This window comes from Rhizobium sp. P1_B8, from assembly GCF_056406515.1.
This window is the reverse complement of the sequence record NZ_JBFTZZ010000019.1, coordinates 1-57671: the sequence shown is the minus strand read 5'-3', so window position 1 is coordinate 57671 and position 57671 is coordinate 1. Positions and strand designations below refer to the sequence as shown.

At 62.3% G+C, this 57671-nt stretch carries 46 protein-coding genes and 1 pseudogene (1 of these 47 running past the window's edge); 17 read left to right on the top strand and 30 right to left on the bottom strand.

Annotated features, from left to right (window positions below; genetic code table 11):
• The 6 genes from AC1D2N_RS22530 to AC1D2N_RS22505 all read right to left on the bottom strand — a co-directional run.
• Window positions 1-131, bottom strand: the 5' end (the start) of a protein-coding gene (locus tag AC1D2N_RS22530; RefSeq protein WP_130654009.1) for a Rieske 2Fe-2S domain-containing protein. The gene continues 520 nt to the left of window position 1, outside the view; the window shows 131 of its 651 coding nt (coding positions 1-131); its start codon is at window positions 129-131; its stop codon lies off the left edge, out of view.
• Window positions 132-286: 155 nt separating this feature from the next.
• Window positions 287-553: an acylphosphatase gene (locus AC1D2N_RS22525; RefSeq protein WP_197728295.1), complete on the bottom strand. Its 267-nt coding sequence runs from the start codon at window positions 551-553 to the stop codon at window positions 287-289.
• Window positions 554-1250: 697 nt separating this feature from the next.
• The gene (locus tag AC1D2N_RS22520; protein ID WP_130654232.1) at window positions 1251-2834 is read right to left on the bottom strand and encodes a gamma-glutamyltransferase family protein; all 1584 of its coding nucleotides are present in this window, start codon (window positions 2832-2834) and stop codon (window positions 1251-1253) included.
• Between the two features lie 72 nt (window positions 2835-2906).
• Window positions 2907-4388 (bottom strand): FGGY-family carbohydrate kinase, encoded by a 1482-nt coding sequence (locus AC1D2N_RS22515; protein ID WP_130654010.1) that lies wholly within the window; start codon window positions 4386-4388, stop codon window positions 2907-2909.
• Window positions 4389-4402: 14 nt separating this feature from the next.
• Window positions 4403-5203 carry a BtpA/SgcQ family protein gene (locus AC1D2N_RS22510; RefSeq protein WP_130654011.1) on the bottom strand — a complete coding sequence of 267 codons (801 nt, stop codon included), beginning with the start codon at window positions 5201-5203 and terminating at the stop codon, window positions 4403-4405.
• A 67-nt stretch (window positions 5204-5270) separates the two neighbouring features.
• Entirely contained in the window at window positions 5271-6122 is an 852-nt protein-coding gene (locus AC1D2N_RS22505) for a DeoR/GlpR family DNA-binding transcription regulator (protein ID WP_130654012.1), read from the bottom strand.
• A 161-nt stretch (window positions 6123-6283) separates the two neighbouring features.
• Here AC1D2N_RS22505 and AC1D2N_RS22500 point away from each other — a divergent pair, with 161 nt between their 5' ends.
• A complete protein-coding gene (locus tag AC1D2N_RS22500) occupies window positions 6284-7069 on the top strand; it encodes an SDR family NAD(P)-dependent oxidoreductase (RefSeq protein WP_130654013.1) in 786 nt (261 codons plus the stop codon).
• A 46-nt stretch (window positions 7070-7115) separates the two neighbouring features.
• Window positions 7116-8264: an ABC transporter ATP-binding protein gene (locus tag AC1D2N_RS22495; RefSeq protein WP_130654014.1), complete on the top strand. Its 1149-nt coding sequence runs from the start codon at window positions 7116-7118 to the stop codon at window positions 8262-8264.
• A 13-nt stretch (window positions 8265-8277) separates the two neighbouring features.
• Here AC1D2N_RS22495 and AC1D2N_RS22490 read toward each other — a convergent pair whose 3' ends face one another.
• From AC1D2N_RS22490 to AC1D2N_RS22480, 3 genes are all read right to left on the bottom strand, one after another.
• Window positions 8278-9096, bottom strand: a complete 819-nt coding sequence (locus AC1D2N_RS22490) for a carbohydrate ABC transporter permease (RefSeq protein WP_130654015.1) — start codon at window positions 9094-9096, stop codon at window positions 8278-8280.
• Window positions 9093-10034 carry a carbohydrate ABC transporter permease gene (locus tag AC1D2N_RS22485; protein ID WP_018246773.1) on the bottom strand — a complete coding sequence of 314 codons (942 nt, stop codon included), beginning with the start codon at window positions 10032-10034 and terminating at the stop codon, window positions 9093-9095. The genes AC1D2N_RS22490 and AC1D2N_RS22485 overlap by 4 nt, the downstream gene beginning before the upstream one ends.
• 155 nt (window positions 10035-10189) lie before the next feature.
• The gene (locus AC1D2N_RS22480; protein ID WP_018517719.1) at window positions 10190-11476 is read right to left on the bottom strand and encodes an ABC transporter substrate-binding protein; all 1287 of its coding nucleotides are present in this window, start codon (window positions 11474-11476) and stop codon (window positions 10190-10192) included.
• 209 nt (window positions 11477-11685) lie between these two features.
• Between AC1D2N_RS22480 and AC1D2N_RS22475 the strand changes: the two genes are divergently transcribed.
• Genes AC1D2N_RS22475 through AC1D2N_RS22455 form a run of 5 tightly spaced genes read left to right on the top strand, consistent with a single transcriptional unit; the run spans window position 11686 to window position 18016 of the window.
• Entirely contained in the window at window positions 11686-13137 is a 1452-nt protein-coding gene (locus AC1D2N_RS22475; protein WP_130654017.1) for an FAD-dependent oxidoreductase, read from the top strand.
• Window positions 13134-14171 carry a questin oxidase family protein gene (locus AC1D2N_RS22470; protein ID WP_130654018.1) on the top strand — a complete coding sequence of 346 codons (1038 nt, stop codon included), beginning with the start codon at window positions 13134-13136 and terminating at the stop codon, window positions 14169-14171. Before AC1D2N_RS22475 ends, AC1D2N_RS22470 begins: the two co-directional genes overlap by 4 nt.
• Window positions 14172-14189: 18 nt before the next feature.
• Complete coding sequence (locus AC1D2N_RS22465; protein WP_130654019.1) at window positions 14190-15386, top strand: amidohydrolase; 1197 nt, start codon at window positions 14190-14192, stop codon at window positions 15384-15386.
• Window positions 15387-15424: 38 nt separating this feature from the next.
• Window positions 15425-16774 (top strand): 8-oxoguanine deaminase, encoded by a 1350-nt coding sequence (locus tag AC1D2N_RS22460; protein ID WP_130654020.1) that lies wholly within the window; start codon window positions 15425-15427, stop codon window positions 16772-16774.
• Window positions 16775-16783: 9 nt separating this feature from the next.
• Entirely contained in the window at window positions 16784-18016 is a 1233-nt protein-coding gene (locus tag AC1D2N_RS22455; RefSeq protein ID WP_130654021.1) for an amidohydrolase family protein, read from the top strand.
• Between the two features lie 84 nt (window positions 18017-18100).
• Here the strand turns inward: AC1D2N_RS22455 and AC1D2N_RS22450 are convergent.
• The 8 genes and pseudogenes from AC1D2N_RS22450 to AC1D2N_RS22415 form a co-directional block, all read right to left on the bottom strand.
• Window positions 18101-18466, bottom strand: a pseudogene (locus AC1D2N_RS22450) (IS6 family transposase); the annotation flags it as partial.
• 226 nt (window positions 18467-18692) lie between these two features.
• Window positions 18693-20090 carry a dihydrolipoyl dehydrogenase gene (gene lpdA / locus AC1D2N_RS22445; protein WP_130654022.1) on the bottom strand — a complete coding sequence of 466 codons (1398 nt, stop codon included), beginning with the start codon at window positions 20088-20090 and terminating at the stop codon, window positions 18693-18695.
• 5 nt (window positions 20091-20095) lie between these two features.
• Complete coding sequence (locus AC1D2N_RS22440) at window positions 20096-21343, bottom strand: dihydrolipoamide acetyltransferase family protein (RefSeq protein ID WP_130654023.1); 1248 nt, start codon at window positions 21341-21343, stop codon at window positions 20096-20098.
• A 3-nt stretch (window positions 21344-21346) separates the two neighbouring features.
• A complete protein-coding gene (locus AC1D2N_RS22435; protein WP_065277330.1) occupies window positions 21347-22360 on the bottom strand; it encodes an alpha-ketoacid dehydrogenase subunit beta in 1014 nt (337 codons plus the stop codon).
• A gap of 1 nt (window position 22361) precedes the next feature.
• On the bottom strand, window positions 22362-23594 hold the full coding sequence (locus AC1D2N_RS22430; protein WP_018246763.1) for a 3-methyl-2-oxobutanoate dehydrogenase (2-methylpropanoyl-transferring) subunit alpha: 1233 nt from the start codon (window positions 23592-23594) through the stop codon (window positions 22362-22364).
• Between the two features lie 66 nt (window positions 23595-23660).
• Window positions 23661-24788 (bottom strand): acyl-CoA dehydrogenase family protein, encoded by a 1128-nt coding sequence (locus AC1D2N_RS22425; RefSeq protein WP_130654024.1) that lies wholly within the window; start codon window positions 24786-24788, stop codon window positions 23661-23663.
• A gap of 16 nt (window positions 24789-24804) precedes the next feature.
• The gene (locus tag AC1D2N_RS22420) at window positions 24805-25992 is read right to left on the bottom strand and encodes an acetyl-CoA C-acyltransferase (protein WP_130654025.1); all 1188 of its coding nucleotides are present in this window, start codon (window positions 25990-25992) and stop codon (window positions 24805-24807) included.
• 23 nt (window positions 25993-26015) lie between these two features.
• Complete coding sequence (locus AC1D2N_RS22415) at window positions 26016-26783, bottom strand: 3-hydroxyacyl-CoA dehydrogenase (protein WP_028732357.1); 768 nt, start codon at window positions 26781-26783, stop codon at window positions 26016-26018.
• A gap of 130 nt (window positions 26784-26913) precedes the next feature.
• Between AC1D2N_RS22415 and AC1D2N_RS22410 the strand changes: the two genes are divergently transcribed.
• From AC1D2N_RS22410 to AC1D2N_RS22385, 6 genes are read left to right on the top strand one after another with little or no spacing between them, the layout of a single operon-like run.
• Window positions 26914-27948 carry an AraC family transcriptional regulator gene (locus tag AC1D2N_RS22410; RefSeq protein ID WP_130654026.1) on the top strand — a complete coding sequence of 345 codons (1035 nt, stop codon included), beginning with the start codon at window positions 26914-26916 and terminating at the stop codon, window positions 27946-27948.
• Window positions 27949-27991: 43 nt separating this feature from the next.
• A complete protein-coding gene (locus AC1D2N_RS22405) occupies window positions 27992-29137 on the top strand; it encodes an isovaleryl-CoA dehydrogenase (protein WP_477982026.1) in 1146 nt (381 codons plus the stop codon).
• Entirely contained in the window at window positions 29134-30744 is a 1611-nt protein-coding gene (locus AC1D2N_RS22400) for a carboxyl transferase domain-containing protein (protein WP_130654027.1), read from the top strand. Before AC1D2N_RS22405 ends, AC1D2N_RS22400 begins: the two co-directional genes overlap by 4 nt.
• A 7-nt stretch (window positions 30745-30751) precedes the next feature.
• Window positions 30752-32620 carry an acetyl/propionyl/methylcrotonyl-CoA carboxylase subunit alpha gene (locus AC1D2N_RS22395; protein ID WP_130654028.1) on the top strand — a complete coding sequence of 623 codons (1869 nt, stop codon included), beginning with the start codon at window positions 30752-30754 and terminating at the stop codon, window positions 32618-32620.
• On the top strand, window positions 32620-33072 hold the full coding sequence (locus AC1D2N_RS22390; protein WP_130654029.1) for a MaoC family dehydratase: 453 nt from the start codon (window positions 32620-32622) through the stop codon (window positions 33070-33072). Before AC1D2N_RS22395 ends, AC1D2N_RS22390 begins: the two co-directional genes overlap by 1 nt.
• A complete protein-coding gene (locus AC1D2N_RS22385; protein ID WP_018246755.1) occupies window positions 33069-33905 on the top strand; it encodes an HpcH/HpaI aldolase/citrate lyase family protein in 837 nt (278 codons plus the stop codon). Before AC1D2N_RS22390 ends, AC1D2N_RS22385 begins: the two co-directional genes overlap by 4 nt.
• A 17-nt stretch (window positions 33906-33922) precedes the next feature.
• On the opposite strand, the gene AC1D2N_RS22380 is transcribed toward AC1D2N_RS22385, so the two are convergent.
• The 3 genes from AC1D2N_RS22380 to AC1D2N_RS22370 form a co-directional block, all read right to left on the bottom strand.
• Window positions 33923-35377 carry an efflux transporter outer membrane subunit gene (locus AC1D2N_RS22380; protein WP_018246754.1) on the bottom strand — a complete coding sequence of 485 codons (1455 nt, stop codon included), beginning with the start codon at window positions 35375-35377 and terminating at the stop codon, window positions 33923-33925.
• A gap of 139 nt (window positions 35378-35516) precedes the next feature.
• On the bottom strand, window positions 35517-36815 hold the full coding sequence (locus AC1D2N_RS22375; protein ID WP_130654030.1) for a HAMP domain-containing sensor histidine kinase: 1299 nt from the start codon (window positions 36813-36815) through the stop codon (window positions 35517-35519).
• A gap of 2 nt (window positions 36816-36817) precedes the next feature.
• Window positions 36818-37504 (bottom strand): response regulator, encoded by a 687-nt coding sequence (locus AC1D2N_RS22370; protein WP_018246752.1) that lies wholly within the window; start codon window positions 37502-37504, stop codon window positions 36818-36820.
• Window positions 37505-37738: 234 nt separating this feature from the next.
• On the opposite strand from AC1D2N_RS22370, the gene AC1D2N_RS22365 reads away from it, so the two are divergent.
• Window positions 37739-38812 (top strand): efflux RND transporter periplasmic adaptor subunit, encoded by a 1074-nt coding sequence (locus AC1D2N_RS22365; RefSeq protein WP_130654031.1) that lies wholly within the window; start codon window positions 37739-37741, stop codon window positions 38810-38812.
• On the top strand, window positions 38812-41958 hold the full coding sequence (locus tag AC1D2N_RS22360; protein WP_130654032.1) for an efflux RND transporter permease subunit: 3147 nt from the start codon (window positions 38812-38814) through the stop codon (window positions 41956-41958). The genes AC1D2N_RS22365 and AC1D2N_RS22360 overlap by 1 nt, the downstream gene beginning before the upstream one ends.
• A 595-nt stretch (window positions 41959-42553) precedes the next feature.
• On the opposite strand, the gene AC1D2N_RS22355 is transcribed toward AC1D2N_RS22360, so the two are convergent.
• The 10 genes from AC1D2N_RS22355 to AC1D2N_RS22310 form a co-directional block, all read right to left on the bottom strand.
• Window positions 42554-43975, bottom strand: coding sequence for an enolase-like domain-containing protein (locus AC1D2N_RS22355; protein WP_130654033.1), 1422 nt, complete (start codon window positions 43973-43975; stop codon window positions 42554-42556).
• Window positions 43972-44988 carry a hydroxyacid dehydrogenase gene (locus AC1D2N_RS22350; RefSeq protein ID WP_130654034.1) on the bottom strand — a complete coding sequence of 339 codons (1017 nt, stop codon included), beginning with the start codon at window positions 44986-44988 and terminating at the stop codon, window positions 43972-43974. The genes AC1D2N_RS22355 and AC1D2N_RS22350 overlap by 4 nt, the downstream gene beginning before the upstream one ends.
• A gap of 4 nt (window positions 44989-44992) precedes the next feature.
• Entirely contained in the window at window positions 44993-45811 is an 819-nt protein-coding gene (locus AC1D2N_RS22345) for a sugar phosphate isomerase/epimerase family protein (RefSeq protein ID WP_477982020.1), read from the bottom strand.
• Between the two features lie 29 nt (window positions 45812-45840).
• Window positions 45841-47706, bottom strand: coding sequence for a GH39 family glycosyl hydrolase (locus AC1D2N_RS22340; protein WP_130654036.1), 1866 nt, complete (start codon window positions 47704-47706; stop codon window positions 45841-45843).
• 69 nt (window positions 47707-47775) lie between these two features.
• Window positions 47776-48609 (bottom strand): 5-deoxy-glucuronate isomerase, encoded by an 834-nt coding sequence (locus AC1D2N_RS22335; protein ID WP_018246745.1) that lies wholly within the window; start codon window positions 48607-48609, stop codon window positions 47776-47778.
• A complete protein-coding gene (locus AC1D2N_RS22330; RefSeq protein WP_018246744.1) occupies window positions 48609-49667 on the bottom strand; it encodes an ABC transporter ATP-binding protein in 1059 nt (352 codons plus the stop codon). Before AC1D2N_RS22330 ends, AC1D2N_RS22335 begins: the two co-directional genes overlap by 1 nt.
• Window positions 49667-50716, bottom strand: coding sequence for an ABC transporter ATP-binding protein (locus tag AC1D2N_RS22325; RefSeq protein WP_018246743.1), 1050 nt, complete (start codon window positions 50714-50716; stop codon window positions 49667-49669). The genes AC1D2N_RS22330 and AC1D2N_RS22325 overlap by 1 nt, the downstream gene beginning before the upstream one ends.
• Entirely contained in the window at window positions 50706-51839 is a 1134-nt protein-coding gene (locus tag AC1D2N_RS22320; RefSeq protein WP_130654037.1) for an ABC transporter permease, read from the bottom strand. Before AC1D2N_RS22320 ends, AC1D2N_RS22325 begins: the two co-directional genes overlap by 11 nt.
• A 12-nt stretch (window positions 51840-51851) precedes the next feature.
• Complete coding sequence (locus tag AC1D2N_RS22315; RefSeq protein ID WP_130654038.1) at window positions 51852-52838, bottom strand: ABC transporter permease; 987 nt, start codon at window positions 52836-52838, stop codon at window positions 51852-51854.
• A gap of 106 nt (window positions 52839-52944) precedes the next feature.
• Complete coding sequence (locus tag AC1D2N_RS22310) at window positions 52945-54870, bottom strand: ABC transporter substrate-binding protein (RefSeq protein WP_028732351.1); 1926 nt, start codon at window positions 54868-54870, stop codon at window positions 52945-52947.
• A 193-nt stretch (window positions 54871-55063) separates the two neighbouring features.
• Here AC1D2N_RS22310 and AC1D2N_RS22305 point away from each other — a divergent pair, with 193 nt between their 5' ends.
• Window positions 55064-56071: a LacI family DNA-binding transcriptional regulator gene (locus tag AC1D2N_RS22305; RefSeq protein WP_080671757.1), complete on the top strand. Its 1008-nt coding sequence runs from the start codon at window positions 55064-55066 to the stop codon at window positions 56069-56071.
• Between the two features lie 12 nt (window positions 56072-56083).
• On the top strand, window positions 56084-57499 hold the full coding sequence (locus AC1D2N_RS22300; protein ID WP_312863707.1) for an alpha-L-fucosidase: 1416 nt from the start codon (window positions 56084-56086) through the stop codon (window positions 57497-57499).
• The last annotated feature ends 172 nt before the right edge of the window (window positions 57500-57671 follow it).

Here is a 57671-nt window from a genome sequence, read left to right as displayed (position 1 = left end):
GATATGCGCCCCGAAGCGCTGCGCCACAGGGCAATCGATCCGGCTGCCGTCCGTGCCGGCATTACGGTTCCGGCCGGCAAATCCCGGGAAAGGGCGACTGGCGTCCAAAAGCCGGTCGTAGCGGATGGCATGACTAGAGTTCCCAAACAAAATCATATGCTTGTCGAGCACGCTTCACCTCGGCATCGCGGCAATTCCGCTCAACCTTATCAGGTTTGCATAATTATTTCGCATTGGCAACATTGAGTAAATAATATGCACGATGGAAATACGCCGCAGCCCGATACTAGGTCCTTTCGCCGCTGATCGCCGCGCGATCTATCCTCTCGACCCATACGTCGATGGGCCCGAGAGAGCATCCCATCTCCATCATGTCGATCAGTTCCTCCGGCCCAGCAACCTCAAGTTCGATCCGCATGGAACTCGTATGAGATATGGTGTGCGAGAGGCCTAGCTTGGCGGCATGGCGCCGGATCCAAGGGACAAAGGAAGCAGCCTTGAGATCACCGACAATCGTCATCCGCTCCTGGAAGTGAGTTGTATCTTGTCCCATCATAAGGATCCCCGTCCTTGCTCTGCTACACCTTGGCGCCTGAATGACCTTGGCGAAGGGGCATCGTCAAGGCGAGGATATGGCGTCGGGGTTTCTTTTGCAAAAGTCCTCGGCGGTAGGCCTGACAGCTTCGACTGGTGAGACCGCGAAGTTTGTATTTAAACGAATATCGTGAAAAAGCTGGTTCGCCGGCTGCTTACGGAAACGATTGCGGCCGTCGTTCTGACCGGCTTCCGCTGGTATCGCTGTTACCACCACCGACAGCCCCGATGATGAGATTGGCATCGCGCTCAACAATTCCATGCCTGGCCGAACAGCAGCTGGGGCTGCGCCAGGCTCGTAAACACCTTTGCCGATTCCTCGCCACCCCGCGGCTGCACCGCCGGCGACGCAACACGGTGGAGGTAACACTGCAGGGGTTGCACCCATGGCGCAGCCTAGCCGCGCGCGTCGAGTTGTGGCTCCCGCGCGGACTGCCGGCCTCGACGCCCCACAACATCGCGCTGTGCCGGCGCTTCGATGCTCACGCCGAGGCTGTTGCCCGTCACTTCACCGCCTGCCAGTCAGCATTGTGACAAAAGCCGTGACTTTCCGCCCGCGAAGTTGGCTGGTTCGCAGCCGCCTGGAGCGTCTGGCCTGAAATCAATCCCCGTTGATCGTCGCCGGCATCGCCATCGCGACACACGTCTTGCAGCGCTCACTCACACTGGAGCCGGCTTCGGTCGGCGACGGAAGAGATTCCGATCGCCAAGCCCTCGCCACGTGGATCATGCGCGCCGGTCGCCATTCCGCTCTCATCGATGGCAATCACGCCAGCCTGTCCCGCGAGCGGGCTCCGCGCTTCGATCGGAGATAGGACGTGGCCTCGAGCGGCCAGTTCCGCAAGCACTGTTTCACCCACGTCGCTTTCCAGCTTCAGGCTGTCGCGGCTATCGGAAAATGTCTTGCCGAGAAGAAAGCGCGGACCGGCCAGCGCTGCTGCCGGTTCCTCGTCAAAGTCGATCAGCCGGGTCAGCAGCATCGCCAGTGTCTGCGGCTGGCCGTCGGCGCCTTGCGTGCCATAAAGCAGGGCCGGCCTGCTGTTGCGCAGGCCGAGGCCGGGGTTCAACGTGTAGAAAGGACGCTTGCCGGGGGCGATGCCATTGACATGCTTGGGATCGGGCGAAAAGGCCGCCCCGCGGTTCTGCCAGAGAATACCCGTATCGCCGACAACCACGCCGCTGCCCCAGTCGAAATAAGTGCTCTGCAAGACGCTGACGCTGCCGCCCACGGCATCCGTTACGGCAAAGAACACGGTGTCGCTGCTGCGAAAGGGCGCCGGCCATTCAAGCGCCCGCACGGGATCGATGGAGGCCGCCGCCTGCGCAAGGTGCTGCGTGCTTAGCCATTCCTCTACCGGCTGCGATGCGACATCGGGATCGGCAATGCTGTGGCGATCGAGAAAAGCGCGTTTGACAGCTTCGACGCAGAGATGCAGATGGTCTGCGCTGCCGGCCTTATGGGCGGCAATGTCAAAATGGGCGAGAATCCCCATAATCGCCAGTGTCGTGAGACCCTGTGTCGGCGGCGGCGGCGCAAGCAGCTCAAATCCCCGATAGGAAAGACTGACGGGCGCGACCTCGCGCGTTCGGGTCGCCTCAAGATCGTCACTGGTCAGTGGAGAGCCCACAGCCTGCAGCCCTGCCGCGATCTTTGCGGCCAGTTCGCCCTCGTAGAATGAACGTGGCCCATCGCGGGCAATCAGCGAAAGCGACCGCGCCAAATTCGCCTGCTGGAACAGGCTGCCTGTTTCCGGCGCCGCGCCATCCGCCATGAAAAGCGCCGCAAAACCCGGCCAGCCGGCCGCTTCCGCCCGCCGGAAGGCAAGCCAGAAGCTCTGCGAGCGCGTGATGGGAAACCCCTTTCCCGCGTGGCGGATCGCATCAACAAGCAAGACAGGAAAGTCGATCTTACCGCCCCAGTGCCGCGCGGAATAGTCATACGCGTGCCGCCACGCATCAACCGCGCAGGCCGAGGTCAACGCCGAAAGCGGTCCGCGTAGCGGAATTTTTCCGTCGAAATCCGGCAATTTCTGCGCCGCCTGGCCGATGCCGAGAAAACATGTCTTCCGCCCGCTGCGATCGGCAACAATCCAGACGGAATCGCCGCCAAGCCCGCAGAAATGCGGATAGACGACAGCGATCGTGCTGCCGATGGCGATCGCAGCTTCCAGCGCGTTGCCGCCGGCCCGCAGGATTGCCGCGCCCGCCTCGCTCGCCAGCGCATGCGGACTCGTCACCATGCCGCCACGTCCAGTTGCCTGCATCGTCGGATCCCGGTCTATCCCTGTCATCGCGCTCGAATTCCGCTGAGTCTATGGTCTGTAAAGCGCACGATAGGTCCGATAGCCCTCGTTATAAACCGCCGCATTGTTGGGATTGGGCACGATACTTTCACCCTGGCTGACAAAGGCGGTTACACCGGACCAGTCCTCGGTCAGTCCGGCGCCGATCGCCGCTGCCCAGGCGACGCCGAGGCAGGAGCCGGGATGGCCGGTCAGACCTTGTAGTGGCTGCTGCAGCACATCGGAAACGATCTGCATCCAGATCCGGCTCTGCGATCCGCCGTCGGAGACGATGAAACGTGTCGTCGGGTGACCGATGTCGTTCAGGACGTCGATATGATGACGCAGCGCATAGGCATAGGCTTCCAGCATCGCCCGCCAGAGATGGCCGATATGATGCGACAGCGTCAGTCCCTCGATCAGTCCGCGCGCGCCGGCGTCGTGAATCGGTGTCTTCTCGCCGAGGAAGTAAGGCAGGATTGTCAGCCCGTCCGCGCCGGGCGCGCATTGCGCGGCCAACCGGTCGAGATAGCGGTGCACGGATATTCCCTCCGCCTTTGCCGCGATCTCCTCGTATTTGGCGAAGGTGCCGATAAACCAGTTGAGCCCCGAGCCGCCGGTCGACATGCAGCCGTTCGGCATATAGAGCCCTGGAACCAGATGATAATCGAGAAACATACGGGGATCGGGCCGCACGACATCGGTCGCCGTCAGAATATCCACTGCACCCCCGAATTTCAGCAGCACGTCGCCGGCCTTATTGATCCCCGCGCCGAAAGCCGACGCGATCATGTCGGCTGCCCCGCCGATGACAGGCGTTCCAACTGCAAGCCCCGTCGCCTTGGCGGCTTCGTCGGTCACATGGCCAAGCACCTCATGCGATACCGCCTTCCCAGGAATGGCCTCCCGCAGAATTCTGGCAAGCCCGATGAGTTCGTCGTCGAGATTGCCGGTATTAATATCGACGAAGCCCGCTTCCAGCGCCCAGTTCTGTTCGATTGCCTTCACGCCGGTCAGCTTCCAGTTGATGAAATCATAGGACCCCATAACGGTGACAATGCGCTCGAAGACCGTCGGTTCGTGCCGGGCGATCCAGCGCAGTTTTGCCGTCACCAGCTGCTGGTTGATGCCGTTTCCCGCCCGGCGGAGAAAATCCGTCTCATCCCACTCTCCCTTAAGTTCCTCGACTTCTTCGCCGCAACGCCCGTCGCTCTGCTGGATGCTGGGCCTCAGCACTTGGCCAGCGTCGTCAAGCAGCACGACGGCCGGCAGCATGCCCGTCACGCCAACGGCCGAGATTTGTCCGGCCTCAATGCCACTCGTTGCAAGCAGTTCCCTGGTAACCTCACAGACATTCGCCCACCATTTCGCCGGGTCTTCCTCGGCCCAGCCATGCTGCGGTGAATGAAGCGTCGAAGGCCGTGAGGTGAGCCCGAGCACGCGGTTCGGCAACTCGATCAAGATGCCGATGGTGGAGGTGGTGCCGATATCGAGGCCGAGCGTGATGGACATGGCGGTTCCGTTGTTCAACGCAGCGTCTCGACAGTCTCCATGAAGCGCTTTACACGGTCGCCGTCGACGGGGTTCCACGTATTGCCGTCCACCTTGAAATGTGTGCCGATGATGACACCGCTGGCAACGCTCAATATGTCGCGCACATTGTCCTTGTTCACGCCGGTATTGGCAAAGACTGGGACATCCCTGACGGTCTCGCAGACACGTCTCAGGTCTGATTGATCGACTGCCTGTCCAGTCAGCGGCCCGGAAACCAAGATGGCATCGGCGAGCGACGAGAATACTGCGCTCTTCGCTCTGAGTTCAATCGGTCGCTGGTCCAGCGAATGGGCAAATTCGGCGTTGATGTTGAAGAGCATCTTCATGTCGTCGCGGCCGAGACTGCGCCGCAGCCGCGCCGCCTTGGCGCAATCGGGCTGCCAGATCCCCATGTCGGAGGCAAAGACGCCGGTGAAGATCTCGCGAACGAAGCTCGCGCCAGTCACCGCGCCGATCGCAACGCTTGCCGAGGGATCCCAGAGATAGTTGACGCCGAACGGTACGGTCAGATGCGGCTTTACCCGCTCGACGATCGAGGTCATCGCCGCCAGTCCTTCCGGCGGCGCCTGGAAGACGTAGGGCCGGTCGTTCTCGTTGCCAAACATGATGGCGTCGACACCGCCCGCTTGCAGTTTCTCGACATCGGAAAGCGCGTCGTCGACGAGCTTATTCAGCCCGCCGGCGACGTCATGGGCGGGCGAGCCGGGCAGGGCGCCGATATGCGCCATGGCGATGACTACTTTCTTCTTGACGCCGAAAAAGTCGAAGACCATGCGAAAACTCCCTGAAGCGCAATCGAGTGGACGGGCATCCGCTGGAAGATCGGATGCGAAAGGGCAATCAAAGCAGTGGCTGCTCCTCGGGCGCGATGCGCACCTCGACGCCGGCAGTGGCGAGCGCATCGGCAAGGTCGGACGGCGGCATGGCATCGGTGATCAGCATGTCGAATTGCTGCAGCGGCGCGATATGCACCAGCGACATGCGCTTGAATTTGCTGGAATCGCAAAGCACCACCTTCTGTGTCGCGCGGCGCAGATAAACCCGTTTCATGTCGGTGTCTTCGAAGGAATAGTCGTAAATTCCCTGCGCCGTGATCCCGGACACGCCGACGAAGGCGATGTCGAACCAGAGTTCCCCGAATTGCAAGACGGCGGACTGGCTGCTGATCGCCATTTCCTCGCCACGCATGCGCCCGCCCGGCAGGTAGACCTCGCCAGAGCCGGCGCCGAGCTGCATCGCGTTGCGCACACTGTTGGTGAAGATCTTCGTATGCGGCTGGTTGAGCAGCAGGCCGGAAAGCAGATAGGTCGTGGTGCCGACGTCGAGCGCCAGGGTTCGCGCGCCGGCAGCAACGCCTGCGGCTGCCATCGCGATGGTTCGCTTCGAGGCGGCATTGCGCGTCAGTCGGGATTCGAAAGTCGGTTCTTCGCGGTCGACAGCCTCGTTGGCGATCGGCTCGAAGGCCTTGCCTCTGCGCACTGCGCCGCCATGGGTGCGCACCAGCCTGCCGTCCTTCTCGAGCTCGATCAGGTCGCGGCGGACGGTCATTTCGGAAACGGCAAGCTGGGAGGCGACGTCGCTGACGGAGACCGCGCCTTTGCGCGCCAGTGTCTCCAGGATGCGCGCATGCCGCACCTGGGCCAGAACCTTCGGTTTTTCCGCTGCGGCGACCATCTGCTGTTCCGCGTCCATGATACCGTTCTGATCCTCCCGCCGTCGCAACCCGTGGCTACGAACTGATTGTTGCCTTCTATGTATCGAATGAGTCGAACAAATTCAAACATAAATTTCTCTTGTTGTGTATGATTTTGTTGATATATGATCGGTGATGTTTCCATTCGATGAGGGCGGGCATGCAGTCTCCGAGCTTTCCAGAACTATCCGGCAAGCGTGCGATCGTAACCGGCGGAGCGACAGGGATAGGGCGCGCGATCGCGACCGCGCTCTCCCGCCAGTCGATCCAGGTGGCGATCTGCGACATCAACCTAGCTGCCGCCGAACAGACGGCGGCCGAGATCGGCAACGGCGCCACTGCTTATGCGATCGACGTTCGCAAGCGAGCCTCGGTCGAGGCGACCTTTTCCGAGGTTGTCGAGAGGACCGGCGGTTACGAGATCCTCTGCGCCAATGCCGGTGTCTCCACGATGCAGCATGCGCTGGAACTGACCGACGAGGAATGGGACTATAATTTCGACGTCAACATTCGCGGCATCTTCCTGTCCAACCAGGTTGCCGCGCGCCGTTTTACGAGCATCGGTACCGGCGTCATCGTCAACACCGCCTCGCTCGCCGCAAAAATCGGCGCGCCGCTGCTGGCCCATTATTCCGCCAGCAAGTTCGCCGTGCTCGGCTGGACGCAGGCGCTCGCCCGCGAGCTTGCGGCTTCGGGCATCCGCGTCAATGCCGTCTGCCCCGGTTTCGTCAAGACTGGCATGCAGGAGCGCGAGATCGCCTGGGAGGCGACCCTGCGCGGCGTAACGCCCGAACGCGTCGTGGCAGATTATATCGCCCAGACGCCGCTCGGCCGGCTGGAAACGCCTGAAGATGTGGCCGATGTTGTCGTTTTCCTCTGCTCGAATTCGGCCCGCTTCATGACCGGGCAGGGCGTCAACGTCACCGGCGGCGTCTACACGACCTGACCCGTTCAGGGGCTGCAACAGGCCTCCCGTTCAGCAAGGAAAGAGCATGGCTGAAATCGTCTTCGACCAGATCAGCAAGAGCTATGGCGATGGTTATGCGGCGATCCGCAACCTGAACATGACCATACGCGACGGCGAATTCCTGGTCCTGGTTGGCCCCTCCGGCTGCGGCAAGTCGACGGCGCTGCGCATGATCGCGGGCCTCGAGGAGATCACCGATGGCCGCCTGACGATCAACGGCGCCGTCGTCAACGATCTTGCCCCGCGCGACCGCGATATCGCCATGGTCTTCCAATCCTACGCGCTTTACCCGCATCTGACGGTGGCCGAGAATATCGGCTTCGGCCTTCGCGTTCGCGGCCTCGACAAGTCCGACATCGCCCGCAAGGTGCAGGAGACGGCGAAGCTCCTGGAGCTCGAGGACTATCTCGCCCGCAAGCCCGCCCAACTCTCCGGCGGCCAACGCCAGCGCGTCGCCATGGGCCGGGCGTTGGCCCGCAGCCCCCAGGCCTTCCTGATGGATGAGCCGCTTTCCAATCTCGATGCCCGCCTGCGCGGCCAAATGCGCGCAGAAATCGCCCGCATGCAGAAGATGTCGGGCATAACGACGGTCTATGTCACCCACGACCAGGTCGAAGCGATGACCATGGGTGATCGTGTCGCCGTCATGAGGAGCGGCGTCCTTCAGCAGCTCGGTACGCCGCGCAGCCTCTACGATCAGCCGGCCAATCTCTTCGTCGCAAGTTTCATGGGCTCGCCGGCGATGAACCTGCTGGCGGCCGATCTCTTCGTGACGGAAAACGGCCCCGAGGCCCGCTTCGGCCAGGCATCCATCCTTTTCTCGGGCGAGGTGCTTGCCGAGCGGCCGCGCATCGCCTCCGCCGCCGGGCGTGCCGTCGTGCTCGGCATCCGCCCGGAAGCCTTCCGGACGGTCGATGCCGGTGGTTTGGCCGGGTCCGTCGCCTTCATTGAGGATCTCGGCGCCAACCTGCTCGTCCACGTCGATGTCGAAGCCGCCGACCGGTTGAAGTCGCTCTCTGCCGAAGAGGACGACGTGACACTCTCTGCCCCGCAGCTGCGCGTCATCGTTGACGGCACCAACCGGGTGAAGATCGGCGAGCGCCTGTCGCTTGCCGCCGATCCCGCCCGGATCCACGTCTTCGATGCCGCGACCGAAGCGGCGATCCGCGCTTGAGCGCAGCGTCTCTTTAGTGAATGCCTTTTGTCAGGCCCTGCACGAAATAACGATTGAGGAAGAGCACGATCAGCACGATCGGGATCGTCGAAAAATGCGCCAGCGCGCCGAGCGTGCCCCAGGTGATGTCCTTCGTTCCATAGGCTGAAAGCAGCGCCACCGAGATCGGCTTGGAATCGAGCCGGGTGAGAAACATCGGATAGAGGAAGTCGTTCCAGGAAAACATCAGGCAAAACAGTGTAGAGGCGACGACGCCTGAGCGCACCGCCGGCAGCGCCACGCGCCAGAAGGCGCCGAAGAGCGTACATCCATCTGTCAATGCCGCCTCTTCCAGCTCCTTCGGCAGGCTGCGGAAATAGGAAAACATCATCCAGGTGACGAAGGCCGAATTCAGCATTGCGTTGATGAGGACGACGGCAATCCAGCTGCCGAGCAGCCCGATATCGCGCATCATCAGATAGAAGGGGATCAGCGCCGCCACGGCCGGCACCATGCGGATCGCCATGAAGAAATAGGCAACTGCAATGGCATAGCGGCTGGTCGAGCGTGCCAGCGCATAGCCTGCCGGCACGCCGAGAAGCAGCGACAGGATGACGGAACCGCCGGCAATCAGCAGGCTCGACGAAACGAGGCTCCAGACATCGAACAGGCGGAAAACTGTCGCGAACTGTTCGAAGGTTGGTGTGAAGGTCAGTTTCGGCGGGATCGAGAAGATGTCGCGCGATGGTTTGTAAGCGGTCGATGCCAGCCACAGGAAGGGCAGCAGGAAAAAGGCGAGCATGACAAGGATGAAGCTGCGCTCGCCGATGCGGTTGAGAGTACGTGCGCTCATCGCCCGTTCGCCTTTCTGTCCGCCTTGCGGATCAACAGGATGAAGCCTGCAGCGATCACGGCGATGCAGATCAGCGTCAGATTTGATATCGCCGAGGCGCGGCCGATATTGAAGAATTCAAGCCCCTGCTTTACCGCATGCAGCATCAGCGTGTTGGTTGCATTGCCCGGCCCGCCGCCTGTCGTCACGTAGACGCTGTCGAAGATGCGAAAGGCATCGATGGTGCGCAGCGTCAGCGCCAGCAGGATCGAAGGCAGCATGAGCGGAATGACGATGATCCTCAGACGCTGCAACGCTGTCGCTCCATCCACTTCCGATGCCTCGAGAATATCGCCCGGCAATGCCTTCAGGCCGGCGAGCAGGATCAGCGCCACGAGCGGCGTCCATTCCCAGATGTCGACGAAGATAAGGGTTGCTAGCGCCGAGTTCGCATTGGCGAAAAGCCCACGCGGATTGGAAATCCCGAACTCGGCAAGATAGTAGCCGACGAGCCCGTAGTCGGCGAGCAACAGCGCCCGGAAGATCAGTCCGACCACAAGCGGCGTGATCGTTACTGGAATGAGGATCAGCGCCAGACAGATCCGGTTGAAGCGATCATCGCGCCAGAGCGCCAGCGCTATGGCAAAGCCGAGCAGCAATTCGACAGTCACAGCGCCGACCGTGAAGATGACAGTGTTGACGAAGGCCCCGCGCGTCACCGTGTCGGAGAGAAGATCGATATAATTGCCGAGGCCGACGAAATGCGTCCGCGCCGGTTTGAGCAAATTATATTCGTAGAGGCTGAACCAGATGCCCTGCGCCAGCGGCCAGACGCCGATGACCAGCACGTAGATGACGGCCGGCAGTGTCATCAGGATGAAGAACAGCCGCCTGCGCTCCAGATAGGAAACGCTGAAGGCCGGGGTGGGCTTCAGCGCGGAAGTGAGGGATAGGGTCACGTCATGTCCATCAGGTTCCTGGTTCGATGCGCGCTACCGGGATCAAGCCCGCGGCTCACCCGATCATGAAGCCTGAGGCGCATCGGATCAATGGTCTGGAAATGGCGGGGCCGCGACGTAGGTTGCGCGGCCCCTGGGAGGAAACTGTTTTGTTCTCAGAACAGCTTTGCGGCGGCTTCCTGAGCGGCATCGAGCGCCTTCTTAGGATCGGCATTGCCGACGAGCACGTCGTTGACGGCGGTGCCGAGCAGATCCTGAATCTCCGGATATTGCGGGATGCGCGGACGATATTCGCCGTCGCCATGCTCGAAGGTTTCGGCGATGACGGGCAGGAAGGGGAACTTATTCAGAAGATCGGGATCGGTCATCTCGCTCTTGCGCAGGAAGCTGCCGGCGCCCATCATGTTGAATTCCTTGTGCACCGGCGGGCTGACCAGCCACTTGATGAAAGCCCAGGCGGCTTCCTTCTGCGTGTCCTTGATGCCGGCGTTGATCGCCATGCCCCAACCGCCTATGCCGTAGAGCTTCGGCAGGCCGGCGCCGCGCGGCGCCGTCGTGATCGCCACCTTGTCGACGATCTTGGAAATCGACGGATCATAGTAGCCGGGTGCGCCGACCGACCATGTCTGCATGGTCGCGGCAATGCCCTGGCGGAAGCTTTCCTCGCGTCCGCCCCAGTCGTAATCAACGGCGCCGGGAGGTGCCGCCTTCATAAAGAGGTCCTTGTAGACGGTCAGGCTCTTGATATTGGCTTCGGAATTCAGCGCCGGCTTGCCATCCGAGCCGAGGATCGATCCGCCCATTTCGGTATTGTACTGCATCCAGTCCTGCGCGACCGCCGGGCCCTTCTGGCCGTTGGCGACGAAGCCGTAGGTCTTCTTGGCCGGATCGGTCAGCTTGTAGGCGGCCTCGACCAACTCTTCCATCGTCGTCGGCGCCTTCAGGCCGGCGGCGTCAAACAGATCCTTGCGATAGGCGAGCACGTTGGCATAACCGGCGAAGGGGAAAGCGACTTGCTTGTCGCCCCAATGGCCGAGCGCATTGAGAAGCGTCGGGTAGATGTCGTCGAGCTGCAGTTCGGCAGCATCGCGCTTCATCCAGTCGGTGAGGTCGACCGTATAGTTGTTCTCGGCATACTGGCCGGACCAGACGATATCCATGGTAACGAGATCGTAGCCGCCGGTGCCGCCGACGAAATCGGTCGTCGTCTTGGTGAGCAGCGAGCCATAGTCGAGAATGTCGACCTTGACGGTAGCGCCCGTCTCCTCGGTGAATTTCGGAGCAAGGGCCGCCAGGACCGCGGCAAACTGGTCGTTCTGCGAGGCAAGCGTGAGGGTGATGCCGCCATACTTCTTGTCGGCACCGATGGCTGAGCCGGCAAAAACGACCGAGACGAGGCCTACGATCGCCAATTTCTGTGTGAGACTGCTGAGCGATTTCATTTTTGCTCCCCTTATTTTGATTGGCCGGGGCACTATACATCAAACAAAATCGCACTCAAGCGCACTTGACAAAAAATTGTAAACATTAAAAATCACAAAATAAAACATATTCGCGCATGAATGTCCATATTTTATGCGCGTTGCTTAAAAAATAGCAGGGAGTGACGATTGCTATACTGTCCTATCCACTGCGCACGAGCTGCCCATCGATGACGACCACGCCGGACGAGCGACTGAAAGAGCTGGATTGCCGCGCACATGATGAAATGGCGCGCATCGAAGCGCTCGGCGCAGACTGGCCGGCGCTCGGCGGCGAGGACAGAGACGATTTCCATTCCATCGTCATCTGCGGTGCCGGCTTCTCCGGGCTGTCGATTGCTTTTGCTTTGAAGCGGCGCGGCATCCGCTCGGTGCATCTTATCGATCAGAGCGAGGAAGGTCGCGAAGGTCCGTGGGTGACCTGCGCCCGCATGCAGACGCTGCGGTCGCCGAAATATCTCTCAGGCCCGGATCTCGGCATCCCCAGCCTGACGTTGCGTTCCTGGTATGAAGCGCTGAACGGCACGGAGGCCTGGGAGGCGCTCGACAAGATCAGCCGCCAGGACTGGATGAAATATCTTGTCTGGTTTCGAAGGACCGTCGGTATCGACGTCGAAAACGGCACGATGCTTTCCTCGATAAATCCGGCGGGGGCCGAACTTGCTCTCACGCTGACAAAGGGTGACGGCACCAGCCGTACGATCACCTGCCGCCATCTGGTGATGGCGACCGGCATCGACGGCTGCGGCGGTCCGCGCATACCCGCGATGGTCAAGACGCTGCCGAAATCCACCTGGACGCATAGCAATGAGCCGATCCCGATCGATTTCCTCGAGGGTAGGGATGTCGCAATCCTCGGCGGCGGCACGTCGAGCTTCGACTGGGCGGTGGCGGCCCTGGAGACAGGAGCCAGAAAGGTGACCATGTTTGCGCGGAGCGCCGATCTGCCACGCACGGAGGTTCTCGCCTGGACAAACTTCCCCGGCTTCCTCGGCCATTTCGCCGACCTGCCTGATCTGGAGCGCTGGCGCTTCGCCCACCTCTACCTCAATTTCAAGGTGCCGCCGACGCAGGAGCAGTATGACCGAGCCTGCCGCCACCCTGGTTTTACCATGCAACTCGGCTGTGGCGTCGGCGAACTCTCGATGGACGGCGGCAAGATCAAGCTGACGACCGCAAATGACATCTTCCACGCCGATCACCTTCTGCTGGGCACCGGTTACGAGATTAATTTCGCGCTCAGGCCCGAGCTTGCCAGCCTTACCGAGGCCGCAGCACTTTGGAAGGACCGTTTCCAGCCGCCGCAGGGAGAAGAGAATGCCATGCTTGCCGACCATCCCTATCTCGGTCCTGGTTTCGAACTTATGCCGAGACACGCTGAAGCCGGCTGGGTCTCGCGCATCCATATGTTCAATGCCGGCGCGCTGGCGAGCCTCGGCCCCATCAGCAATGGCGTCACCGGTCTCAAATACGGCGTGCCGCGCATCGTCGGTGCCCTGGTGAAAGCGCTGTTCATCGAGGACTCCAACCGGTATCTTGAAGCATTGGCCGCCTATGACGAACCGCATTTCGATCCTGGCATAGACGATGACGTCACGACATCAAGAGAGGTTTTGGCATGAGACAGGCCGCCGCCGTTCAATTTTCCGGACTGGAGACCATCCTTTCGCGCGCGCGCGAGGACAGTGTCGAATTTCCTTACCTCCTCGCCAACCATGTTCCAATGGTGCTGATCGCGCTTGATCGCCTCGGTGCCTCGCCGGAACGGCTGGATCAGTGGTACGAGCAGTATCGCGACAGCCACAAGCTTCAGCCGATGCCGCCGCCGGTTGCTCCGATTTTCAGGGCAGCCTGGGCCGAGGCGCTTGGCGACCGCACCCGCGAGACGGATTACCGCGCCTTCTTCATCGGCGAAACCCACCGGCTCGGCATTGATGCCGTTATCCGAACCTACCTGCCTGCCATGGTGAACGGCCTTGCCGGCAGCGCCATGCATCCGCTGATGCGTCTTGCTTATGGTGTCCTCAAAAAGGACAACGAGGAGGTCGGCACCGCGCTTGGCTATTGGGCGGCCTGTTATCTGCCGCTTCCCCCCGCGACCGGCACCGCTCCCGATACGGACGATCCTGGAAGGGTGCTTGCCGATGTCAGCAATATCGAAGGCATCCGCGATTATGCGCCGGAAACGGATCTGCTCTGGCATAATATCCGCGCTGTCGCTGCCCTTCCGGGCTTCCGTCCTGTTATCGATCGCCTGGCTTTCGGCGCAGCTACGCCGCGCCGCATGGCCGCGACTTCGCTTGCGCTCTTCGCCGGAACCATGGATTTCTCCGCACTCCATTCCGTCACTGGCCTGCATTGGCTGCGCCTCGTCTCTCTACACCTGGAAAATGCCGAGCCCTTTTACCGCGCTTTCTGGCAGGTGATTGCCTCGCTGGTGCCGAAGATCGGCTTTCCAGAACTTCCCACCGCCGAGGCGCTGGAAGAAATGCGCAGTCGAGAGGCGCCCGTCTGGGCAGAGATCAAACGCGCCGCGATCGCTTCGGACGACGAACACGATGTCAGCCTGGTTTTTTCCGCCTTGCAGGAGGAAGAGGTTTGGAAGGATCCCCTCTATCGCGTCGTTGCGGCGTGCAGGGTTGGGCTGATCGCATAGCGGATGATGGAAGGATTGATGACGCCGAGCCTCGTAATCGAAAATGCCAGGACCGAAGCCGGCGCGATCGTCTCGCTCATTCTGGCAAATGACCGGATCGCCGCGATCGGTCCGAATGCGGCGTCCGGCATCGACCCCGCGGTGCCGCGGTTTGATGCTGCCGGCGGCCTGCTTTGCCATCCTTTCGTTGACGGTCATATTCATCTCGACAAGACCCTGATCGGACTGCCTTTCATCCCGCATATCCCCGGCGATACCGTCGCCAAGCGCATCGAGGCGGAAAAATCCCTGCGGCGCACGGTGTCTTTATCGGTCGAAGCCCGCGGCGGCGCCCTGCTGGAGAAGCTCGCAGCCTATGGAACGCTCTCCGTGCGCAGCCACGTCGATATCGATACCGAAGTTGGCCTGAAGGGTCTGGAGGCCGTGCTCTCGCTGAAGCAGAGCCATGGTCATCTCGTCGATATCCAGACCGTTGCGTTCCCGCAATCCGGCGTGCTCCGCGATCCCGGCACCGCAGGGCTGCTCGATGCGGCGATCGCCGCCGGCGCCGATCTCGTCGGTGGCCTCGATCCTGCCGGCATCGATAACGACGTGACCGGCCATCTCGATGCGATCTTCGCCGTCGCCGGCAAATACGGCGTCGGGCTTGATATCCATCTACATGACGGCGGCGCGCTCGGCGCTTTCGAGCTGCGCCAGATCGCCGACCGCACGGTAGCGCTCGGTCTCGAAGGAAAAGTGGTCGTCAGCCACGCCTTCTGCCTCGGCGAGTTGGGGGATGCCGATTTCGGCCGCACCGCCGCAGTACTCGCCAGGTCGGGCGTAGCGATCATGACCAGCGCCCCAGGACCCGTGCCCATGCCGCCAGTCAAGCGGCTTGCCGCCGCCGGCGTCCGGTGCTTCTGTGCCAACGACAATATCCGCGACGCTTGGTCGCCCTTCGGCAATGGCGATATGCTGGAGCGTGTCGGCATTCTCTGCGATCGCCAGGATCTTCGTTCGGATGAGGATCTGGCAGCGGCCTTCCGCCTGGCAACCCAGGCGCCGGCCGAGATCCTCGGCCGCCCCGTCGGCTCACTCCAGGCCGGCTCGCCCGCCGATTTTAACATCTTGCCTGCCGCGTCGCTGGCAGAGGCCGTCGCTGCCCGTCCTCTCGATCGTACCGTCTTCCGCGGGGGCGCCATCATCGCCCGTGGCGGCCGGCTGATCGTCTGATTTTTTCCGTCAATGCAGTGCGCATGGGAGAACCACCGATGAAGGGTCGTCTCTGGATTCAATCACCGCTCGCCATCATGGCCGAGGGCGCTGGGGGCGGCATCGTCGTCGAGAACGGCCGTATCGTTGAACTGGTCACGGCTGGACGGCAGCCCGCAGACTCCGTCGATGCGCGCTTCGACGCCGGCCGGCACGTCGTCATTCCGGGTCTCATCAACGCCCATCATCATATGTTCCAGACCCTGACGCGCGCCCATCCGGCTGCGATCAACAAGTCGCTGTGGCCATGGATCCGCACGCTCTATCCGATCTGGGCAAAACACATGACGCCCGAAGCCTTCCGTCTTGCCGTCCGTCTCGCATTGACCGAGCTCCTGCTTTCCGGCTGCACCACCACCTCCGACCACCACTATCTCTACTCCGCCGGCCTCGAAGACGCGATGGATGTCGAGGCCGAGGAGGCAGCTCGCCTCGGCATGCGCATCACGCTGACGCGAGGCAGTCTCAACATCAAAGACCAGCAGGGTGTCATTTCGCCCGCCAATGTCGTGCAGGACGACGACGTGATCCTCGCCGACAGCGAGCGTGTGCTTCGGTGTTATCACGACCGCTTCGAAGGGGCGATGGTGCAGGTGGCGCTGGCACCCTGCGCGCCCTTCGACGTCACGCTGGAGCTGATGCGCGAAATAGCAGCACTGGCTGAACGCTATGATTGCCGGCTCCACACCCATCTGGTCGAGACCAGGACGGAAGCAGAATATTGCCGCAGCAAATTTGCTTGCACGCCGGTGGAATATCTCGACCGTTGCAACTGGCTGAATGCCCGCACCTGGCTTGCTCACGGCATCCATTTCGATGATGCCGAGATCGCCGAGCTTGGCCGGCACGGCGTCGGCATCTGTCATTGCCCGACCTCGAACATGGTGCTTGCTTCTGGTATGTGCCGCACATGCGAGCTGGAAGCAGCAGGCGCGCCGGTCGGTCTCGGCGTCGACGGTTCGGCCTCCAACGACAATTCCAACCTGATGGAAAGCGTGCGCCATGCACTGATGCTGAACCGCCTCAGCTACGGCGCTGAAGCCGTCACCCATATCGACGCGCTTCGCTGGGGAACCGCTGGCTCGGCAAAGCTGCTTGGCCGCGACGATATCGGCAGCATCACGCTGGGCCGTCAGGCGGATCTGGCCTTTTACAGGCTCGACGAATTGCGTTTCTCTGGTGCCGGCGATCCGCTGGCCGCCCTGGTGCTCTGCGGCGCCACCACGGCCGACCGTGTCATGATCGCAGGCGAATGGCGCGTCGCCGACGGAATGCCTGCGGGTGTCGACATCGAGGCGCTGATGGCCGATCACAATCGCGTCGCCCGCAATTTTCTTCTGTCAGTCTGAGGAGGCTCCATGGCGATCGACTTTGTCATCCGCAACGCCCGACTGGCAGGCTTGACTGAACCGACCGACATCGCCTTCGAGGCGGGCCGCATCGCGGCGATCGCGCCTGGTTTCGTCTGCGATGCCCCGCATTATGATGCCGGGGAAAAATTTGCCTGTGCAGGTCTCATCGAAACCCATATCCACCTCGACAAGGCCGGGATCATCAGTCGCTGCAATCTCTGCACCGGGACACTCGCGGAAGCCATCAGCGAAACCTCCCGGGCCAAGGCGGCCTTCACCGAGGAAGACGTCTATGCCCGTGCTGCCGCGGTCGTCGAAAAGGCGATCCTCAACGGCACCATCCGCCTGCGCACCTTCGTCGAGATCGACCCACGCGCCGGGTTCCGCTCCTTCGAGGCGATCAGGCGTCTGAAGGCGGATTATGCCAGCCTCGTCGACATCGAAATCTGCGCCTTTGCCCAGGAGGGCCTGACGAACGATCCCGATACGGAAGAGATGCTGGAACAAGCGTTGAAGGCGGGCGCCGATCTGGTGGGAGGCTGCCCCTACACCGATCCCGAGCCGACCGAACACATCCGTCGCATCTTTGACATCGCCATGCGCCATGACGTCGCCGTTGATTTCCACCTCGATTTCGATCTCGACCCCGCAGGCTCTGATCTTCCGACCATTATCGTCGAGACCGTCGCGCGCCGATACCAGGGGCGCGTCTCGGTCGGCCACGTCACCAAGCTCTCGGCCCTGCCGTTGGAAGAGCTGGAGCCGATCGGCCGCCGTCTCGCCGAGAGCGGCATCGCGCTGACCGTCCTGCCGGCCACCGATCTCTTCTTGACCGGCCGCAATTCGACCTTTCTCATCCCTCGCGGCGTGACACCCGCTCATCGCCTGGCAGCACTCGGTGTCGTGACGACCATCTCCACCAATAATGTCCTCAATCCGTTCACGCCCTTCGGCGACGTCAACCTGATGCGCATGGCCAATCTCTACGCGAACATTGCCCAGATCGGCACCACCGATGGCCTCGACGGCGTCTTCGCCATGATCACGGCGCAGGCAGCCACCCTCCTGGGAATAAAGGGCTACGGCATTGCGATCGGTAGCGGGGCAGATGTCGTCCTCTTCGACGCTCCGTCGGCTGCTGATGCCGTTGCGACCATCGCGCCCGCGCTCATCGGTTGGAAAAATGGCCGCCGGAGCTTCCTGCGACCGCGCCCTCGGCTTTTCGTGCACGAAGGCTAATTTCGTCGCCGGTCGGCCGCGTGGCGTGGCTTTCAGACGATTGTAGATATAAGTGAGATTGCGGTCAGTGATCGAGAGGGAAGATGGGACGAAGAGGTTTCGGACGGCGGAGAAGATCAACACAAAATGTTGCAATGAGCCAACCGACCATAAGCCCTGTCGCGTTCGCTGCCGTTTTCTGAACGGCAGGTGAGAATTCTCCGCCCGGTTGTTCAAGCCTTTATGCGAGCGGTGTTCCACGTTCGGCATGAGCTGGCGTTTAGCCGCCCCGTTGGAGCGCAATTTGTCGGTGATCACACGCTTTGGCGGCGTGGCTTGCTTGTTCAGAAGTCGCGTCAGCAGGCACTTGGCCGCCTTGGTGTAACTTCGCGTCTGGACGATCTCATCGAGCGCATATCCGTCCTGATCAACCGCTCTCCACAACCAGCCTTTCTGACCGTTGATGCGCACAGGACTTCAATCGAACTGCCAAACGTTGCCGCAAAAGGGTTGCCGCAAAAGTCGCAGTTCCATAATGTTGATTATGCCATATTTACATGTAAAACAGGTATATTATGCATAATCAACTTCTAGAAGAGAAGTGACTTGCCGCCTGGTCGACATGGATGAATCCCACAAGATCCTCCGCCCGAGCACGGCGCCTTCCCGGATCTTCAGTGCCCGGCCCGGGCGTAACTCAGATGTGCAGGGCGCTTCCCAAAGCTTTCAGCGCCGCCTCCATCACCGCTTCGCTGCGGGTCGGATGTGCGTGGATGGTACCGGCGATGTCTTCCAGGCGCGCACCCATCTCGATGGCCAGCGCAAAAGCTGCCGAGAGCTCGGAGACCCCGGCCCCCACCGCCTGCAGGCCGAGCACGAGATTGGTGTCGGCGCGGGCCACGACGCGCACGAAGCCCTCTTCGGATAGCATCGTCATCGCCCGCCCGTTGGCGCTGAACGGAAACTGGCCGGTGCGAATCTCATAACCTTGCGCCTTCGCGTCCGCCGGCGACAGGCCGGCGCTGACGATCTCCGGATCGGTGAAGCAGATGGCGGGGATGCATCGCTTGTCCCAGGCCCGCTTCTTCCCGGCAATGATTTCCGCCACCATCTCCCCTTGCGCCATGGCCCGATGGGCAAGCATCGGCTCGCCGGTCACATCGCCGATCGCATAGATGCCGCGCATCGACGTGCGGCAGCGGTCGTCGATCCTCAAATAAGGGCCGGCACGATCAAGATCGAGCTCTTCGAGACCGGATCCTGCGGTTCTTGGGCGGCGGCCGACGGTGACGAGGATGCGGTCCGCCGGCAGGGACTGTTGGCGGCCATCGGCCGTTTCGACGATCAACGCCTCGCCATCGTCGGCAAGGCCGATCGCCTTGGCACCTGTCAACACCCGGATACCGCCTTCGGTCAGCTTGCGCATGACGGGCCGCACCAGCTCGGCATCATATTGCGGTAGCACCTGTGGCGTCGCCTCGACGATCGTCACATCAGACCCCATCTTGGAAAAAGCCGTCCCGAGCTCCAGTCCGATGTAACCGCCGCCGACCACGACGAGCTTTTTCGGCAGCTCCGTCAGCGACAGCGCCTCTGTCGAGGAAATGATGCGGCCGCCGAAAGGCAGGTTCGCAAGCTCCACCGGATCCGAACCGGTGGCGATCACCACCGTCTCGGCGCGGATGATCTGTTGGCCTATTTCCGTCTCCACCTCCACCGTCTTGCCGTCGCGGAAGTGGGCGCGGCCGTGGACGATCTTGACTCGTGCCTTCTGCAGCAGCCCCGAAACACCACCTGTGAGCCGGCCGACGATCCCGTCCTTCCAGGCAATCGTCCTGCCGAGATCGATCGAGGCGCCCTCGACGCGGATGCCCATCGGGTTCTTGCCGGCAAGCATCCTTTGCGTCGCATCGAATTCCTCCGCCGCATAGATCAACGCCTTGGAGGGAATGCAGCCGACCGTCAGGCAGGTGCCGCCCGGTTTGCCGGCCTCGACGATAACAGTATCGATGCCGAGCTGCCCGGCGCGAATGGCGCAGACATAACCGCCCGGACCGGCGCCGATGACGAGGAGCTTGCAGACGATCTCTTTCATGGATCTCAGCTTTCGATAAAAATGAGCGCCGGCGTTTCGAGCAGCGTGCGGATGCGCTGCACGAAGTTTGCCGCATCCCAGCCGTCGATGATGCGATGATCGAAGCTGGAGGAGAGGTTCATCATCTTGCGCGGCACGAACTGCGTGCCGTCCCAGACCGGTCGTGTGGCGATCTTGTTGACGCCGACGATCGCCACTTCGGGATGATTGATGATCGGTGTCGAGACGATGCCGCCGAGCGCGCCGAGCGAGCTGATGGTGATGGTGGAGCCGGAAAGTTCATCGCGTGTCGCGGTGCCGGATCGCGCCGCTTCCGCCAGCCGGTTCATCTCGGCGGCGCAATCCCAGATGCCGCGGGCTTCCGCGTGCCGGACCACCGGCACGGTCAGACCGGCCGGCGTCTGCGTGGCGATGCCGATGTGTACGGCACCATAGCGCGTGATGATGCCGGCATCGTCGTCGAAAGTGGCGTTGACGTCAGGCTGCTCGGAAATGGCCTTGACCAGCGCCCGCATCAGGAAGGGCAGAACCGTCAGCTTCGGATGATCTGGCCTGCGATCGCCGTTCATCGTGGCGCGCAACTCCTCGAGCGCGGACATATCCACTTCCTCCACATAGGTAATGTGGGGGATGCGCGAGGCGGAAAGCACCATCTTCTCGGCGATGCGGCGGCGCAGGCCGGTCAGCTTGATCTCCTCGGTCGCCGTCTTCTTGGCAAAACCGTTCTTGACCGCAGCAGGAGCGGTTCCCGGAGTCAGGAATTGCTCGATATCCTCGCGCAGGATACGCCCCGCCGGTCCTGTCCCCTGCACCTGCCTGAGATCGACACCGCTTTCCCTGGCGAAGAGCCGCACCGAGGGAGCGGCAAGCGGCTTTTCCGCCGGCGTCGCCGCCGGCACTGGTACCGCCGCAGGCGCTGGCGCTGCCGGAGCAGGTCTTGCCATCTCGGCTCTGGGCGTTTCGGCAGTCGGCGTCTGCGAGATCCCAATGGGCTGCGCCTCGCCGACATCTCCCGCCGTCTCGATCCGCACCAGCGGGGCCTTGACCGCGATGCGGTCTCCGACCTCGCCGGCAAGCCATATGACGATGCCATTGACGGGAGACGGAATTTCCACCGTGGCCTTGTCGGTCATGACGGCGGCGATCACCATGTCCTCGCGGACGGGATCTCCTGTCCTCACGTGCCACTCCACAATCTCGGCCTCGGCGACCCCCTCCCCGACATCGGGCATCTTGATGATGAATTCGCCCACGGCTCAAGCCTCCATGACTTCGGCAAGCGCCCGCCCGACACGGCCGGGACCGGGGAAATAGTCCCACTCCTGCGCATGCGGATAGGGCGTGTCCCAGCCGGCAACGCGCACGACCGGCGCTTCGAGATGATAGAAGCAATGCTCCTGCACCAGCGCCGCGACTTCGGCGCCGAAGCCGGACGTCAGGGTTGCCTCATGCACGACGACACAGCGACCCGTCTTCGAGACTGAGTTGACGATCGTGTCGAGATCGAGCGGCAGCAGGCTTCTAAGATCGATCACCTCGGCATCGATGCCGGCATCCTCGGCTGCGGCAAGCGCCACATGCACCATGGTGCCGTAGGCAACCACGGTCACCGCCGATCCCACGCGCCGCACCTCGGCCTTGCCGATCGGGATGGTGTAGTGGCCGTCAGGCACCTCTCCGAGGTCGTGTTTCGACCAGGGCGTCACCGGCCGCTCGTGATGGCCGTCGAAAGGGCCGTTATAGAGCCGCTTCGGCTCCAGGAACATGACAGGATCGGGATCCTCGATCGCCGCGATCAGCAGGCCTTTGGCGTCATAGGGATTGGACGGCACGATCACCTTCAGCCCGCAGACATGGGTAAAAAGCGCCTCCGGACTCTGGCTGTGCGTCTGGCCGCCGAAGATTCCGCCGCCGGTCGGCATGCGCACCACGATCGGGCAGGTGAAATCGCCGTTGGACCGGTAGCGGATGCGCGCCGCCTCCTGCGTCAGCTGGTCATAGGCCGGATACATGTAATCGGCGAACTGGATTTCGACACAGGGCTTCAGCCCGTAGGCGGCCATGCCGATCGCCGTGCCGACGATTCCGGATTCGCTGATCGGCGTATCGAAGCAGCGCGTTCTGCCGTATTTTGCCTGCAGGCCCTGCGTGCTGCGAAAGACGCCGCCGAAATAGCCGACATCCTCGCCGAAAACGACGACATTGTCGTCCTTCGCCATTGAGACGTCCATGGCGCTGCGCACGGCCTCGATCATCGTCATTCTGGACATGTCAGTACCCCGCCTTCTGCCGCTGGCGGCGGATATGCGGCGGCATCTCGGCATAGACGCCCTCGAAAATGTCGCGCACCGAAGGCCTGCCGCCGGCATGCAGCGTGCCATGCGCCTCTGCCTGGCGCTGCGCCTCGATTACCTCGTCCATGATTTCGGCTTCGGCCTGCACATGCCGCTCCTCCGACCATGCACCCTTGACGATCAGATGTTTCTTCAGCCGCAGCACGGGATCGCCGAGCGGCCAGGCCTCCGATTCCGTCTTGGGCCGATAGGCGCTCGGATCGTCGGAGGTCGAATGGGCGCCGACGCGATAGGTCACATATTCGATCAGCGTCGGGCCGAGATTGCGCCGCGCGCGATCCGCCGCCCAGCGGGCGACGGCATGGACGGCGAGATAGTCGTTTCCGTCGACACGCAGCGCCGGAATGCCGAAGCCAAGGCCGCGGGCAGCGAAGGTGCCGGAGCCGCCGCGGGCGATGCCCTGAAAAGTGGAGATCGCCCATTGATTGTTGACGATGTTGAGAATGACCGGCGCCTTGTAGGTCGAGGCGAAAACGAGCGCCGAGTGGAAATCCGATTCCGCCGTCGATCCGTCGCCGATCCAGGCCGCGGCAATGCGGCTGTCATTCTTGATCGCCGAGGCCATCGCCCAGCCGACGGCCTGCACATATTGGGTGGCGAGATTGCCCGAGATGGTGAAGAAGCCATGTTCCTTGGAGGAATACATGATCGGCAATTGCCGGCCGCGCAGGGGATCGCTCTCGTTCGAGTAGATCTGGTTCATCATCTCGACCATCGGATAGTCGTCGGCAATCAGCAGGCCTGCCTGGCGATAGGTCGGAAAATTCATGTCTCCCTTCTCGAGCGCCTTGCGAAAGGCGCAGCTGACGGCCTCTTCGCCGAGATGCTGCATATAGAAGGAGGTCTTGCCCTGCCGCTGCGCCATCAGCATGCGGGCGTCGAAGGCGCGCAGCTTCATCATGTTGCGAAGCCCGGTCAGCAACTCCTCATTGGAGAGCGACCCTGCCCAGGGACCGACCGCCTCGCCTTCGCGGTTCAAAACACGGATGATGGAATAGGCGAGGTCGCGGATATCTTCGGATGCGACATCCACCTCCGGCCGCGGCACCGAACCGGCCTTGGCAATCTTGACGTTGGAAAAATCGGGCTGACCGCCGGGGCGAACGGCGGGTTCGGGAACATGTAGGCTCAACCGAGCGGAATCCACCATGCTTTTTCTCTCCTCCCTTTGCCGGCCGTGCTCCTCTCCTCCAGAAGCAGGGGCCGGATGTGGTTCTTATAGATTGCGGGCGATCACCATGCGCTGCACGTCGCTCGTTCCTTCATAGATCTGGCAGATACGCACATCGCGGTAGATGCGCTCGACCGGATAGTCGGCCATGTAGCCATAACCTCCATGGATCTGGATCGCGTCGGAGCAGACGCGCTCGGCCATCTCGGAGGCAAAGAGCTTCGCCATCGAGGCTTCCGACAGGCAGGGCAGCCCGGCCTCCCTGAGCGAGGCGGCATGAAGTACAAGCTGCCGCGCCGCCTCGATCCGCACCGCCATATCGGCAAGGCGGAAGGCAACGGCCTGATGCTCGACGATCGGCTTGCCGAAGGCCGTGCGCTCTTTGGCATAGTCGCGCGCGGCCTCGAAGGCCGCCCGCGCCATGCCGACAGCCTGCGCCGCGATGCCGATCCGTCCCCCCTCGAGATTGGCGAGTGCGATGCGATAGCCCTCGCCTTCCGCGCCAAGCCTGAGTTCTGCCGGAATGCGCATGCTGTTGAAGGCGATCTGGCAGGTATCGGAGGAATGCAGTCCAAGTTTTTCCTCGACGCGGATCACCTCGTAGCCCGGCGTATCCGTCGGCACGATGAAGGCCGTGATGCCCTTCTTGCCGACATCGGGATCGGTAACGGCAAAGACGATAATGACATCGCCGTTCTTGCCCGAGGTGATGAATTGCTTGGAGCCGTCGATCACGTAGTGGTCGCCGTCACGCCGCGCCCGCGTCTTCAGGTTCGAGGCATCGGAACCGGCCTGCGGCTCGGTCAGCGCAAAGCCGCCAATCCATTCGCCGCTTGCCAGTTTCGGCAGGAAGCGCTGCCGCTGCTCCTCGGTACCGAATTTCAGGATCGGCACACAGCCGACGGAGCTATGCACGCTCATGATCGTCGAACACGTCCCGTCGCCCGCAGCAATCTCCTCCAGCGCCGCGGCATAGGCAACCACACCGGTATCAGATCCCCCATAGGCTTCCGGCACCAGCATGCCGAGCAGCCCGAGTTCGCCCATCTCCTTCAATTCCTCGCGTGGGAAGAGATGCTCCCGGTCGCGTTTGGCCGCCCCCGGCGCCAGCCGGTCGCGGGCAAAGTCGCGGGCGAGATCTGAGATCTGCTGCTGGAGGTCGGAAAGGATCATCTGTTCTCTCCCTTTCCTATTGCCGTTCGATGGCAACGGCGGTCGCCTCGCCGCCGCCGATGCAGAGCGCGGCCATGCCGCGCTTCAGGTCGTATCGCTCCAGCGCTGCAAGCAGCGTCACCAGAATCCGGGCTCCCGAGGCGCCGATCGGATGGCCGAGCGCGCAGGCGCCGCCATGCACATTCACCTTTTCATGCGGCAGGTTGAGATCGCGCATCGCCGCCATGGCGACGACGGCAAAAGCCTCGTTGATTTCGAACAGATCGACCTCCGACAACGGCAAGCCGGTGCGATCGGACAGCTTCTGCAACGCGCCGATCGGCGCCGTGGCGAAAAGATTGGGCGCCTGCGAATGAGTGGCATGGCCAAGGATGGTGGCAAGCGGCTTGAGGCCGCGATGCTCCGCCTCGGAGCGGCGCATCAGCACCAGGGCTGCCGCGCCATCGGAGATCGAGCTGGAATTGGCGGCGGTCACCGTGCCGCCCTCGCGGAAGGCGGGTTTCAGCGTCGGGATCTTGTCGAGCTTCGCCTTGCCGGGCTGTTCGTCGCGGCTCGCCACCTGCTCGGCTTTGCCTGATTTTACCGTGACCGGCACAATCTCGCTTTCGAAACAGCCTTCGGCAATCGCCTTCTGCGCCCGCGTCAGCGAGGCGATGGCGTAGTTGTCCTGCGCCTCGCGCGTGAACTGATAGGCCTCGGCGCAATCCTCCGCGAAGCTGCCCATCAAGCGCCCCTTGTCATAAGCATCCTCCAGCCCGTCGAGGAACATGTGATCCACGACACGCCCATGGCCGAGCCTGTAGCCGCCACGGGCCTTGTCAAGGAGATAGGGCGCATTCGTCATGCTTTCCATGCCACCTGCAATCGCCACTGAGGCGCTGCCGGTGGCAATCAGGTCATGCGCCATCATCACCGCCTTCATGCCTGAGCCGCACATCTTGTTGACGGTGCTCGCCGCAGTCGCGAAGGGCAGACCGGCATGGATCGCCGCCTGGCGCGCCGGCGCCTGCCCCTGCCCGGCCGGCAGGACACAACCGAAGACGACCTCCTCGATCGCCTCGGCCGCGATGCGGCTCCGCTGCAGCGCCGCGCGGATCGCCGTTGCTCCGAGTTCCGGCGCTGTCGCCTCCTTCAGCTCTCCCTGAAAGCTGCCGATCGGGGTGCGCGCCGCACCGACGATGACGATGGGATCCTGCAATGTCATGTTTCCTCCTCTGGGCAACGCGCTCACCGCGCGCCCATCCGCAATGCGCCGTCGAGGCGGATGACCTCGCCGTTCAGCATGTTGTTTTCCAAGATATGGCGTACCAGCCCGGCAAATTCCGCCGGCCGACCGAGCCGCGGTGGAAAGGGCACGCTCTTGCCGAGTGCTGCCTGAACCTCGGCCGGCATATCAGCCATCATCGGTGTCTCGAAGATGCCGGGTGCGATCGACACGACGCGAATGCCGTGACGGGCAAGCTCGCGGGCGATCGGCAAGGTCATCGCCGCCACCCCGCCCTTGGAGGCGGCGTAAGCTGCCTGGCCGATCTGGCCGTCGAAGGCGGCAACCGAGGCCGTATTGACGATGACGCCGCGTTCGCCTTCCGCATCCGGCTCGGTAGTCTGGATCGCCGCCGCTGCCAGCCGGATCATGTTGAATGTGCCAATGAGATTGATGCTCACCGTGCGGGCAAAACTCTCCAGCCGGTGCGGCCCGTCGCGGCCGATCACCTTTTCGGCCGGAGCGACGCCCGCGCAATTCACCAATCCGCGCAAGCCGCCGAAGGCTTCGATGGCAGCGGCAACCGCCCCCGCCCCTTCCTCTCCATCGGTCACGTCGGCCTTGACGAAACGGGCGTCACTTCCGAATTCCCGGACGATTTCCTGTCCGGCTTCCGCGTTGAGATCGGCGATCGTCACCCGTCCGCCCGCCTCCACAAGCATGCGCACTGTTGCCGCGCCGAGGCCGGAGCCGCCGCCGGTCACGATGAAACTTGCACCTCGGATCAGCATGGACCTGTTCCTCCTGCCGGCCACGCCTCCTCCAGGCTCAGCCGAATGACAGGATTCTATTCCGTCGACCTATTGCAAGCGATGACAGAACTGCTCCATTATTTCGGACAGTTTTGCCATAGAGGGCACGATGGCCGAAATCGAGCGACGCATGATTGCACCGGCCTTTGTCGAGGAGGCCCTCGACAGCCTGCGGCGGCTGGATAAGCCGACAGAGCCTATTCTTGCGCGTGTGGGACTGCCGCCGCTGGTCGATCAACCGGTGTCGGCCGAAACATATGGCGCGCTCTGGCTGGCAATCGCCGCCGAGCTCGACGACGAATTCTTCGGTATGGGTGGCCGACCGATGCGCGGCGGCAGCTTCACGCTGCTCTGCCATTGCGTGCTGCATGCGCCAACGCTAGGCCACGCCCTGCGCCGGGCGCTGCGTTTCCTCGATGTCGTGCTCGACGATCCCAGGGGACGGCTCGTCATCCGCGACGGCCTGGCCGAGGTCGAGCTCACGGATGCCGGCGACCCGCGTTCAGCCTTCGCCTATCGCACCTATTGGATCATCCTGCACGGCATCACCTGCTGGCTGGTCGGTCGGCGCATTCCGATCCGGCTCGTCGATTTCCGCTGCGCGGAGCCCAAACAAGGCGCCGACTATCGGCTCTTCTTCGGCGCGCCAGTGCGTTTCTCGCAAACCATCAGCCGGCTCGGCTTCGACAGCGCCTTGCTCGACCTGCCGGTGGCGCGCAGCGAACAGGCGCTCAAACAGTTCCTGCGCAGCGCGCCCGCCAATATTCTGGTGCGCTATCGCTATGATGCCGGTATCGCCGCCGCCGTCCGCCGGCGCCTGAATCTGGCCACGCCGGCTGCCTGGTCGCGCTTTACCGAGCTTGCCGCCGATATGCGAATGCCGCCCTCCACGCTCCGCCACCGTCTGCACGACGAGGGACAAAGCTATGCCGCCATCAAGGACGACATCCGCCGGGATCTCGCCGTCGAACTGCTGCTGAACACGTCGATGTCCATCGGTGAGATTGCCGTGCAGCTCGGCTATTCCGAGCCGAGCGCCTTCTTCCGGGCCTTCCGGAAATGGATGGGCAAGAGCCCCGAGGTCTTTCGCCGGGAGGAAGCTCTCTCGCAATTGGATGAGCCATTGCAATCAAGGACACTTTGACCCGGCCGCAACCCGCGCTACATATTTCAGCGGGAGGAGTGCCATGTTTGATTTTTCGCTCGGCGAAACCGCGGACGCGATCCGTGAAACGACGGCGCGGTTTGCCGCCGATCATATTGCTCCGCTGGCTGCGGAGATCGACGAAAGCAACACATTTCCACGCCAGCTTTGGCCTGAGATGGGCGCGCTCGGCCTGCATGGAATCACCGTCGAAGAAGAATTCGGCGGCGCCGGTCTTGGTTATCTCGATCATGTCGTCGCCATGGAAGAGGTTTCGCGCGCCTCGGCCTCCGTGGGGCTCAGTTACGGCGCCCATTCCAATCTCTGCGTCAACCAGATCCGCCGCTGGGCCTCGCCGGAACAAAAGCGCCGCCACCTGCCGAAGCTGATCTCCGGCGAACATGTCGGTTCGCTCGCCATGTCGGAGGTCGGCGCCGGTTCCGATGTCGTCTCCATGCGCTTGCGTGCCGAGAAAAAGGGCGACCGCTATATTCTGAACGGCACCAAGTTCTGGATCACCAACGCGCCGCATGCCGATGTGCTTGTTGTCTATGCCAAGACCGATCCCGCAGCCGGCCCGAAAGGCATTTCCGCCTTCATCATCGAAAAGGGCCTGCCCGGTTTCAGCGTCTCCAAGAAGCTCWCCAAGCTCGGCATGCGCGGCAGCGACACGGCCGAACTGGTCTTCGAGGATTGCGCGGTGCCGGCCGAGGCGCTGATGGGCCGGGAGGGAGAAGGCGTGAAGATCCTGATGTCCGGCCTCGATTACGAGCGCGCCGTGCTTGCCGCCGGACCGCTCGGCATCATGCAGGCCTGCCTCGACGTCGTGCTGCCCTATGTGCGCGATCGCAAACAGTTCGGTAAAGCGATCGGCGATTTCCAGCTGATGCAGGGCAAGATCGCCGATATGTATGTGGCGCTGAATTCGGCGCGCGCCTATGTCTATTCCGTCGCTCGCGCCTGCGATGCCGGCCGCGCGACGCGCACGGATGCAGCTGCTGCGATCCTCTTTGCCAGCGAGAATGCTGTGAAGGTCTCGCTGGAAGCGATCCAGGCGCTCGGCGGCGCCGGCTATACCAAGGAATGGCCGGTCGAACGCTTTTTGCGCGACGCCAAGCTTTACGATATCGGCGCCGGTACCAACGAGATCCGCCGCTATCTGATCGGCCGGGAGCTCATCGCATCATGACGGTGATTACGACTGCGATCGACCGCGACAGCGACAGCTTCAAGGCCAATGCCAGCAAGAACAAGACGCTTATCGACGAACTCTACGACCGTTCGGCGAAAGCGCGCGAGGGTGGATCGCAGACAGCACGCGCGCGCCACACCGGCAAGGGCAAGCTGCTGCCGCGCGACCGCATCCAGCTTTTGCTCGATGCCGGCAGCCCGTTCCTGGAGATCGGCGCGCTGGTGGCCAACGGCATGTATGATGACGAGGCGCCGGGCGCCGGTATCATCACCGGCATCGGCCGCGTTTCCGGCCGCGAGGTAATGATCGTCGCCAATGATGCGACGGTGAAGGGCGGCGCCTATTACCCCCTGACGGTGAAGAAACATCTGCGGGCCCAGGAGATCGCCATGCAGAACCGGTTGCCCTGCCTCTATCTGGTCGATAGCGGCGGTGCCAATCTTCCGCATCAGGCCGAAGTCTTTCCCGACCGCGACCATTTCGGCGCGATCTTCTACAACCAGGCCCAGATGTCGGCCGAAGGCATTCCGCAGATCGCCTGCGTCTTGGGAAGCTGCACCGCCGGCGGCGCCTATGTGCCCGCCATGTCCGACGAAACGGTCATCGTGCGCAATCAGGGCACGATCTTCCTGGCCGGCCCGCCGCTGGTGAAGGCCGCGACCGGCGAGATCATCTCGGCCGAAGAGCTTGGCGGCGCCGAAACCCATGGCCGCCGCTCCGGCGTCGTCGATCATGTCGCCGAGAATGATGAACATGCACTGCTGCTCGTTCGCGATATCGCAGCCACCTTCAACAGTGTGAAATCAGTCGATATCGACCTCAAGCAGCCACAGCCGCCGAAACTCGATGCCGAGGATCTCTGCGGCATCGTCCCGGATGATGTGCGCTCGCCCTATGATGTGCGCGAGGTCATCGGCCGGATCGTCGATGGCTCGGAACTGCATGAATTCAAGTCGCTCTACGGCACCACGCTGGTCTGCGGCTTTGCCCGCATCTGGGGCATGCCCGTCGCCGTCATCGCCAATAATGGCGTGCTGTTTTCCGAAAGCGCGCTGAAGGGCGCCCACTTCATCGAGCTCGCCTGCCAGCGCCGCATACCCTTGCTGTTTCTGCAGAATATTTCCGGCTTCATGGTCGGCGGCCGCTATGAGGCCGGCGGCATCGCCAAGGATGGGGCCAAGCTGGTGACGGCGGTCGCGACATCAACTGTTCCGAAAGTGACCGTTATCATCGGCGGCAGCTTCGGCGCCGGCAATTACGGCATGTGCGGCCGCGCCTATCGCCCCCGTTTCCTCTTCACTTGGCCGAACAGCCGCATCAGTGTGATGGGCGGCGAACAGGCGGCCTCCGTGCTTGCCACCATACGCCGAGACTCCATGGAGGCGCGCGGTGAGAATTGGCCTATTGAAGAGGAGCAAGCCTTCAAGGCGCCGATCCGCGCCGGCTACGAGGCCGAGGGAAATCCCTATTATGCCACCGCCCGCCTCTGGGACGACGGCATCATCGATCCACGCCAGACGCGGGATGTGCTGGGCCTTGCCTTTTCCGCCTGCCTGAATGCGCCGATCCCGAAAGGGCCGCGCTTCGGCCTGTTCAGGATGTGAGGCGCCGATGATGGAAAGCCTTCTCATTGCCAACAGGGGCGAAATCGCCCGCCGCATCATCCGCACGGCCAAGATGCTCGCCATCCGCACCATCGCCGTCTATTCCGAGGCCGATGCCGGCCTGCCCTTCGTAAGGGAGGCAGACGAGGCGATCGCCATCGGCCCCTCGCCGGCCCGGGAAAGCTATCTCTCGCAGGAACGCATCCTGGAGGCCGCCCGGCAAACCGGCGCTGCGGCGATCCATCCCGGCTACGGTTTCCTCTCGGAAAACGCCGGGTTTGCCGAAGCGGTGGAAAAGGCCGGGATCATCTGGGTCGGCGCGCCGCCTGCCGCCATCCGTGCGATGGGACTCAAGGATGCCGCGAAGGAATTGATGCAGGCGGCCGGGGTGCCTGTGACCCCTGGTTATCTCGGGCCGGACCAGAGCGAAGAGAGGCTGGCGGCTGAGGCGGACACTATCGGTTATCCCGTGCTCATCAAGGCCGTCGCCGGCGGCGGCGGCAAGGGCATGCGCCGCGTCGAGCGCGCGCAAGATTTCGCCGAACTTCTCGCCTCCTGCCGCCGGGAGGCGGCCGCCTCCTTCGGCGACGACCGCGTTCTGATTGAACGTTACATCGCCAATCCGCGCCATATCGAGGTGCAGGTCTTCGCCGACATGTTCGGCAATTGCGTTCATCTTTTCGAACGCGATTGTTCGCTGCAGCGCCGTCACCAGAAAGTCATTGAGGAGGCCCCCGCTCCCGGCCTCGACACCGCTACCCGGGCAGTGATCTGCGATGCGGCGGTAAAGGCCGCAAGAGCGGTGAATTATATCGGCGCCGGCACCATCGAATTCATCGCCGATGCCTCGGAGGGCCTTCGCGAAGATCGCATCTGGTTCATGGAGATGAACACCCGCCTGCAGGTAGAGCATCCCGTCACCGAGGCAATTACTGGCGAGGATCTGGTGCTCTGGCAGTTGACGGTCGCTAGCGGCGAGCCCTTGCCGAAAATGCAGGACGAGATCGCCATGAACGGCTGGGCCTTCGAAGCCCGGCTCTATGCCGAAAATCCTGCCGCCGGCTATCTGCCCTCGACCGGCCGACTTGAACATCTCAGCCTGCCGGAGTCCGTCCGCGTCGATAGCGGTGTCGAGCAAGGGGATGACGTCACCGCCTTCTATGACCCGATGATCGCCAAGATCATTGCCCACGGGCCGAACCGCGAGGCAGCACTTTCGAAGCTCGCAGCCGCCTGCGCAAGTATCGAGGTCTGGCCGGTCAAATCCAATGCCGGCCTGCTCGCCCGCATCGCCGTCGATCCGGATTTTCGCGCAGCTCGGATCGATACCGGCTTTCTCGACCGCCATGGCGATAGCCTTGTGGCGACGGAGCCGAGCGAAATCGCGATCGACACCGCAGCCACCGTGCTGCTTTCAAAAGATACCGATGGCGATCCCTGGTCCGCGCTCACTGGGTTCCGCATCGCCGGCGCGGATGACAAGAGGGTGCGTATCCGTATCGGCGATCATCTCCATTGGGGGCAATCGCGTCGGGAGCTTGAGGCAAAGACCGTCACGATCGGTGAAACGACGGTGCTTTTCGACGCCGGCAATGCCTGGCCGATCCGCCTGCCCGTTGCCAGCGAAGTCGAGGCAAGTCAGGGCGCCGGCGATGGCGCGATCCTTTCGCCCATGCCCGGCCTCGTCATTTCGGTGGATGTCGCCGAAGGCGATCGTGTCGCCAAGGGGGACCGCCTGCTGACGGTTGAAGCGATGAAAATGGAACATTCGCTGCGCGCACCCTTCGATGGATTCGTCGAAAAACTGCAGGTTTCCTCGGGTATCAGGGTCTCGGAAAACCAACTCGTCGTCAGCGTTGTGAAGGAGCAGGATTGATGGCCGGCCGTTATTTCGACGAGTGGACGGTCGGCGACCGCATCGCCCACGACATCCGTCGCACGGTCACCGAGACCGACAATCTGCTGTTCACGACGCTCTCCCATAATCCGCAGCCGCTGCATCTCGATGCCGATTATGCGGCCGGCACCGAATTCGGCCGGATCGTCGTCAACGGCACCTTCACCTTTGCGCTCACCGTCGGCCTTTCGGTCGGCGACACCACGCTCGGCACGCTCGTCGCCAATCTCGGCTATGACAAGGTGACGATGCCAAAGCCGGTTTTCATTGGCGATACGCTGCGGGTGGAAACCGAGGTGATGGAACTGCGTCGCTCGAACTCCCGCCCCGATGCCGGCATCGTCACCTTCCAGCATATCACTCTGAACCAGCGCGGCGAAACCGTCTGTCAATGCCTGCGCACGGCAATGCTGAAGGTGAAGCCGTCATGAGGCTGCGCTCGCTGCTCTTTGCGCCCGGTGACCGGCCGGAGCGTTTCCAAAAGGCGCTCGCCTCAGGCGCCGATGCCGTCATTCTCGACCTGGAAGATTCGGTTGCGCCCTTGAACAAGCCGAAAGCGCGCGAGAGCGTGCACGAGTTCGTCCTGCATCATGCCGGCGAGACCGCTCTCCTGATTCGGATCAATCCCCTCGCCTCGCCAGAATTCGAAGACGACCTGACCGCTTTGAGCGGCCTTCATCCTTTCGCAATCGTGCTGCCGAAGGCCGAGGGTGCCACTTCGGTGCTGAAGCTCGCAGGCTCTCTTGCATCTGCAATTCCCATCTTGCCGATCGCAACCGAAACACCATCGGCGATCTTCGAGATCGGCAGCTACCGGGATGTCTCGACCAGCCTCTGCGGCCTGACATGGGGCGCTGAGGATTTGCCCGCCGCGATGGGGGCTACGACCGCGCGGAGGACGGATGGCCGCTATACGCCACCTTTCGAGTTTGCCCGCTCGCTCACACTTTTCGGCGCCCATGCCGCCGCCGTCCCGGCAATCGACACCGTCTATCCCGATTTCCGCGATCTCAACGGTCTCAGGGCCTATGTCGGCCGCGCCCGGCGCGACGGCTTTTCCGGTATGATGGCCATCCATCCAAGCCAGGTCGAAGTGATCAATCACGCCTTCACGCCGGATGCATCCGAAATCGCCTGGGCGGAGAAAGTCGCCGCCGCCTTTGCCGCCAGGCCCGACGCAGGCGTCATTCAGCTCGACGGACGCATGCTAGATCTGCCGCATCTCAAGCTCGCGATCCGCATTCTCGATGTGGCTGGGCGATAGAGCAAATGCTCCGCCAATTAGTCTGACTTCGCCGTTCGCTCGGGAGCGTTCTGCGCTTGTTGCGTCAGGTAGCCGGCGCCAATGGCGACGTAGAGGTCCACATAGTCCTTGGCAACCTGCTGTACGGTGGCTGCAAGGCTTGCCTGGGCATCGGAGACCGAACGTTGAGCGTCCAGCACATCGAGCAGAGATGAAGCTCCATCCTTGTAGCTCGTGGTCGAAAGTGCGAGCGATTCCTGGGCCGTTTCCACCTGCCTGCGCAGCGGTCCCAACGTCTGCCTGTCGCGGCGGACTGCAGACAGGGCGTTTTCCACCTCTTCGACCCCGTTCAGCACCGCCTCTTTCCAGGCGAGATACTGGGTCTTGGCATCGGATTTTTCGATATCGACATTCGCACGCAATTTGCCGCCATCGAAGATCGGCAGGTTGAGCGTCGGTCCGAAAGACCAGCTGGTCAGGGTTCCGCCGCTGGCACCGGATGATTTGACCCAGCTCGGCGAGATCGAACCGGAGAGCGAGATCGACGGGTAGAGCTGGGCTTCGGCAGCGCCGATGTCGGCAACGGCTGCAGCCAGATCGCGTTCAGCCTTGTGGATATCGGGACGGTTGCGGATGAGATCGGCCGGAATGCCGGCGCGAATGTCGCCGCGGAAAACCGGCTGGCCGGCGCTTTTCTGCAGCTCGTTCATCAGCGAGGCCGCCGGCATCCCGAGCAGAGTGGCAATGTGATGGGCTGACTCGGTGAAGCTCTGTTCGAGGCCGGGAATGTCGGACTTTGTCGACTGTACCAGGCCCTCGGCCTGAACGACGTCGAGGCGGGAGGCCGCACCTGCCTTGAGCTGCAGCTGTGTCAGTTCGTAAGTCTGTTGGCGGGATTTCAAGCTCGCCTGTGAAAGCGCGATTCGCTCCTGGTAATAACGGGCGTCGATATAGCTCTCGATCAGGTCTTTCAGGAAGGTGAGCTTTGTGTTGTCGGCCGTTGCATAGGCGGCCCCCAGCGAGGCGATGGCACTCTCCTTCGAGCGACGGTATTGGCCGAAGAAGTCGAGCAGCCAGGAAAGGCTGGCCTGGCCGCCTGTGGTATTCTCGGTGCCGACCGTCGTGCGGAGCCGCCCCCTCTCGCCGGATACCGTGTGCGATGCGTCGACACTGAGGCTCGGCAGGCCGCCGGCGCCGGCAACCGTGACATTGGCGGAAGCCGAGTTGATGCTCTCGAGCGCCTGCAGCACATCGAGGTTCTCGCTGAGGCCATGGGCCACCAGGCCGTCGAGCCGCTTGTCGCGATAGGCCGTCCACCACTGTGCCGTCACGACATCGCCGTTGCTCTTGGTCCCGCCCTCTTGGAATTTAGCAGGAAGCGGCATCTGTGGGGGAGCGTGATCCGGGCCGCTGACGCAGCCTGCCACCAAAAGCGTGAGTGCCGATGTGGCGTAGCGGAGGGATGATATTCTTGTGCAGAGCGACGGACTCACTGGCGAGCTTTCTGAACCGGGATCGTAGGTTCAGGCTTAGCGGCGCCAACGTTAATGGCGGTAAAGACACTGTAAAGTTAGGTAAAGTCTGGGTTGCGGGGCCTCATCCACCACCGCCTCGAGCTTCGTCGATTGGTCCTCAGGCGTGTTCGTCCGCCAAGCCATAGGGTACCGGCTTCCTGGGAAGCTCCAGGGTGACCGCCAGGCCTCCGGCATCCGGCAATGACGCATGTACACGCCCGCCGTGGCGTTCGATCGCCTGCCGGGTGATGGCCAGACCCAGGCCGTATCCGCCTCTTGGCACAGCCTCTTTACCACGTGAGAACGGCTGGAAGATCCGTTCGAGTTCGTCTCGCCGGACACCCGGCCCCTGATCCGTGACGCAGATTTTGAGGCGGCCGGTCGTCGCCTCGCAAGCCACTGATATGTGCGAATGCTCGGCCGTGTATTTGAGGGCGTTGCGGACGACGTTTTCGAGCGCCCTGTAGATCAGCTCACCTTCGACCTCGGCGCGGAAGGTGCCCTCGACACTGGTTGTGATCGAGACCTCGCGTGCCTGGGCTTCGAATGCCGCGTCGCCGAGGATTTCGTTCAGGAGCTCGATGACATCCAGGGCCTGGGTCTTCAGCGGCAGGCCGGAGCCCGCGGTCAGCCTGGCTAGCGTCAGAACTTCGCCGACCAGCGCGTCGAGCCGTTCGACCTCCCGGTCCATCCGATCCAACATGGCGCCGAGTTTGGCCGGGCTTTGCCGAAGGACGCCGACGGCGGCCTGCAGACGAGACAGGGGCGAACGCAATTCATGGGAGACGTCATGAAATAGCCTCTGCTGCGCATCCTGAAGCTCCTGAAGCCGCGCGGCAGTGGAATCGAAGTCGTGCGCCAGTGCGGTGACTTCATCCTTTCGGCCGGCCATCTGGTTGCCGATACGGAAGTCGAAGCGGCCATGGGCGAGCGCGCTCAGGCCGTCGCGCAGATGTACGACGGGTCGAATGAGATAGCGGGCGAGTGCGGCGGCAGCGACCGTACTCGAAACGAAAATCGAAAGCCAAGGAACCAGCAGCGCCAGGTTGTCCGCAATGTTGAGAAGGAAGTTCGCTTCTGGCGCCACGGAGATCCGGTAGCAAATTCCGTCCTTCAGAATGGACTTCGTCTCTGCCCTGCCCTCGTCTCCGCACGCAGGCGACTCCATGGTTTTCGAAAGCGTCAGACCTAGTGGCACCGTATATTCACTTGTGCGGATGAAGCGCGCTGCGGCGTCCTCCCCATCCCTTGCGAGCACATTCGCCGTCAGCTTCAGAATGATCGCTCGCTCCTGGTATTCCCGATCGCGGCCAGGCGGCGGGATCTGAAAGAGGTTGACGATCACGATGATGACCGTGAGCGTCGTTGCAAGCGTCAACCAGATCGTCGCGAAGAACTTCCAGAAAAGCCGGGGCATGGTCAGTCCACGAGAAGTTGATAGCCCTGGCCGCGAACGGACTGGATCCAGGATTGTCCGTCCTCCCTCAGTCCGAGCTTCTGACGAACGCTGCTGATATGGACGTCGATACGGCGATCGAACGGGGTCAGCGGCTTGCCGAAGGCCCGCTTCGAAATGTCCTGCTTCGACACGAGCTGGCCGGCGCTGCGGGCAAGCACCTCGATCAGGCTGAACTCGGTGCCGGTCAGTTCCAAGGTTTCTCCGCGCCATTCGGCGATCCTGCTGCTCGGATGAATCACGAGTTTTCCCGCCCTTATCGTGTCGGTCGTCGCGCCGGCAGCAGGCTGACCTGCCCGACGGAGGATGGCACGCAACCTCGCCGCAAGTTCGCCCGGCGAGCATGGCTTCGGCACATAATCGTCGGCGCCGAGATTGAGACCCGATATCCTGTCGACGTCATCGCCCCTTGCGGTCAGCATCAGCACGGGAACCTGGCTGAGCTTCCTGATCCTCTGCAGAACCTCGATCCCGTTCATCCGAGGCATCATGATGTCGAGCACGATAATATCGACCGTATTGCCGGCGGCAGCGGCAATCGCGGCGCGACCGTCCGTATCGGTGACGACCTCATATCCTTCTTCGACCAGATATTCCTGCAGAAGCGTCGTCAGCTCGGCATCGTCGTCGATGAGGAGAACCTTGTTCATTCACTTCGTCCGTCATTGATCCTTGTGAGCCTTACAGCACAAACACAGTCGCATGAGCGAGTTTTACCTAACTTAACACTAACTTGACCGCACTTAACGTTCACCCCGTTACTTATCCTTCCATGACATCACCGCGAGCCAGGATCGGGTTGCCTCAACATGAGCCGCAATCCTTCATCGAGTTGGCACGGATCGGGAAAAGGCACCCATCCTTTGACCACAAGGAGTGCATCGTTGAGAAAACCGCCCAGAATATTCGCTGCTGCTCTTGTTGCGGCAACGCTCCTGCTTCCCCTGCGCAATGCCATGGCGGACCAATCCGCCGCACCCGCCCTTACCGTCTCGCTGGTGACGCCGGCTGAGCGGGACTGGCCGGAAACCGTTCCCGCAAGCGGCTGGCTGAAGCCGTGGCAGGAAGCCATCATTGCTTCCGAGACGAGCGGTCTGCGCGTAACCGAAATCCTGGCCGACGTCGGCTCCGTGGTTAAGAAGGGGCAGACCCTGGTGCGGCTGTCGCAGGACAGCGTGCAGGCCGACCTTCGCAAGCAGGAAGCGGCCGTCGTGACCGCTCAGGCAACCCTGACAAAGGCGAAGGCCAATGCCGATCGGGCTCGCCAGCTTCGCTCGTCGGGCGCCCTTTCGGATGAGAAGATTGTCGAATATTTCGCCGACGAACAGACGGCGACGGCAAGTCTTGCGTCTGAAGAGGCGGCGCTCGACAGCCAGAAGATCAAGCTCGACCAGACAACCGTCACGGCCGTCGACGATGGCCTGATAACCTCGCGATCGGCCGAACTCGGCGCGGTCGTCTCGTCGGGCACCGAACTGTTTCGCTTGGTCCGCCAACAGCGGGTCGAATGGCAGGCCGAGGTTTCGGCTCGTTACCTCTCACGCATCTCCGAAGGATTGAGCGTCGACATCGACGGGCCGGACGGACGACCCATTCAGGGAAAGGTGAGGCTCGTCGGACCTTCGATCGACACCAATACAAGCCGGGCGATCGTCTATGTCGCGCTTCCCCCGGACGTTCAGCCGCGCACCGGTCTTTATGTCACCGGCACCATCGAATTGAGGACCACGCCGGCGCTGACGGTTCCGGAGACCGCGATCGTTTTCCGTGACGGCATAAACTACGTCTTTGCCGCCGGCGAGGACAAGCGGGTAAGGCGGGTCCGGGTCGAGACCGGCCGTCGCACCGACGGCGAAGTCGAGATCGTCTCCGGCATAGATAAGTCGGCGAGAGTGGTGACGTCGGGCGGAGCGTTTCTGTCGGACAACGATCTCGTGAAGATTGCGGGAGAAGGTTGATGAACTTTTCCGCATTTTCGATCCGCAATCCCGTACCGGCAATCCTGCTCTTTGCGATGCTTGCCGTCGGCGGTTTGCTGGCCTTCAAGCATCTGCCGGTCCAGAACTTCCCCGATATGGACCTCCCGACCATCAAAATTACCGCGACGCTCGATGGCGCCGCGCCGGCGCAGCTCGAGACGGAGGTCGCCCGCACGATCGAGGACAATCTTGCCTCGCTGAGCTATCTCGACCACGTCACCACGACGATCACCGACGGCACGGTGTCGATCAGTGTCTCCTTCAAACTGGAGAAGGACAGCGAAACGGCCTTGAACGAGGTTCGCAACGCCGTCGACAGCGCACAAGCCGATCTGCCGGCGCAGATGCAGGCACCAAGCGTCACCAAAGTCACCGTGCAGAGTTCGGCGCTGGTCACCTATGCCATCCGGTCTACGGCCCTCAATGAAACCGAGCTCTCCTGGTTCATCGACAACGATCTGACCAAGGCGCTCCTGTCGGTACCGGGCGTCGGACAGGTCAACCGCATCGGCGGTGTCGACCGCGAGGTTCACGTCGACCTCGATCCGACAACGATGGCTGCATTCGGCGTCACCGCGACCACTGTGTCGGCGCAATTGAAGTCGGTTCAGGCCGATACTTCAGGTGGCCTGGGGGAGATTGGCGGCACTCGTCAGACATTGCGCACGCTCGGCGCCGTGGCATCGGTCGACGCTCTGAAGGAGCTTAGAATTCCCCTGGCCAACGGGCAGCAGGTTCGTCTCGACGACGTCGCATCCGTCACGGACAGCTTCGCGGAGCGTTCTTCGATGGCCTATCTCGACGGTAAACCGGTGGTCGCGGTCGAGATCAAGCGCTCGAACGGGTTTTCGGACAGCGGTGTCGCGGACGATGTCGACAAGGCGATGAAGGAGTTCGCAGCCAAGCATTCCAACGTGCAGATCGAGGAGGCCTACAGCACGATCGGGCCGATCATCGACAACTACGATGGTTCGATGCACATGCTCTACGAAGGGGCGATCCTGGCGATCATCGTCGTCTGGCTCTTCCTTCGGGACTGGCGTGCGACGATCCTGTCGGCCGTGGCGCTACCGCTGTCGGTCATACCGACCTTCCTTGTGATGTACCTGGCCGGCTTCAGCCTGAATATCGTCACCTTGCTGGCGCTGTCGCTCGTGGTCGGCATCCTTGTCGATGATGCCATCGTCGAGGTCGAGAACATCGCGCGCCACCTGCAGATGGGCAAGCGGCCGATCGACGCCGCTCTGGAGGCGGCCAACGAGATCGGGCTCGCCGTCATTGCAACCACCTTCACGCTGGTCGCGGTCTTCCTGCCGACGGCCTTCATGAGCGGCATACCGGGACTTATATTCCGCCAGTTCGGTATCACCGCCGCGGTGGCGGTCCTCGTCTCGCTCGTCGTCGCACGCCTGCTGACGCCGATGATGGCCGCCTATTTCATGAAGGCCCATCCGACGGAGGAAAAGGATGGCCGCGTCATGCGCGCCTATCTGGCAATCGTGAAAGCCGCCATGAACCGCAGGAAGACCACGGTGGCAGTGACTGCCGTCGTCGTCGCGCTTTCGCTTGCCACCATCCCGCTCCTGAAATCCGGCTTCCTGCCCGCTTCCGACGACGCGCGAGCCCAGATCACGCTCACCATGCAGCCGGGTGCTACTATCGAGCAGACGGACGCCACCACCACGAAGGCCGCCGATATCGTCGACAAGCTCCGGGACGTGACACATGTCTTTTCCTCGGTCGGTTCCGCATCCTCGGGTGGTGGCCCCGACTCCAGCACCACGAGCAGCGTCGGATCCGCGACGATCGTCGCTATGCTGTCGCCCATCGGCGAGCGCGATCGCAAACAGTCGGAAATCGAAAACGACATCCGGCAGGCTCTCTCGGTGCTTCCCGGCGTGCGGGTCGCGGTCGGCGGCGGTGGCAACGGCACGAAGCTGGAGATCACCCTTGCCAGTGACGATGCCAACGCGCTTGACAGTGCAAGCACGGCGCTCGAGGAACAGCTCCGCACGCTGCAGGGCATCGGCGCGGTGACATCAACAGCGGCCAGGCAAGCGCCCGAGATCCAGATCACGCCCGACTTTGCGCGCGCAGCAGCGCTCGGGGTGACCTCGAGCGCCATCGCCGAGGCGGTGCGCGTGGCGACGAATGGGGAATACTCCGCCGATCTGCCGAAGCTCAACCTGCCACAGCGCCAGGTTCCCATCGTCGTCCGCTTCAGCCCCGAGACACGCACCAAGCTCGACGATATCAGGAACATGCGGGTAGCCGGAACGAACGGCAATGTCGATCTCGGATCGATTGCCGATATCCGGATCGGCGGCAGTCCATCGGAGATCGACCGTATCGACCGGATGCGCAATGTCACCCTTTCCGTCGAGCTCAACGGCCGCATCCTGGGCGACGTCAACCGCGAGGCGCAGGCTCTGCCGGCACTCAGGCGCCTGCCGCCGGGGGTCACCCTTGTCGAACAGGGCGAGCTTCAGCGCAGTTCGGAGCTGTTCCAGAGCTTTGGCCTTGCAATGGCGATCGGCGTGTTCTGCATCTACGCAGTCCTCGTCCTGCTCTTCCACGACTTCCTGCAGCCACTCACCCTTCTGATGGCTCTGCCGCTCTCGCTCGGCGGTGCGCTGGTGCCGCTGGTGGTGACCGGAACCAGCTTCTCGATGTCGGCGGTCATCGGGTTGCTCATGCTCATGGGCGTGGTGACGAAGAACTCCATCCTTCTCATCGAATACGCGATCATGTCGCGTCGCCAGGGCATGTCGCGGTTCGATGCCCTTGTGGATGCCTGCCACAAGCGCGCGCGACCGATCATCATGACCACCATCGCCATGGCATTCGGCATGCTTCCGGTCGCTCTCAGCCTGACAGGCGGCGATTCCAGCTTCCGGCAGCCGATGGCGATCGTGGTGATCGGCGGGGTCATGATGTCGACGCTGCTCAGCCTCTTCGTCATCCCCGTCATCTTCACCTTCGTCGACGACCTCAACGAGGCGCTCAAGCGCCTTCTGCGCCGGACCGGGCCTGATACCGCCGACTCGGAACCGCAGGCATCCAACGATCGCGCGGCGATCACCTTCAAGCCCGGGCTTTCGAAGCGAGGGCAAGGTCAGAGATGACTGCTTTTGGCAAGCTATTCGCAAGCTGGTCCAGCGCCCGATACCGGCGACGCCCGGCGACCTTCATGGCAACCTCTTCGGTCGAATTCCCTCCCCCGGAACGAGACCGCGGGACGTGTTCCCCCGCAGGCGGCCTCGCGCCGCCKGCGCGTCCTGCATCTTCCCTGCCAACAGCGTAGCTCGCTGTGTCACAGAAAGAACCTTTACCAAACTTTACACTTCCTTAACCGCGCTTAACATCCGCACAGCTATTAGAGTTCGACCTCAGCTCAATCCGGAGTGTCGTGTGTCCAAGGCACATCGAAATATTCTGCGTTGCCGCCTCGCGGAGCGGAAAACCATACTTGCCGAGATTTGGCGGTGGTTGCTGAAGCTTAATTCAAAGAATTATATCTCAATTTCTGCTTTCTTAAGTCCCTGGATCCAATCAGGCCGCGCAGAAAACGTTCGAATAGAGCGTGATGCTCTACTGGAAGACATTTCAATTGGAGGAACGGGGTGATTGATGCTCCGGGTGATCAGCACGCGTTTGCTGGACAGATCGAACAGCTCAACAGGGCAGCACGCCCTATCTCATGCTGAATATTGCCGGGCGTCATGACAATGGCGTCATCGCTTCGAAATCTGGCAAGGCGCCGCTGGCGTAGCCGACCGCCTCGAGTGAAGTGATAGTGATCCGGCCGTCGCGGATCGACAGCAGCGGTCCGTCGGCTCCCTGCTCGTAGAGATCGGGATGGGCCGCAGCAAAGCGCGCCTTCTCCGCCTGCGACGCTCCCTGCATGCCGGCCACATAGTGATGACCGTTGCGTTCGACATGGGAGAGGCCGAGCAGCGAGACCAGCGCCAGATCCTGCTGCACGGCGAGCCCGGCTTGGCAGGTCAGATCCTCGCCCGAGAGGAACAGTCTCGGCACCGTTCCGGTTCTGATGCGGATCGCCTTGAGTAACGAACGGTAAATGCCCTTGCAGGTTTTCGAGGAGACGCCGGTATAGCCGAGCCGTCTGGCGGAGGCGAAGGCGCCATCGCCGTCGTCGCTCTCATCGATCAGGAAGGGCAATTGCGCCGCCAGATCTCCCAGTGGCGTATCCATGGTGATTGCGCGCGAGAACGGCTGTTCGACAAAGGCAATGGCCGTGCGCAACCTCGCCAGCTGCGGCATCGCCTCGATTTGCGCCAGCAAGGCGGCGAGTTGTTCGGCGGCGCCAAACTGTTCGTTGCCGTCGACCGTCACCCGATAGTCGGGCATGCGGTCCAGCACGGCGGCGATCCGCATCAGGCGGTCGATATCGGCATCGATCGCGCCCGAAAGCTTAATCTTGAACCAGCGGTTGCCATAGCGCGTTATCACCGCCTCGAGGCTTTCCGGCAGGCCGTCACCGACGGGATGGACGACATCGCCCTCGCTGATCGGATCGAGAAGCCCGATCGTATGCCGGGCCGAGATCGAGCCAGCAGGACGAAGATCGGAAAGCACCGCCAACGCTGCATCCGCGTCGATATCGTCGGGCAGCATGGGGCCGCCGATGCCGACGAGATTGCCCTGCACCGCCTCGAAGAAGGAAATGCCGGCAAGGCGGCAATAGGCATCGAGCGCGGCGCGGGCGATGAGCGAAGGGCCGAAACCGGCGGCCAACGGATTTCCAGGCAAACGCCGCACGGTTTCCATCTCGTTCAGGCGGGCGGCGGCAAACAATGTCGTCGGCGCCGACGGCTCGAGCGAAGCGGCAGCAGCAGTGCGGATCGAGCTGCGCAACTGATCGACATTCTGCGCCGGCGTCAGCGCCGGGTTCTTGTCGAACCATTTCGGCACCATCATCTCGGCGGCGGCGCCAAGGGCGGTTCGCCCCTCTTCATCCGCGATGCGGACCCTGAGAAAGGCTTGCGGCGCCTTTTCGAGAGTTGCCGCGCCAAAGCGGAACGGCAGGCGCAGCCTGATATCGCGCTCGAAGGCGTCGATCTCGATGATTCTGATGCGCGGCGCGGTCACCGAACCTCCAATGCTTCTGTCCATGGTCATGCCATGCGGTCGAGCATGGCGCGCGACACTTCATGATGGAGCGGTTCGCGGCGAAGCAGCCGGCCGATTTCATCCACCATGGCCTGCCCCTGGGCGAGATGCGCCTCTTCGGTGTGACCGGCGGCGTGCGGCGAAATGGTGACATTGGCCAGTGCGGGATCGCGGAAGGGACTATCCGGAGGCAACGGCTCGTCGTCAAAGACATCGACAGCCGCCTCGATGCGGCCGGAGCGGATCTCGGCGAGTAGAGCCGCCTCGTCGACCAGCTGCGAGCGCGCCGTGTTGATGAACAGCGCGCCGGGGTGTAGCAGCGCCAGTTCGGGGGCGCCGATCATGCGGTGCGTTTCGGGCAGGACAGGCGCATGCAGCGAGATCACGTCGCTCTGAGCCAGCATATCGTTCAATTCAGCGCTGAAAACGCCCAGCGCAGCAGCCTCGCTATCGTGGAGAAAGGGATCGACAACCAGCACGCGGCAGCCGAAGGGAACGAGCAGCCGCATGACCGCCCGGCCGACATATCCAGCGCCGACGATGCCGACCGTTTTGGCGCCCAGCAATCTCTGTGGCACGGCTGCGCGGACGTCGAGCCATTCACCGCCGTTGCGCAATTGATGATGCAGCCGATGAATGCCGCGCATGGCGAGTAGCGCTTCGGCGACGACGAACTCGGCAACCGAGGCGGCAATTTTCGAGGCGGCATGGGTGACGCGAATGCCATCGTCGAACAGACGCGCCGGGACCAATGTGCGGACGCTGCCTGCCGAATGGGCAACAAGAGCGAGTTGCGGATGGCGCTGGCGCGCGGCAGGATCGAAGGGCGGCGTGCCCCATCCGGTGAGACATGCCGTGGCGCCTTGCAGCAGGTGGTCGACATCGGTGGCGTCGATGGTGGCGCCGGTCGGCCAACGCACCTCGCCAAGGGCGTTCAACTGGGCAATCGCTGCGTCGTCCAGCATCATCCGGCGAGTTTTTTCGGTCAGCAGTACGGCGATCACGGGAGCCTGTTCGTTCATGGTTCTACTCTTTCGCTGCGGCGACCAGGCGCCGGAGATGGGCAAGATCGGCGCGGACCTTGTCGAGCGCCTGCTCTCGAGAGACGCGGTATTGGGAATGCATCGAGAGCACCCCGGCAAATCCAATGGCCACCAGATGCGGGACGATTTCGTTCCAGGGCACCATGCCTTCGTCGAGCCCGTACCAATCCGAATGCCATGCGCGCTGGCCGTGAGCTCCGCAAGCGCCGGGGAACCAACCGCTGTTCTTGACGCCCATGCAGCAGAACCACGGTTCGAGAATATCGAGGGTCAGACGCCAGTCCTCGCTTCCCTCCCGAATGATCTGATTGGCAGGATCGGGATAGGCGCCGATCTTGATGGGATCACGCCCGGCCAGCAGTCGCACCGCCAGAGCGCCCGAGCTGTGCAGGGTCCCGCCGTGAAGCTGGATTGTCAGCTTGACGGCGAAGCGTTCGGCCAGGCGCTCGAAGCCGTCGAGATCACGCCGTGCTTCATCAAGCTGGGCCTGCCAGCGCCGCGACGGGTCGTAGCGCCAAAAGCCAAGCCGGACCTGCCCGATGCCAGCCTCGCCGCAACAACCGAGAAGCCGGGATGCGGCATCGTCGGGCCGGGTGGAATCGATGGTCGCCATCGGCGTGCGCAGGCCGGCCGCGGCAAAGAGCGTGACGGCCTTGACGATTTCCTCCGGCCTCTCAGGGGAAACGGCGTGGCCATCGCGAATGAGAAGATCAGCGCAGTCGAATCCCAAACCGGCAGTGATCCCGGCCGCCTCCTCGAGCGGCAGCGCTTCCAGAGTCTTGGTGAAATAGGCGATATCCATCGATCAGATCCCAGACAGAAAGGCATTGTTCATGAGCGGGAAACACAAAGCTCGCTGCGGCGGCCAAATGCATCGCGGGCGCACACCGCATAACGCACGCCCTCGGGCGGCGACATGTGCAGGAATGCCGTCGAGATCAGCGGCGCGGGACTGACCTTTTCAAAAGTCCCGCCATTAGTGCTGACCAAGACATCGTAGAAGATGGCAGGCCGGATATCGCCGGCAGCCCAGAACAGCATGCGCTCTTCCCGGCCGCCAAGACCAAGATAACGTTCGACAACAAGGCCGGTCGGTGCCGCTGGTGGCACGCCGACATCGGGAACGACAAGCACCTGCGTCAGCGACGGCAATGGCACATCGAGGTCGACGCTGATCCGGCCTTCGTCGCACGCGACGACGCTGATCGGATGCAGCAAGGCGGGCTCCTGCGCCCGGCGCAGTTCGGCAAACTGCGCTTCGCTCGGTGCCGGCGGCGCGCCGACCGGCTCGAAGGGGCCGCGCGGATTGGTTTCGTCGCGCTGGGCCTCCCAGACCTCCATCGGATTGGTGAATTCCTCGTCGATGCGCAGCAGGCAAAGTGCGTGCCGGCCGGGAACCAAGCCGCTCACCTCGAGGCGGACGGCGGTCCGGCCCGAACGGTTGATGGCATCGACGCTATGGATGAGGCTGATGGAAACACCGCCGCCCGGAAGCCGTGTCGGCAGGATCGACAGGCCATCCTGGTCGGGAGCAAGCGGCGGTTCGGCCGTCACATTGCAAACGGTATCGCCCAGCGTTGCCAGCAGTTCCATCGATGTGAGGCCGGGCTTCTTGATGATGTCGAAGGGCGGCGCGCTGTCGACATCCGTGACCAGCATATCCAGATTGGTCTTGTGCTCCCACTGCGCCTTGGTGAAATTGCGCGAACCGAAATAGGCAAAGATCGTGCGCTGGCTCCAGCCGCCGATAAAGGCGTGGTCATTGCTGAGGAAGGTGAAATTCGCCGCTTTCGGGGCGATGATGCGCCGGTCGTGCTGTTCGATGATGCGGGCGATGATGCCGGCGTAATAGGCTTTGCCATGCCAGCTATGGTGATCGCTCCACCCAAGCTGCGGATCGCATTCGTCGTTGATGATGGGCAGCCCTGCCAGGCGCAGGTGGTGCTCCTTGAGATAGTCGACGACGAGAAGCGTGCGGTCGACGATGGCGTTGGTTTTCGGGGTCAGGTCTTCCTTGCTGCCGTTGACGCCCTTTTCGTGGATCGAGATGTAGTCGATCCGCGGCGGGCCATCGCCGGTGAGGCAGCTCGTGCCGTTGTCGCAATGAGCCATGAGGGCGCGAAAGATCGGCGAGAGCGTGCGGGCGGTGCCGGGCCCGCCCATTGGCAGGTTGGGATCGATGGCATCGAGCCCCGCGACGCAGGCGTCGTAATAGTTGGTGTAGCCCTTAATCCCGTAGGTCCACCAGCCGGAATCGGCCTCGTTCGTCGTTTCGAAATACCATGTGCGCAATTCGTCCATGCCGTAACGCGCGCCATAACGGTCGACTGTTGCCGTCACGAGATCCCGCCAGCGCCTGACCTGATCCATGTCCTCATAGTCGGTGAACAAGCCCGACGGGTTGCCCATCAGCTCGAAGAACGGCTTCAGGCGGTGTTCGATCATCACGTCGAGCGCGCGGTCGAGCAGGGACCAGTCATAACCAGCCCCGCCCTTTGCGCTCAGCAGATTGTAGAGATAATGCACACGCAGGAACTTGATGCCCTCATTCGGCAGGCCGCCGATATAGGCAAGCATCTGTCGCATCTCGGGTTCGAGCAGCAGCTCGGCGGGCGAAAAACCGGTGCCGCGCCAGAACCGGTTGAACGGGCGTACCGCTTCGCTGGCATCAACGTTTATTCGCGTACGTTCACGCATGGGTCATCTCTCCTTGGGCGGAAGTTTGGCGGTGCGCCGCAATGCCGGCACACGAGGCCAGGAGCCGGATTATTTGAACTTGTCGCGCATCGCATCGATGCCGGGGATGGTTTTGGTCAGATGCTGATGGGCGGGATCGAAGCGCTGGATCAGCCCCCGACGATGCTTGCCGACGAGAATGGTAAAGATATAGCCCCGGTGCCCCGGCGAGGTGACCGTCGGGTGGTAACCCCGGTCAACCAGGACTGTGTCGCCATTGCGGGTCATGAGGATCTTGACCGGACCGTCTTCATCATAGGTGATCTGGCTGCCGAAACCGGTCTCGGGCTGGAAGCGGTAGTGATAAAGTTCTTCATGCCGGGTCTCGACATCACCGTCTTCGGTATCGTGCTTGTGGGGGGGGTAGCCGGACCAGCATCCCTCACCGGCATAGAGTTCGCTCACCAGCAGGTTACCGCAGCGTCCGTTCTGTCGTTGTCCGAGCAGGTGGACGATCCGCCGCTGGCTGTGCGTGTCCGACGAGCCGACATTGACCGCGTCGACCTCATCCGGCGTGATGCGAAACGCGGCGTAACGCGTGTCGCAGAGGCCGCCGGCAAGGGCGACTTCCGCCGCCGCGCCACGAGCCGATATCCGGACATTGGCGCCGACGGGCGCGTAAACCGAGTCCGCATCGCCTCCCCAGATATCGGCTCGCCGGCCCACCGCTTCGAACATGATGTCATCGACCTCGATATCCACCTGCCCCGACAGCACGACGTAGAGGCTTTCGTGCATGGGCAGCCGCCGCGTGTCCTGGCCGTTGGCCGGAAGCGTGACGAGGTCGAAGTAGATGAGATCGAGCGTCGTGGAGGAGGTATCCACAATGGGACGCTGCTCGGAGCGTGGAATGAATTCGGGCATCAATTGAACTCCGGAACGGTACGGTCGGCGAAGGGATTAAGCGACAAGGATTCGGCGTAGTGACAGGCCACTTGGTGCCCATCGGCTGTGACGGTACGCAGCGCCGGCACCTCCTGCTTGCAAAGCTCGGTGGCGTAGCGGCAGCGCGGATGAAATGCGCAGCCGGGAGGCGGATGGGCGGGATCGGCGACCTCGCCCGCCAGCCGAATGCGCTGGCCATGGCGGCGCATCCTCGGATCGGCGATCGGCACGGCCGAGAGCAGCGCTTCGGTGTAGGGGTGGAGTGGGCGCGAAAAGATCTGCTCCGTCGGCGCCTTTTCGACCACCCGACCGACATACATGACGGCAATGTTATCCGAGATGTGCCGGACGACCGAGAGGTCGTGGGCGACGAAGAGATAGGTCAGACCGAACTGCTCCTGCAGGTCCTGCAGGAGGTTGATGGTTTGTGCCTGCACACTGACATCGAGCGCCGAAACGGCCTCATCGGCGATCACCAGCCGCGGATTGGAGGCCAGCGCCCGGGCGATGCCGATGCGCTGGCGCTCTCCGCCGGAGAAAGCATGGGGATAACGGTGCATGTATTCGGGCCGCAGGCCGACGCTCTGCATCAGGTCGGCGACCCGGTGCTCGAGCTCCCGGCCCTTGGCGATGCCGTTGACACCAAGCACCTCGCCGATGATGTCGATGACAGGAAGGCGCGGATTGAGCGAAGATTGCGGGTCCTGAAACACGATGCGCAGGTCGCGATGGATTTCGTCGAGGGCAGAACCCGACAACGCCGCGAGATCGACCGTGCCGCCATTGCGGCTGCGATAGCGGATTTCGCCGCTCGTCGGCTGATAGATGCGCAGCACCGTGCGGGCAAGCGTGGACTTGCCGCAGCCGGACTCCCCGACAATACCAAGTGTTTCGCCATCCTGGACGCGAAGCGAAACGCCGTCGACCGCCTTGACGTGTCCGACCACACGCCGGAATGCGCCCTTGCGAATGGGGAAATGCATCCTGAGATCGTTGAGTTCGAGCAGTGGGCTTGGTTGCTTCATGAGATCCGCCATCATTGTCTTCCTTCGTAAAGCAGACAGCTGGCGACATGCCCGTCGCCGATGGCGATGGGCTGCGGATCCTTTTGGTCGCACAGGCCCGCCCTCGCCTCTTTGCATCGGGGATGAAAGCTGCAGCCCTGGGGCCGGTTGAAACGCGAGGGCACCATGCCATCGATGATCGCGAGCCGTTCGGTGGGTTGCCCATGCATGCGTGGCACCGATTGCAGCAGCGCCTTGGTGTAGGGATGCGCCGGTGCGTGGAAGATCGTGTCGACATTGCCTGCTTCCACGACCCGGCCGACATACATGACGACGACCTCGTCGGCGATCTCGGCCACCACACCGAGATCATGGGTCACGAACAGCACCGAGAGCCCGAATTCGGCCTGCAGCGAGGCCAGGAGATCGAGGATATTGGCCTGGGTGGTCACATCGAGTGCCGTGGTCGGCTCGTCGGCGATCAACAGCCTGGGGCGGCAGGCAAGCGCGAGCGCGATGCAGACGCGCTGGCGCATTCCGCCGGAAAACTGGAAGGCATAACTTTCCATGCGCTCGGCCGGCCGCGGAATGCCGACCAGAGCCAATGTCTCGATGGCATGTTCGCGCGCCTCCTTCTTTCCCATCTTCAGATGCAAGCGGATCACTTCCACCATCTGGTTGCCGATCGTATGAACGGGGGAAAGTGCGGCCATCGGCTCCTGGCTGATCAGGCCGATCTGGGCACCGCGGATCGCCCGCATGTCGTGGCCGCGCGGATCGAGCGCCGCCAGGTCGATCGAGGGTGCTGCGGGATCCGGCCGGTAGCGGATTGCGCCCGAGACGATCCGCCCTCCCCGCGGAACCTGGTTGAGGATCGAGCGGCCGGTGATGCTCTTGCCCGAACCGGATTCGCCGACGACGCAGACCGTCTTGCCGCGTGGGATGGAAAAGGAGACGCCGTCGACCGCCTTGATCGTGCCCGCACCACCGAAGAAATGGGTCCTGAGATCAACGACCTCGATCAGCGGGTCACGATCCCCGTGCCGGCCGCCGGCTGCGGCAAAATTGGGATCAGTATTCATAGGGATCTGCAGCATCGCGTAATCCATCACCGAGGAAATTGAGGGCGAGCACGGTGACGATCACCGCGAGACCGGGAAGAAAGAGCCAGGGTGCGCTCGAGACGGCGAGAATGTTCTGTGCCTCCTGAAGCAGCACGCCCCAGCTCACCACCGGCGGGCGCAGGCCGATGCCGAGGAAGGAGAGCGCGGTTTCTGCGAGGATCATCGTCGGGATGGCGAGCGTCACCGAGGCGATGATGTGGCTCATGAAGGACGGAACCATGTGCCGCCAGATGATGCGCATCTGCGAGCAGCCATCGAGACGGGCGGCGATCACGAAGTCTTCCGTCTTGAGCGACAGGAAGCGCCCGCGCACCACCCGCGCCAGGTCGGTCCAGCCGATCAGCGACAGGATGATGGTGATCCAGAGATAGACCAGAATCGGATCGGCGCTGATCGGAACGGCAGCCGCAAGGCCCATCCACAACGGAATGGTCGGGATAGAGTTGATGAGTTCGATGGAGCGCTGGATCACATCGTCCACCCAGCCGCCGTAGAGCCCCGAGATGCCGCCCAGGATGATGCCTAGGATGAGGCTGATTGCGACGCCGATCAGTCCGACCGACATAGACACGCGCGTGCCGTGGACCGTCCGGCTGAAGACGTCGCGACCTAGCCGGTCGGCGCCGAACAGGTAGAATGGTTTGCCCATCTCGATCGGGCCGATCAGGTGCCGGTCGAAATCGAACAGCCCCCAGAGCCGGTAGGGTTCTCCCTTGACGAAGAAGCCGAGGGGGATGACGACGGCCGGATCGGGGACGTAATTGCGGCTGAGCGCGATCGGGTCAACCTTCATCGAATAACCGTTGACGTAGAGCGGATGAAACTGCCCGGCCGCGTCGTAGCCGGCGAACTTGATCTGCTGCGGCGGTGCATAGGTGTAGCGGGAATCGTAGGTCTGCGATGAAACCGGGGCGAGAACCTCGGCAAACAGGGCGACCAGGTAGATCAAAAAGATGACGACGCCTGCCGCCAGCGCCAGGCGATGGCGACGGAAGCGCCGCCAGATAAGCTTCCACTGGCCGGCGGCCGCGTCGGAATTCTTGATCAGTTCAGGCTGTAGCGCGATGGCTTGATCGGTCATTGGTCTCGTCCTTCAGCCGTTGCGGATGCGTGGATCAAGCCAGGCAAGCAGCAGATCCGAAATCAGCGTGCCGATCAGCGTCAGCATGCTCATCAAGAGGATGAATGTGCCGGCCAGATACATGTCCTGGGCAAAGAGGGCGTTGAGCAGCAGTGGCCCGGTGATCGGCAGGCTGAGAACGATGGAGACCACCACCGAGCCGGAGACGAGGTGCGGCAGCACCCAGCCGACGGTCGAGACAAAGGGGTTGAGCGCCACCCGCACCGGATATTTCAACAGCAGCCGGATTTCGCTCAAGCCCCGGGCGCGAGCCATGTCGACATAGGGCTTGTTGAGCTCGTCGAGCAGGTTGGCGCGCATGATCCGGATCAGCGCTGCCGTGGCGCCGGTGCCGAGAACGACGACCGGGATCCACATATGCGAAATGAGATCGCCGAGCTTGGCCCAGCTCCAGACAGCATTGATATAGGCGGGCGAAAACAGCCCGCCGGTACTTTGGCCGAAATATTGTGCCGAAACATACATCAGCACCAGCGCCAGCAGGAAATTCGGGATGGCTAGGCCGAGAAAGCCGAAGAAGGTGGCGAAGTAATCTCCCACCGAATATTGCCGTACGGCCGAATAGATGCCGATCGGAAAGGCCACCGCCCAGACGAAGAGCAGCGTGGTGACCGAGACCACCATCGTCAGGCCCATGCGAGCCCAGATCAGTTCGCTGACCGGCTTGTTCCAATCGAGGGACTGGCCGAAATCGCCGCGCAGCAGGATGCCGCTGATCCATTTCCAGTATTTGACCGCCCAGTGCTGATCGAGGCCGTAGCGTTCACGCAGGCCGGCAATGACGCCGGGATCGATCGTTTCGTTCTGGGAGGCCAGGCGCGCGGTCATCGCGGTCAGGAAGTCGCCGGGCGGCAGCTGGATGATGATGAAGGTCACGACGGAGATCGCGAACATCATCGGGATCATGTAAAGCAGACGTCTGATGATGAAGCCGGCCATGTCAAGCTCCTTCAATCGGCAACCGCCGATCGGATTGGATGATTGGGACTGGGCTGGTGTTGATGGGGTGGCGCCCGCGGACGCCATCCCTGTCGGTCGCGTGCCGTTACTGTTGGTAGTAGAAGGTCTCCGGTTTGGCCGGTCCCGGTGTCATGTAGAACGATGTGCTGGGAATGACCTTCGGGACATTGCGCATATTGGTCTTGACGATGCCGACGCGGTCCGGCTCCAGGTTGGTGCCGATGACGTAGAATTCGTCACGGGTAATCGCCAGCAGCTCCTTCATCGCGGCCAACTGCTTTTCGAGCGTCGGCGCTTCTTGCACCTGCCGGTACAGATCCATCTGCTTCTTGGCAGCGGGGCTCGGTTCTTGCGCGTTCGGATCCTTGGGGTTCTGGTAATAGAGGCCCCAGGCCGTCGCGAAGCTCGATTCATATTCGTGCGGGAAATACCATTTGGGATCGAGCAGGCCGAGGAAGTCGTAGCCACCGCCGCCAACCCATCCAAGGCCGTCATTCTCATTGTTTTGCAGGCGGGAGAAGATCAGCGAACGTTCGGCCGGGCGGGGTTGCATGTCGATGCCGACGGCCCGCCAGTAGCGCTGAATCATCTCGAGGGCGTCCACCTGGATCGGGCTTCCGGTCAAGGCGTCGATCGCAAAGGTAATCCGCTTGCCGTCCTGGCCGAGGCGATAGCCTTCGGCGTCATGTTTGGTAAGGCCGGCCTTATCGAGATACTGATTGGCGAGATCGACATTATACTCCAGATACTGGGTCGCCATCTTCTCGTCGTAGAGCGCGGTGCCTTCACGCGGTGCTGCCTGATAAGGCTTGGCCTGTCCGGCATAGATCAGCTGGTTGAGCTCTTCGCGGTTGATGGCGTAGCTAAGGCCGATGCGGAAATCCTTGTTGGAAAAGACAGCGCGCAAGGCCGGATTCTTGTGGGTCTGGTTGAGGGTGATCAGCAGGGCGTTCGACCAGGCCGGCCGGGCGATGAACAGGCCGTAGCCGCCTTTCTCCTGGTTCTGCACGATCACCGTACGGGCGTCCGTCGTCTCGATGAAGCGGTTCTGCATGTCGATTTCGCCGCTGATCGCCTTCAGGATGATCGCCTGGGTATCCTGCATCACATCGATGGTGATCCGATCGAAGTAAGGCAGCTGGTTTCCTGCGGTATCCACCTTGGCATAGTAAGGATTGCGTTCAGCGACGACCTGGGTGGTGCCATTATAGGGCGCGGTCAACACCCAGGCATCAAGCGTTGGACGACCGAGATCGCGCCAGCGGCCGGGAAAGCCGATCTTGTTGTTGAAGAGCTGGACCCAGTCGGTTGCGCCGGCTGCCTTCACCAGGGCGTCGACGCCATCGGGATTGAAATCCTTGTGGAATTGCTTGAGGTAGTGGGCCGGTGCGGCCGCCAGAATATCGGAGCCGCGCACGGTGGCCATGTTCATCAGGAACAGGCCGTTCGGCGCGGCAAATTTGAAGACGACCTTGTCGTCGGCAAGCTTTTCGACCTTGACGGTCTCTCCGCCGGCGGTCAGCCAGTCGGGTGCTGCAGGCGTGATCTTGGTGTTGCGCAGCACGTTCTCGTTCCACCACACCAGATCGTCCGCGGTAAAGGGCTCCCCGTCCGACCAGCGCGTGCCTTCACGCAATGTGAACGTATATTCGGTGGCATTGTCATTGACCTCGACGCTCTTGGCGATATCGGGGATCACCTCGGTCCATTCCGGATTCCAGCGGACCAGTCTCGTATAGCCGATCGAACGCTCGATCTCGCTGTCACCACCGCCAAAGGTGGCCGTGCGCCAGGTGCCGCCATAGGTACCGATCGATTCAAGCGGAGTGAGCACCAGCGGCTCCTTGGGCAAGCGCTTTTCGACCGGCGGCAGCTTGCCGGCATCGACCAGCGCCTTCAGTTCCGGCGACTCCTCAAAGCCGAATGCGGCACCGGCCCAGCCGGCACCCATGAGGATCGCCGCGGCAACGGTCGAGACAACCTGCCGTCTTAAGATTCTGACGTGTTGCATTCTTTCCTCCCGATATTCTGCTCTAGGTTATCGTTAACGTATTCTCCTCTTTCTCGAACGTTATCGTTACCGTTAAATCTTGTCAAAGAGATTCTCGACACCTTATACTTTGTCAGAGCAGCCTTGGCTTTCACGGAAATTATGTTAGTTATCGTTATCGTAAATTCCTGCCCCTTCTGAAGAGACAATCCAGTTGAGCCGCCCTAAAGAGCCAGAACCCAAAATTACCATCGCCGATGTCGCCCGCGCCGCAGGGGTGTCGCCGATGACGGTATCGCGCGTGCTCAACGATCGGGGCGGAGCCAGTGCGGAGACAAGTCAACGGATTATTTTAGCGGCGAGCGAACTCAATTACCGGCCCAATCCCTTTGCGCGCGGATTGCGGTCCGATCGATCGAAGGCCATCGGCCTTCTCGTTCCCGACATCACCAATCCGTTCTTTCCCGAAGTCATCAGGGGAGCCGAGGATGCGGCAAGCGCTGCCGGCTACAACCTGCTTCTGTCCAATGTCGTCGAGAACAGCAAGCGAGAGGAAGAACTCATCGAAACGCTGCTGCGGCACCGGGTCGACGGAATCATCGTCTGCAGCCCGCGGCTGCCGGATGCCGCGCTGCATAAGGCGCTTGCGCCCCACCGTGCGGTGGTGCTCATCAATCGCGAGGCGCCCAACGAGGTCGCCGGGACGATTGTCACCGACTACGAGACGGGAGCGTCGCGTGCCATCGACCATCTGGTCGAGCGCGGGCGCCGCAGGATCGCGATTATCGCCGGGCCGCGCAGTTCGTTTGGCGGCAAGAGCCGTCTTGTCGGCTTTCGCAAGACCCTGGCGGCCCACGGGCTCAAGGCGCAAGGCATCGTTTATTGCGATCCGACCGCGGCGGGCGGCCAAACGGCGGCCGCGCAATTGCTGGCGGAGGCGCCCGGCGTCGATGCCCTTGTCTGCTACAACGACCTCAATGCGATCGGCGCGATGAAGGCCTGCCGGGCCGCCGGCATTTCGATCCCCGGGCAAATCGCCCTGATCGGTTTCGACGATATTCCGACTGCCGAACTGCTGTCTCCGGCACTCACCACCTTGCGGGTGCAAAAACGCGAAATGGGGGAGGAAGCCGTGCGTCTGCTGCTCAGCCGCATCGCCACCAGAAACCGTCAGCACGGCATCGTCATCGTGCCCGAGCTTATTATCCGCGAAACAACCTGAACTCCCCGGAGCATGATGCCGAAAAGTGTGAGCGGTTTTCGGACGACATCGTGCTCCAACTCTCAAAGTTTGGAACAGGAGGAATATCCGATGGATATCAACAATCTGCAGTCACTGGCCCTGCCTGAGGAGAAGAAGGCCTGGTTCGTTCACGACCGGTTCGGCATGTTCGTGCACTGGGGGCTTTATGCACTGCCGGCACGCCATGAATGGGTCAAGAGCCGCGAAGAACTGAACGACGCCGACTACCAGAAATATTTCGACCATTTCGATCCCGATCTCTACGACCCCAGTGAATGGGCCAGACGTGCAAAGGCTGCCGGCATGAAATATGTCGTGCTGACCACCAAGCACCATGAAGGCTTCTGCCTCTGGGATACCAAGGCGACCGACTTCAAAGTGACCAACACGCCTTATGGACGAGATCTCCTGGGTCCGTTCGTCGACGCCTTCCGCGCAGAGGGCCTGAGGATCGGATTCTACTATTCGCTGATCGATTGGCATCATCCCGACTTCACCGTCGATCCGCGCCATCCGCAACGCAACCATCCCGATGCGCTGAAAATCAACGAAGGCCGGGACATGCAGCGCTATGCCGCCTTCATGCGCGAGCAGGTCCGCGAGTTGCTGACTGAGTTCGGCCAGATCGACATCCTGTGGTTCGATTTCAGCTATCCGCAATGGAAGCTCGGGGAGCTGGTCGGAAAGGGCCATCAGGATTGGGAAAGCGAGAAACTCGTGCGTCTGGTGCGCGAACTCGCCCCCGACATCATCATCAACAACCGGCTCGATCTCGCCGGCCTGCAGCCCGACATCGTCACGCCGGAGCAATATATGCCGCGCGCCCGTCCGCTCCGCGATGGCAGACGCGTTGTCTGGGAAGCCTGCCACACGCTCAGCGGTTCCTGGGGCTATCACCGCGACGAGGACACCTGGAAGAGCACGGAACAACTGGTGCAGATGCTGGTCGGCACCGTTGCCATGGGCGGCAATCTGCTGATGAATGTCGGGCCGACGGCGCGCGGCACGCTCGACCACCGCGCGATTGCAGCCCTTGCCGCTTATGAGGAGTGGATGGCACTGCACCAGCGCAGCATCGTCGGCTGCACCCAGTCCGACTTCACCGCTCCGGCCGACTGCCGCCTGACCCAGAATGGCGATCGTCTCTACATCCACCTCTTCAACTGGCCTTATCGCCATCTGCATTTCGATGCGCTGGCAGGCAAGATCGAATATGCGCAATTCCTGCATGATGGCAGCGAGGTCACCTGGTTGCGCCCATCCGCCAATACGCTGTGGGCGAACACGCAGTTCCCCGTCGGCGAAGATCAACTGACATTCGTCCTGCCGGTGCGTCGACCTCAGATCGTGGTCCCGGTCATCGAGGTCAAGCTCAAGCCAGGGAGCGCGGCTGGCATTCAGGACTAGAGCCTTTCCGGGTTAGATTGAAACATTCTGTTGGCTCAAACGGAGTCGGATGGTCGACCGGCCGGCGCGCGTCGTAGCCCAGTTCTACGGCCAAGCCGGCCGGTCGATCAGCTGGCCCGTTTCAGCCAACCCGAAGGGCCGGGCATCTTTCCGCCAGGATCAAAGGCGATCG

Bases quoted from the DNA above. Each gene is read 5' to 3' on its own strand.
- AC1D2N_RS22525 (WP_197728295.1), bottom strand. From the start codon at position 553: ATGGGACAAGATACAACTCACTTCCAGGAGCGGATGACGATTGTCGGT.
- AC1D2N_RS22520 (WP_130654232.1), bottom strand. From the start codon at position 2,834: ATGGTGACGAGTCCGCATGCGCTGGCGAGCGAGGCGGGCGCGGCAATC.
- AC1D2N_RS22515 (WP_130654010.1), bottom strand. From the start codon at position 4,388: ATGTCCATCACGCTCGGCCTCGATATCGGCACCACCTCCACCATCGGC.
- AC1D2N_RS22510 (WP_130654011.1), bottom strand. From the start codon at position 5,203: ATGGTCTTCGACTTTTTCGGCGTCAAGAAGAAAGTAGTCATCGCCATG.
- AC1D2N_RS22505 (WP_130654012.1), bottom strand. From the start codon at position 6,122: ATGGACGCGGAACAGCAGATGGTCGCCGCAGCGGAAAAACCGAAGGTT.
- AC1D2N_RS22500 (WP_130654013.1), top strand. From the start codon at position 6,284: ATGCAGTCTCCGAGCTTTCCAGAACTATCCGGCAAGCGTGCGATCGTA.
- AC1D2N_RS22495 (WP_130654014.1), top strand. From the start codon at position 7,116: ATGGCTGAAATCGTCTTCGACCAGATCAGCAAGAGCTATGGCGATGGT.
- AC1D2N_RS22490 (WP_130654015.1), bottom strand. From the start codon at position 9,096: ATGAGCGCACGTACTCTCAACCGCATCGGCGAGCGCAGCTTCATCCTT.
- AC1D2N_RS22480 (WP_018517719.1), bottom strand. From the start codon at position 11,476: ATGAAATCGCTCAGCAGTCTCACACAGAAATTGGCGATCGTAGGCCTC.
- AC1D2N_RS22475 (WP_130654017.1), top strand. From the start codon at position 11,686: ATGACGACCACGCCGGACGAGCGACTGAAAGAGCTGGATTGCCGCGCA.
- AC1D2N_RS22470 (WP_130654018.1), top strand. From the start codon at position 13,134: ATGAGACAGGCCGCCGCCGTTCAATTTTCCGGACTGGAGACCATCCTT.
- AC1D2N_RS22465 (WP_130654019.1), top strand. From the start codon at position 14,190: ATGACGCCGAGCCTCGTAATCGAAAATGCCAGGACCGAAGCCGGCGCG.
- AC1D2N_RS22460 (WP_130654020.1), top strand. From the start codon at position 15,425: ATGAAGGGTCGTCTCTGGATTCAATCACCGCTCGCCATCATGGCCGAG.
- AC1D2N_RS22455 (WP_130654021.1), top strand. From the start codon at position 16,784: ATGGCGATCGACTTTGTCATCCGCAACGCCCGACTGGCAGGCTTGACT.
- lpdA (WP_130654022.1), bottom strand. From the start codon at position 20,090: ATGAAAGAGATCGTCTGCAAGCTCCTCGTCATCGGCGCCGGTCCGGGC.
- AC1D2N_RS22435 (WP_065277330.1), bottom strand. From the start codon at position 22,360: ATGTCCAGAATGACGATGATCGAGGCCGTGCGCAGCGCCATGGACGTC.
- AC1D2N_RS22430 (WP_018246763.1), bottom strand. From the start codon at position 23,594: ATGGTGGATTCCGCTCGGTTGAGCCTACATGTTCCCGAACCCGCCGTT.
- AC1D2N_RS22425 (WP_130654024.1), bottom strand. From the start codon at position 24,788: ATGATCCTTTCCGACCTCCAGCAGCAGATCTCAGATCTCGCCCGCGAC.
- AC1D2N_RS22420 (WP_130654025.1), bottom strand. From the start codon at position 25,992: ATGACATTGCAGGATCCCATCGTCATCGTCGGTGCGGCGCGCACCCCG.
- AC1D2N_RS22415 (WP_028732357.1), bottom strand. From the start codon at position 26,783: ATGCTGATCCGAGGTGCAAGTTTCATCGTGACCGGCGGCGGCTCCGGC.
- AC1D2N_RS22410 (WP_130654026.1), top strand. From the start codon at position 26,914: ATGGCCGAAATCGAGCGACGCATGATTGCACCGGCCTTTGTCGAGGAG.
- AC1D2N_RS22400 (WP_130654027.1), top strand. From the start codon at position 29,134: ATGACGGTGATTACGACTGCGATCGACCGCGACAGCGACAGCTTCAAG.
- AC1D2N_RS22395 (WP_130654028.1), top strand. From the start codon at position 30,752: ATGATGGAAAGCCTTCTCATTGCCAACAGGGGCGAAATCGCCCGCCGC.
- AC1D2N_RS22390 (WP_130654029.1), top strand. From the start codon at position 32,620: ATGGCCGGCCGTTATTTCGACGAGTGGACGGTCGGCGACCGCATCGCC.
- AC1D2N_RS22385 (WP_018246755.1), top strand. From the start codon at position 33,069: ATGAGGCTGCGCTCGCTGCTCTTTGCGCCCGGTGACCGGCCGGAGCGT.
- AC1D2N_RS22375 (WP_130654030.1), bottom strand. From the start codon at position 36,815: ATGCCCCGGCTTTTCTGGAAGTTCTTCGCGACGATCTGGTTGACGCTT.
- AC1D2N_RS22370 (WP_018246752.1), bottom strand. From the start codon at position 37,504: ATGAACAAGGTTCTCCTCATCGACGACGATGCCGAGCTGACGACGCTT.
- AC1D2N_RS22360 (WP_130654032.1), top strand. From the start codon at position 38,812: ATGAACTTTTCCGCATTTTCGATCCGCAATCCCGTACCGGCAATCCTG.
- AC1D2N_RS22355 (WP_130654033.1), bottom strand. From the start codon at position 43,975: ATGACCATGGACAGAAGCATTGGAGGTTCGGTGACCGCGCCGCGCATC.
- AC1D2N_RS22350 (WP_130654034.1), bottom strand. From the start codon at position 44,988: ATGAACGAACAGGCTCCCGTGATCGCCGTACTGCTGACCGAAAAAACT.
- AC1D2N_RS22345 (WP_477982020.1), bottom strand. From the start codon at position 45,811: ATGGATATCGCCTATTTCACCAAGACTCTGGAAGCGCTGCCGCTCGAG.
- AC1D2N_RS22340 (WP_130654036.1), bottom strand. From the start codon at position 47,706: ATGCGTGAACGTACGCGAATAAACGTTGATGCCAGCGAAGCGGTACGC.
- AC1D2N_RS22335 (WP_018246745.1), bottom strand. From the start codon at position 48,609: ATGCCCGAATTCATTCCACGCTCCGAGCAGCGTCCCATTGTGGATACC.
- AC1D2N_RS22330 (WP_018246744.1), bottom strand. From the start codon at position 49,667: ATGGCGGATCTCATGAAGCAACCAAGCCCACTGCTCGAACTCAACGAT.
- AC1D2N_RS22325 (WP_018246743.1), bottom strand. From the start codon at position 50,716: ATGAATACTGATCCCAATTTTGCCGCAGCCGGCGGCCGGCACGGGGAT.
- AC1D2N_RS22320 (WP_130654037.1), bottom strand. From the start codon at position 51,839: ATGACCGATCAAGCCATCGCGCTACAGCCTGAACTGATCAAGAATTCC.
- AC1D2N_RS22315 (WP_130654038.1), bottom strand. From the start codon at position 52,838: ATGGCCGGCTTCATCATCAGACGTCTGCTTTACATGATCCCGATGATG.
- AC1D2N_RS22310 (WP_028732351.1), bottom strand. From the start codon at position 54,870: ATGCAACACGTCAGAATCTTAAGACGGCAGGTTGTCTCGACCGTTGCC.
- AC1D2N_RS22300 (WP_312863707.1), top strand. From the start codon at position 56,084: ATGATGCCGAAAAGTGTGAGCGGTTTTCGGACGACATCGTGCTCCAAC.